The organism is Brevibacillus centrosporus (assembly GCF_003710815.1).
Classification (GTDB): domain Bacteria; phylum Bacillota; class Bacilli; order Brevibacillales; family Brevibacillaceae; genus Brevibacillus; species Brevibacillus centrosporus.
The window spans coordinates 173,015-230,685 of record NZ_RHHP01000015.1 but is presented as its reverse complement, the minus strand read 5'-3'; the positions used below and the strand labels follow the sequence as shown (position 1 = coordinate 230,685).

General features: G+C 51.4%; 50 protein-coding genes, 2 pseudogenes and 1 riboswitch (2 of these 53 running past the window's edge). Of the genes and pseudogenes, 11 read left to right on the top strand and 41 right to left on the bottom strand.

Going from position 1 to position 57,671, the window contains the following annotated elements; genetic code table 11:
- The 9 genes from EDM55_RS15130 to EDM55_RS15090 form a co-directional block, all read right to left on the bottom strand.
- A protein-coding gene (locus EDM55_RS15130; protein ID WP_122960662.1) for a hypothetical protein crosses the window boundary here: on the bottom strand, positions 1–149 show its 5' end (the start). 322 nt of this gene lie to the left of the window's left edge; 149 of the gene's 471 nt are visible here — the first part of the coding sequence; its start codon is at positions 147–149; the stop codon falls past the left edge of the window.
- Between the two features lie 267 nt (positions 150–416).
- Entirely contained in the window at positions 417–1,595 is a 1,179-nt protein-coding gene (locus EDM55_RS15125) for a pyridoxal phosphate-dependent aminotransferase (protein ID WP_092268765.1), read from the bottom strand.
- Positions 1,596–1,686: 91 nt separating this feature from the next.
- Positions 1,687–1,804, bottom strand: a riboswitch (SAM riboswitch).
- Between the two features lie 59 nt (positions 1,805–1,863).
- Positions 1,864–3,096 (bottom strand): efflux RND transporter periplasmic adaptor subunit, encoded by a 1,233-nt coding sequence (locus tag EDM55_RS15120; RefSeq protein ID WP_122960661.1) that lies wholly within the window; start codon positions 3,094–3,096, stop codon positions 1,864–1,866.
- 55 nt (positions 3,097–3,151) lie between these two features.
- The gene (locus tag EDM55_RS15115) at positions 3,152–6,286 is read right to left on the bottom strand and encodes an efflux RND transporter permease subunit (protein WP_122960660.1); all 3,135 of its coding nucleotides are present in this window, start codon (positions 6,284–6,286) and stop codon (positions 3,152–3,154) included.
- Positions 6,283–6,744: a MarR family winged helix-turn-helix transcriptional regulator gene (locus EDM55_RS15110; protein ID WP_122960659.1), complete on the bottom strand. Its 462-nt coding sequence runs from the start codon at positions 6,742–6,744 to the stop codon at positions 6,283–6,285. The genes EDM55_RS15115 and EDM55_RS15110 overlap by 4 nt, the downstream gene beginning before the upstream one ends.
- A gap of 157 nt (positions 6,745–6,901) precedes the next feature.
- Positions 6,902–7,801 (bottom strand): DMT family transporter, encoded by a 900-nt coding sequence (locus EDM55_RS15105; RefSeq protein ID WP_122960658.1) that lies wholly within the window; start codon positions 7,799–7,801, stop codon positions 6,902–6,904.
- A gap of 135 nt (positions 7,802–7,936) precedes the next feature.
- Entirely contained in the window at positions 7,937–9,202 is a 1,266-nt protein-coding gene (locus EDM55_RS15100; protein ID WP_122960657.1) for an MFS transporter, read from the bottom strand.
- 3 nt (positions 9,203–9,205) lie between these two features.
- Entirely contained in the window at positions 9,206–9,688 is a 483-nt protein-coding gene (gene moaC, locus EDM55_RS15095) for a cyclic pyranopterin monophosphate synthase MoaC (RefSeq protein ID WP_092268950.1), read from the bottom strand.
- Positions 9,689–9,829: 141 nt separating this feature from the next.
- Positions 9,830–10,633, bottom strand: a complete 804-nt coding sequence (locus EDM55_RS15090; RefSeq protein ID WP_122960656.1) for a hypothetical protein — start codon at positions 10,631–10,633, stop codon at positions 9,830–9,832.
- 210 nt (positions 10,634–10,843) lie between these two features.
- Here EDM55_RS15090 and EDM55_RS15085 point away from each other — a divergent pair, with 210 nt between their 5' ends.
- Both EDM55_RS15085 and EDM55_RS15080 read left to right on the top strand, forming a co-directional pair.
- Positions 10,844–11,548, top strand: a complete 705-nt coding sequence (locus tag EDM55_RS15085; RefSeq protein ID WP_122960655.1) for a molybdenum cofactor biosynthesis protein — start codon at positions 10,844–10,846, stop codon at positions 11,546–11,548.
- 4 nt (positions 11,549–11,552) lie between these two features.
- Positions 11,553–12,578, top strand: a complete 1,026-nt coding sequence (locus tag EDM55_RS15080; protein WP_122960654.1) for a ThiF family adenylyltransferase — start codon at positions 11,553–11,555, stop codon at positions 12,576–12,578.
- A 178-nt stretch (positions 12,579–12,756) separates the two neighbouring features.
- Here EDM55_RS15080 and EDM55_RS15075 read toward each other — a convergent pair whose 3' ends face one another.
- The 4 genes and pseudogenes from EDM55_RS15075 to EDM55_RS15060 form a co-directional block, all read right to left on the bottom strand.
- On the bottom strand, positions 12,757–13,824 hold the full coding sequence (locus EDM55_RS15075; RefSeq protein WP_122960653.1) for a sensor histidine kinase: 1,068 nt from the start codon (positions 13,822–13,824) through the stop codon (positions 12,757–12,759).
- Positions 13,821–14,495, bottom strand: coding sequence for a response regulator transcription factor (locus EDM55_RS15070; RefSeq protein ID WP_092268749.1), 675 nt, complete (start codon positions 14,493–14,495; stop codon positions 13,821–13,823). Before EDM55_RS15070 ends, EDM55_RS15075 begins: the two co-directional genes overlap by 4 nt.
- Positions 14,496–14,499: 4 nt before the next feature.
- A pseudogene (locus EDM55_RS15065) lies at positions 14,500–16,241 on the bottom strand (ABC transporter ATP-binding protein).
- Between the two features lie 28 nt (positions 16,242–16,269).
- A complete protein-coding gene (locus tag EDM55_RS15060) occupies positions 16,270–16,923 on the bottom strand; it encodes an MFS transporter (RefSeq protein WP_170184408.1) in 654 nt (217 codons plus the stop codon).
- Positions 16,924–17,340: 417 nt separating this feature from the next.
- Here EDM55_RS15060 and acnA point away from each other — a divergent pair, with 417 nt between their 5' ends.
- Positions 17,341–20,070, top strand: coding sequence for an aconitate hydratase AcnA (acnA, locus tag EDM55_RS15055; RefSeq protein ID WP_122960651.1), 2,730 nt, complete (start codon positions 17,341–17,343; stop codon positions 20,068–20,070).
- An 88-nt stretch (positions 20,071–20,158) separates the two neighbouring features.
- Here the strand turns inward: acnA and EDM55_RS15050 are convergent, their stop codons facing one another.
- Positions 20,159–21,082 carry a DMT family transporter gene (locus EDM55_RS15050; RefSeq protein WP_122960650.1) on the bottom strand — a complete coding sequence of 308 codons (924 nt, stop codon included), beginning with the start codon at positions 21,080–21,082 and terminating at the stop codon, positions 20,159–20,161.
- 154 nt (positions 21,083–21,236) lie between these two features.
- On the opposite strand from EDM55_RS15050, the gene EDM55_RS15045 reads away from it, so the two are divergent.
- Positions 21,237–21,569: a DUF3892 domain-containing protein gene (locus tag EDM55_RS15045; protein WP_092268741.1), complete on the top strand. Its 333-nt coding sequence runs from the start codon at positions 21,237–21,239 to the stop codon at positions 21,567–21,569.
- A 63-nt stretch (positions 21,570–21,632) separates the two neighbouring features.
- On the opposite strand, the pseudogene EDM55_RS15040 reads toward EDM55_RS15045, so the two are convergent.
- The 6 genes and pseudogenes from EDM55_RS15040 to EDM55_RS15015 form a co-directional block, all read right to left on the bottom strand.
- Positions 21,633–22,395 (bottom strand): annotated as a pseudogene (locus EDM55_RS15040) (class I SAM-dependent methyltransferase).
- Between the two features lie 6 nt (positions 22,396–22,401).
- Positions 22,402–22,728, bottom strand: coding sequence for an MBL fold metallo-hydrolase (locus EDM55_RS15035; RefSeq protein ID WP_373863323.1), 327 nt, complete (start codon positions 22,726–22,728; stop codon positions 22,402–22,404).
- The gene (locus EDM55_RS15030) at positions 22,700–22,999 is read right to left on the bottom strand and encodes a CD3324 family protein (RefSeq protein WP_246070985.1); all 300 of its coding nucleotides are present in this window, start codon (positions 22,997–22,999) and stop codon (positions 22,700–22,702) included. The genes EDM55_RS15035 and EDM55_RS15030 overlap by 29 nt, the downstream gene beginning before the upstream one ends.
- 171 nt (positions 23,000–23,170) lie before the next feature.
- Entirely contained in the window at positions 23,171–24,229 is a 1,059-nt protein-coding gene (locus tag EDM55_RS15025; protein WP_246070986.1) for a response regulator, read from the bottom strand.
- A gap of 283 nt (positions 24,230–24,512) precedes the next feature.
- Positions 24,513–25,016 carry a DUF4188 domain-containing protein gene (locus tag EDM55_RS15020; protein ID WP_092268733.1) on the bottom strand — a complete coding sequence of 168 codons (504 nt, stop codon included), beginning with the start codon at positions 25,014–25,016 and terminating at the stop codon, positions 24,513–24,515.
- A gap of 7 nt (positions 25,017–25,023) precedes the next feature.
- On the bottom strand, positions 25,024–25,647 hold the full coding sequence (locus EDM55_RS15015; protein ID WP_246070987.1) for a TetR/AcrR family transcriptional regulator: 624 nt from the start codon (positions 25,645–25,647) through the stop codon (positions 25,024–25,026).
- A gap of 169 nt (positions 25,648–25,816) precedes the next feature.
- On the opposite strand from EDM55_RS15015, the gene EDM55_RS15010 reads away from it, so the two are divergent.
- Complete coding sequence (locus tag EDM55_RS15010; RefSeq protein WP_092268729.1) at positions 25,817–26,944, top strand: glycosyltransferase family protein; 1,128 nt, start codon at positions 25,817–25,819, stop codon at positions 26,942–26,944.
- 53 nt (positions 26,945–26,997) lie between these two features.
- On the opposite strand, the gene EDM55_RS15005 is transcribed toward EDM55_RS15010, so the two are convergent.
- Positions 26,998–27,741: an IclR family transcriptional regulator gene (locus tag EDM55_RS15005; RefSeq protein WP_092268727.1), complete on the bottom strand. Its 744-nt coding sequence runs from the start codon at positions 27,739–27,741 to the stop codon at positions 26,998–27,000.
- 234 nt (positions 27,742–27,975) lie between these two features.
- Between EDM55_RS15005 and EDM55_RS15000 the strand changes: the two genes are divergently transcribed.
- Positions 27,976–28,701, top strand: a complete 726-nt coding sequence (locus EDM55_RS15000; RefSeq protein ID WP_122960648.1) for a YheC/YheD family protein — start codon at positions 27,976–27,978, stop codon at positions 28,699–28,701.
- 58 nt (positions 28,702–28,759) lie between these two features.
- Here EDM55_RS15000 and EDM55_RS14995 read toward each other — a convergent pair whose 3' ends face one another.
- Positions 28,760–29,587, bottom strand: a complete 828-nt coding sequence (locus tag EDM55_RS14995; RefSeq protein ID WP_092268723.1) for an aldo/keto reductase — start codon at positions 29,585–29,587, stop codon at positions 28,760–28,762.
- 172 nt (positions 29,588–29,759) lie between these two features.
- On the opposite strand from EDM55_RS14995, the gene EDM55_RS14990 reads away from it, so the two are divergent.
- Positions 29,760–30,593 carry a hypothetical protein gene (locus EDM55_RS14990; RefSeq protein ID WP_092268721.1) on the top strand — a complete coding sequence of 278 codons (834 nt, stop codon included), beginning with the start codon at positions 29,760–29,762 and terminating at the stop codon, positions 30,591–30,593.
- A gap of 24 nt (positions 30,594–30,617) precedes the next feature.
- Positions 30,618–31,130, top strand: a complete 513-nt coding sequence (locus EDM55_RS14985; RefSeq protein WP_092268718.1) for a CBO0543 family protein — start codon at positions 30,618–30,620, stop codon at positions 31,128–31,130.
- A gap of 56 nt (positions 31,131–31,186) precedes the next feature.
- Here the strand turns inward: EDM55_RS14985 and EDM55_RS14980 are convergent, their stop codons facing one another.
- The 10 genes from EDM55_RS14980 to dpaL form a co-directional block, all read right to left on the bottom strand.
- Entirely contained in the window at positions 31,187–31,825 is a 639-nt protein-coding gene (locus EDM55_RS14980) for a pyridoxamine 5'-phosphate oxidase family protein (protein WP_092268716.1), read from the bottom strand.
- Between the two features lie 81 nt (positions 31,826–31,906).
- Positions 31,907–32,836 (bottom strand): GntR family transcriptional regulator, encoded by a 930-nt coding sequence (locus tag EDM55_RS14975; protein ID WP_122960709.1) that lies wholly within the window; start codon positions 32,834–32,836, stop codon positions 31,907–31,909.
- Positions 32,837–33,265: 429 nt separating this feature from the next.
- Positions 33,266–34,261: an agmatinase family protein gene (locus EDM55_RS14970; protein ID WP_122960647.1), complete on the bottom strand. Its 996-nt coding sequence runs from the start codon at positions 34,259–34,261 to the stop codon at positions 33,266–33,268.
- Positions 34,261–35,535 carry an imidazolonepropionase gene (hutI, locus tag EDM55_RS14965; RefSeq protein ID WP_122960646.1) on the bottom strand — a complete coding sequence of 425 codons (1,275 nt, stop codon included), beginning with the start codon at positions 35,533–35,535 and terminating at the stop codon, positions 34,261–34,263. The genes EDM55_RS14970 and hutI overlap by 1 nt, the downstream gene beginning before the upstream one ends.
- A 6-nt stretch (positions 35,536–35,541) precedes the next feature.
- Positions 35,542–37,212 (bottom strand): urocanate hydratase, encoded by a 1,671-nt coding sequence (gene hutU, locus EDM55_RS14960; protein WP_122960708.1) that lies wholly within the window; start codon positions 37,210–37,212, stop codon positions 35,542–35,544.
- Positions 37,213–37,383: 171 nt separating this feature from the next.
- Positions 37,384–38,877 (bottom strand): helix-turn-helix domain-containing protein, encoded by a 1,494-nt coding sequence (locus EDM55_RS14955; protein WP_122960645.1) that lies wholly within the window; start codon positions 38,875–38,877, stop codon positions 37,384–37,386.
- Between the two features lie 107 nt (positions 38,878–38,984).
- Positions 38,985–39,545, bottom strand: coding sequence for a signal peptidase I (gene lepB, locus EDM55_RS14950; RefSeq protein ID WP_122960707.1), 561 nt, complete (start codon positions 39,543–39,545; stop codon positions 38,985–38,987).
- A 119-nt stretch (positions 39,546–39,664) separates the two neighbouring features.
- The gene (locus EDM55_RS14945; protein ID WP_246070988.1) at positions 39,665–41,479 is read right to left on the bottom strand and encodes a sigma-54-dependent Fis family transcriptional regulator; all 1,815 of its coding nucleotides are present in this window, start codon (positions 41,477–41,479) and stop codon (positions 39,665–39,667) included.
- 45 nt (positions 41,480–41,524) lie between these two features.
- Positions 41,525–42,682, bottom strand: coding sequence for an ArgE/DapE family deacylase (locus EDM55_RS14940; protein WP_122960644.1), 1,158 nt, complete (start codon positions 42,680–42,682; stop codon positions 41,525–41,527).
- Positions 42,683–42,712: 30 nt separating this feature from the next.
- Complete coding sequence (gene dpaL, locus EDM55_RS14935; protein WP_122960643.1) at positions 42,713–43,939, bottom strand: diaminopropionate ammonia-lyase; 1,227 nt, start codon at positions 43,937–43,939, stop codon at positions 42,713–42,715.
- 264 nt (positions 43,940–44,203) lie between these two features.
- On the opposite strand from dpaL, the gene EDM55_RS14930 reads away from it, so the two are divergent.
- From EDM55_RS14930 to EDM55_RS14920, 3 genes are all read left to right on the top strand, one after another.
- Complete coding sequence (locus EDM55_RS14930) at positions 44,204–44,866, top strand: CPBP family intramembrane glutamic endopeptidase (protein WP_122960642.1); 663 nt, start codon at positions 44,204–44,206, stop codon at positions 44,864–44,866.
- A gap of 86 nt (positions 44,867–44,952) precedes the next feature.
- Positions 44,953–45,732 carry a glycoside hydrolase family 16 protein gene (locus EDM55_RS14925; RefSeq protein WP_170184409.1) on the top strand — a complete coding sequence of 260 codons (780 nt, stop codon included), beginning with the start codon at positions 44,953–44,955 and terminating at the stop codon, positions 45,730–45,732.
- A 74-nt stretch (positions 45,733–45,806) separates the two neighbouring features.
- The gene (locus EDM55_RS14920; protein WP_092268700.1) at positions 45,807–46,592 is read left to right on the top strand and encodes a carbohydrate deacetylase; all 786 of its coding nucleotides are present in this window, start codon (positions 45,807–45,809) and stop codon (positions 46,590–46,592) included.
- Between the two features lie 54 nt (positions 46,593–46,646).
- Here EDM55_RS14920 and EDM55_RS14915 read toward each other — a convergent pair whose 3' ends face one another.
- The 9 genes in view from EDM55_RS14915 to gmd are tightly spaced (at most 59 nt apart) and all read right to left on the bottom strand, a layout consistent with a single transcriptional unit that may run on beyond the window.
- On the bottom strand, positions 46,647–48,326 hold the full coding sequence (locus tag EDM55_RS14915) for an asparagine synthase-related protein (RefSeq protein ID WP_122960641.1): 1,680 nt from the start codon (positions 48,324–48,326) through the stop codon (positions 46,647–46,649).
- Between the two features lie 59 nt (positions 48,327–48,385).
- Complete coding sequence (locus tag EDM55_RS14910) at positions 48,386–50,053, bottom strand: asparagine synthase C-terminal domain-containing protein (RefSeq protein ID WP_122960640.1); 1,668 nt, start codon at positions 50,051–50,053, stop codon at positions 48,386–48,388.
- A 37-nt stretch (positions 50,054–50,090) separates the two neighbouring features.
- A complete protein-coding gene (locus EDM55_RS14905; RefSeq protein ID WP_122960639.1) occupies positions 50,091–51,737 on the bottom strand; it encodes an asparagine synthase-related protein in 1,647 nt (548 codons plus the stop codon).
- 33 nt (positions 51,738–51,770) lie between these two features.
- Positions 51,771–52,946, bottom strand: coding sequence for a glycosyltransferase family 4 protein (locus tag EDM55_RS14900; protein WP_170184410.1), 1,176 nt, complete (start codon positions 52,944–52,946; stop codon positions 51,771–51,773).
- A gap of 2 nt (positions 52,947–52,948) precedes the next feature.
- Positions 52,949–53,689 (bottom strand): glycosyltransferase family 2 protein, encoded by a 741-nt coding sequence (locus EDM55_RS14895; protein ID WP_122960705.1) that lies wholly within the window; start codon positions 53,687–53,689, stop codon positions 52,949–52,951.
- Positions 53,686–54,951, bottom strand: coding sequence for an O-antigen ligase family protein (locus EDM55_RS14890; protein WP_122960638.1), 1,266 nt, complete (start codon positions 54,949–54,951; stop codon positions 53,686–53,688). Before EDM55_RS14890 ends, EDM55_RS14895 begins: the two co-directional genes overlap by 4 nt.
- A 28-nt stretch (positions 54,952–54,979) precedes the next feature.
- Positions 54,980–55,930 carry a GDP-L-fucose synthase family protein gene (locus tag EDM55_RS14885; protein ID WP_092268688.1) on the bottom strand — a complete coding sequence of 317 codons (951 nt, stop codon included), beginning with the start codon at positions 55,928–55,930 and terminating at the stop codon, positions 54,980–54,982.
- On the bottom strand, positions 55,931–57,244 hold the full coding sequence (locus EDM55_RS14880; RefSeq protein WP_170184411.1) for a flippase: 1,314 nt from the start codon (positions 57,242–57,244) through the stop codon (positions 55,931–55,933).
- 59 nt (positions 57,245–57,303) lie between these two features.
- Positions 57,304–57,671, bottom strand: the end of a protein-coding gene (gene gmd / locus EDM55_RS14875; protein ID WP_122960637.1) for a GDP-mannose 4,6-dehydratase. It continues 691 nt past the right edge of the window; the window shows 368 of its 1,059 coding nt (coding positions 692–1,059); its start codon lies beyond the right edge, outside the window — the gene reads right to left on this strand; the stop codon is at positions 57,304–57,306.

Here is a 57,671-nt window from a genome sequence, read left to right as displayed (position 1 = left end):
CCTGACATTTCCAAGCGAGTGAGAACGGCATTGCTATATACTTCTCCCGTACGCAGACGGATTGAGCTTGCTTCAATGGCCCCGCCTATTTTACGCTCGTTGGCGATCACCGTATACATATCCGTGTAACCGTTAATCTGATAGCGCATAGTACCCTCCTGCTTTGCCAATTGTTGTCGTTGAGACTAATTATCATTAACACTATTCATCGTATAATGAAAATCATTATCTGTCAATGCTGAGAATGATTTTTATTGAGAATGACAAACTCTTTTTTAAAATGCCCACTCTCATCCACCTTATTCTTCCTCCCTTCGGCAAGCGATGGGCATATGCCCGAAATTACTCCAACGAAAAAAAGACCGTCATCTCTGAGCTGCTCTTCCTCAGGGATAACGGTCTTTCTCGCTTTTCACTTAGGCTTTGGCAAAAATACCGAGCTGTTCAATTCGACGTACAGCCTCTGCCAATCGAGCTTCATCCGATAGAAGTGCAGCGCGAACGTAGCCTTCGCCGGTCGGTCCGAAGCCATTTCCTGGCGCCACGACGACATGGGCTTTTTCCAGCAGCAAATCGGAGAACTCTACGGAAGTAAAGCCACTCGGTACCGGCAGCCAAGCAAAGAACGAGCCTTGCGAAGGCTGAGCTTGCCACCCGATGCGGTGCAGATTGGAGAACAGCGCGTTGCGGCGGCCCTCATAAACCGCTACGAGATCGCGCACGCATTGCTGCGACTCTGTCATCGCTTTGGCAGCGGCCATCTGCACAGCACCGAACAAACTGACGAAATAATGGTCCTGAATCAGATTGATCAAGCGGACGAGCTCACGGTTTCCGACCATCGCACCGACGCGCCAGCCTGCCATGTTGTAGGTTTTGGACAGCGTATAAAACTCCACGCCAACTTCCTTAGCACCCGGTACTTGCATGAAGCTCACCGGCTTTTTCCCGTCGTAGCTGATCGCGCCGTACGCGAAGTCGTGACATACGACGATCTCGTTTTTGCGGGCAAAACGAATCGTCTCTTCGTAAAACTCAAACGGAGCGTTTACCGCTGTCGGGTTGTTTGGGTAGTTGAGGAACATCAGCTTCGCGCGATCCAAATCCTCCTGAGAAATCTGGCCGTAATCAGGCAAGAACTGATTTTCAGCGCGCAGTGGCATCATGACCATGCGTCCATCTACCACCGCCACGCCAGACCAGTAGTCCGGGTAGCCTGGATCCGGCACCAGAGCCACGTCTCCTTTGTTCATCAAGACCTGACAGATCTCTACCAGTCCTGTTTTGCTGCCGAACAAAATGGCTACTTCTTCTTCGGGATCGAGGTCAACATCGAACTCTTGTTTATACCAGTGAGCGACAGCCTGCTTCAGCTCGAGGCGACCGCTGAATGGCGGATATTTATGATGCAGCGGGAGTGCAGCGGCTGCTTGCAGCTCTTCTACGATATGGGCTGGTGTCGGCAAATCAGGATTGCCCTGGCCGAGATTGATGACATCATGTCCTGCAGCGATCACTTTGTTTACTTTCGCTACGAGTGTGGCAAAAAACTGTGTCGGCAGCCGATCGATCATGTCGGAGGGTTGGATACGCATCTGTCTTCATTTTCCTTTCTGTCGGGTAATGCTGGGAATGCAAAAAATCCCTTTTTCCTCACAGAAAAAGGGATAGATCAGCTTCGTCACGTCCTTATCTGTCAGGAATTCTCCTGCTGGAATTGGCACAGCATCTACTTCCCACTATGGGTGAGCAGATCCGCTGCCGGGCTTCATAGGGCCAGTCCCTCCACCTCTCTACATAAGTAAAGCACACGGAATATAATGTTTTGAATCTTCTTCATACTACTTGAGCACTACCGGTGTGTCAAGATCCTTGCTGAATTTGCACGGTCGCTCCGTCCTTGAGCAGCGTCTGTCCCCGCACTACGATCTGCTCTCCTTCTTTCACACCCGCGAGAATCTCGACGGCATCACTTGTCTCGACTCCCGTTTTGACCTCTACTTTTTTCGCAGTCAACTGGTCCAGCAGGTACACGTATTGTTTCCCGTTTTCCTCAAACACAGCCTTTCGCGAGATGACCAAGGACTGCGCAGATTGCTGCTGACCGAATTGGATGTTGACCACCATATCCGCTTTCAGTCGGTCATCCCGATTGGCGAGGGAGATCTCCACAGGGTAAGCCCGCAAATCCGGATTCATGACAGGGCTGATTGCCGTTACCGTCCCTTGCAAGCTTTGCCCGGTTGCCGTGAGCGAGACGTGGACGAGGTCCCCTGCCTTGACGGTCGCCATGTCTTTTTCCGATAGATTGGTCTTCGCGATCAAAGGATCTGTATCCACGATCGTCACGACAGCAGATTGAGGCGAGGCCATCTCTCCTGCAGAGCCGTGCACCTCCGAAATCGTCCCCGAAATAGGGGCGGCAATAACGGCATTTCCCAGCTGCTGACGCGCGTTTTCCAAGGCGACCCGCGCTTGCTCTACGGATGCCTCCGTGACTGCCACACCTGTTTTTTGTTTCGCGGTCGCGAGCGTCTGCTTGGCGGTATCATACGCGCTCTGTTCGTTCACCAAGACGGCTTTGACTTGTTCCAGCTGCTGGGCAGATACCGCCCCCTGATTGAACAGAGCAGAGATCCGCTCAAAGTCTCGTTTTGCATCGCTTACTGCCTGCTGCGCCGAAACGAGACCGCTTTGGGCTTGCTGCAGACTTTGCGTCGTGTTGGTCTTGCTTTGCTGCAAGGATGCCGCCGCCAGCTCATAGCTCGCCTGCGCTTCCTTCACCGCGTTTGCTAGATCCGTCTGATCCATCGTGAACAAGACAGCTCCTTTTTGTACCTGCTGCCCCAGCTTTACATGGACCATGCTGATTTTTCCACTCGCTTTTGGCGTGACTTCGACTGTCTCGCTCGGTGCCAGCTTTCCGGTTACCCCTGCGCTTGCTCCTACACTCCCTCGCTTGACGGTGTCGATCTGGACAGGGACGACCTTGGCCTCTTCCTGCTGAGGTGTCACCTGTGCCTCTTGGCTGCTACAGCCTCCGATGGCTACCGCAAAAGCCAGCAGCAGGCCGATTGTTGCCCCGCTTCTTTTCATTTTCTATCCTCCCTCTAGCAGGCGAGCCACCTCGTGTCCGCCTGCTTCTCCCGCATCATACTTCGGTACGAAGCTCGCTGCCTTTGGCTTTCTTCTGTTTACGCTTGCGATTTTTCAGCTTCCTGCCCAGGTCGTCAAACCAGGTATAGATTACCGGGATGAGTACCAGCGTGATCATGGTCGAGAAAGAAAGGCCATAGATCACCACAATCGCCATCGGTGCCTGCGATTCGTTGCCCTCGCCTCCGCCAAAAGCGAGTGGAGTAATCGCCAGAATCGTGGCAAGCGTGGTCATTAAAATGGGACGCAGCCGCAGGGGTCCTGCAGCGAGTATCGCATCGTTGCGCTCCACGCCTTTTTTTCGCAGCTGATTCACGTAATCAATGAGCACGATGGCGTTGTTGACGACGATTCCGATCAGGAGAATGTAGCCGATGAGCGCAGGTACGCTGAGCGGCTTACCGGTCACGAGCAGCCCGACTACGACACCGATGAAGGTCGGTGGAATCGAAAACATGATGATAAACGGTGTGAACAGCGATTCAAACTGGCTGGCCATAACCATGTAAACGAGGGCGATGGACAGGATGATCGCAAGTCCGAGACTGCCAAACGACTCCATCATTTCCTTGCTCTGCCCGCCAAACTCGATGCTGTAGCCATCCGGCAGAGTCAACGCATTCAGACGGGCTTGAATATCCGAGGAAACGGAGTTCAAATCACGCCCGACGAATTCTCCGGAGATTTTCACTTCACGTGTCTGGTTGGAGCGGGCAATCACCTGGGGCACTTCCTGGTTGACGATATCTGCGACAGAGGATAACGCGATCTGCGCCCCTCCTGATGTCGGGATGCGAAGCTGCTGCAGATAAGTGATGTCGTCCTGGTATTTACGCGGCATCATGACGCGGATATCGATCTGATCATCGCCTGTCTGAAATGTCGTGACGGTCATTCCATCAAAAGCAGTACGCACATTGGACAGCACCTGACTGGTCGTCAGTCCGTACAAGCCTGCCCGCGAGGCATTGACGATCACTTGCAGCTCCTGGCTCTTTTCTTCCATAGAGGAAACAATATTGCGTGTCCCTTCCACCTGCTTCATTTCCCCCGCGACAATTGCACTGATGTCTTCCAAAACAGCGAGATCGTCCCCGCGAACTGTCACTTCCAGCGGAGCCGTGACGGGTCCCCCTGACTGATCCAGCTCCTTTACCTCGATTTCAGGTCCAGAAATGTCGGAGAGCTGTTTGCGCAAAAGCTCCACGACCTGCTCCGTCGTGACAGTACGCTGCTCCTTGGGTACCAGTGACACCTGCAGCTGCGCCCGGTTGCTGGTGGACGTTGCGATAATGGAAGGCCCGCCGGACGACCCGATGGAGGTATACAGTTGATCGAGCTCGGGCAGCTGTTTGATTCGGCCTTCTACTTCCTGCACGACCTTTTCCGTCTCCTTTAGCAGCGTCCCATTTGGCATTTTGATGGAAACAGAGATTTTCCCCTGTTCGAGCTTGGGAATGAATTCCGCTCCGACGGCTCCTGAAAGGAACACGGCACCAACAAACAGCGCAATCGTGGCGGCCAATACTGTTTTCCGATGCGTAATAGCCCAACCGAGAAACCGTCCATACCGGCGAGCGAGCTTGGAGAAACCGATATGGAACCAAATCAGTGGATTGATGCCCCGATATTTCGCTCGCTCCTGCTCATCCATATGCGGAGTCTTTTTCAGCCAGCGGGCGCTCAGCATCGGAACCAGCGTCAGGGAGGCAAGCAAAGCTGCGATATGCGAGTACACAACCGTCAGGGCAAGCGGGCCAAACAGCTCCGAGGCGAGCCCTTCTACAAAAACGATGGGAGCAAAAACAGAGATTTGAGCGAGGGCAGATGCCATGACGGCGGTCCCGACTTCCTTGGAGCCGAGTCGTGCCGCTTCCATCATGCTTTTGCCTTGCTCGCGATAACGAAAAATGTTTTCGAGGATTACGACCGCAAAGTCAACGAGAGAGCCGAGTCCGAGCGTCAAGCCCGACAGCGAAATGAGGTTGATCGTCTGACCGGTAAAATACATCAGACAGAATGTGGCGATTACGGAGATGGGCAAAACGATCGCAATGATAATCATCGATCGGAAGCTGCCGAGGAACAGGAGCAAGACGAGGATGGAAAACAGACCGCCGATCAGCGCATGCTCGCCAACGGTGTAGATGGAATCCTTGATAAATTGGGACGAATCGAGAATCATCGAGATTTTGACGTTTTTGGGCAAGACGTTTTCCAGCTGCTGGAGCTCAGCTTTTACTTCATCTGCCACTTCAATGGTGTTTCCCCCAGATGCCTTGGTAACACTCAAGCCTACACTCGTCTGGCCGTCCAAGTACGTTTTTTGGGTGATTTCCTTGTATGTATCCGAAATGGTCGCAAGGTGCTTCAGAGCGATGGTTCCACCGGGCAGCCGGATGGGCGTTTCACCGATCTCCTGGACATTGCTGTACTCTCCATCGACCCGGATCGCCAGCTTCGTGTCTCCTTCCCGTATACTGCCAGAGGTACCAGAGAGGTTCGTCGCTTGCAAGGCTTGCTGCACCTGCTCGATTCCGATCCCGTAAGCCGCGATGCGGTCCGGATCAAGCACGACTTCGATGACCTGGTCTTCTCCGCCAGATACACCTACTGAGGCAATCCCGTCGATGCGCTCCAATCTCGGCTTGATGACATCCTCGGCCAAGGTCTTGAGCTTTGCGATGTCGCTCTCCCCGGTGACAGACAACGTCATGATCGGCTCGCTATTCGGATCGATCTTGATAATTCGCGGGGCGTTTGCGTTGTCAGGCAGTCTGCCGCGCACCTGATCTACTTTGTCCCTCATGTTCAAGGTCGCCTGGTCCATGTCGGTTCCCCAATTGAACTGCAGGATAACCTGAGAAGCTCCTTCTGCCGAGTTGGACATGATCTTGTCGACGTTGGCGACGGTTCCGAGTCCTTCCTCGATCGGCTTTGTCACCAGCTTTTCCACCTCGGCGGGTGTACTGCCTTCTACTGTCGTGACAACGACCGCTACCGGCAAGTTCAATTCCGGGTATAGCTCGACAGCCAGCTTGGGCAGGGAAACAAAGCCAAAGATGAGCAAGGCTAGCGCCATCATAAAAATAGTGACGGGGCGTTGAATGGAAAAACGTGACAGATTCATCTCGCATCACTCCCTCCCTTTTTCGGAAACGATTGTTGCCGCACTTCGAGATGCCTGGTCAAAAGCGCCAAGGACTCACTGGCCCTCTCCACTTCAGACGCCTCCATCGATGAGAAAAGCTCGGGGAAGTACTCGCCTCGCATGAACGGAATCCGGTTCTGGATCGCCTCGACGGAACCGACCAGCTCGACCCACACCATCCGTCTGTCCTGATGGTCGCGGGTACGTTCCACAAAACCATTCCGCTCCAAACGGTCGACGATTCCGGATACAGTGCTGTAGGAAAGGTCAATCATCCGGCTGATCTCCCCGATCGTCCTTCTGCCCTGCATGACTGGCCCCAGCACAAACATCTGCGGTACGGTCATCCCGCATGCAGCAAGCTCCTGCGCAATCACATCCAGATAGACCTTGTTGAGCTTTGTTAGACGCATTGCCATCCGCTTCTTATCGTCCATAGCAAGCACCCCACACTATTTCGCTTTACGAAATGATTATGTCACGCTTCAATATTTCGCATCAAGAAATATTCACTTTGAAAAGCGAAGCAAGTTTCGACACCAAAAATGGTTAACAAAAAAGCAGGCTACCTCTTCCCTGTAGCCTGCTTCCCCACTAAACTTCCACGGTCATTTTCGTTTTCGGCTTCACCTTCCTGCCCGTCAAAAACACCCCGCCGACAATGAAGAGCATCCCGACAAGCAGATTCCACGTAATCTGTTCACCTAGCAGTGAATAGCCCCAGATAAACGCTGTGATCGGCACGAGGTACGTTACGAGTGACGCAATTTCTGGACCGCCTTTTTGCACCAGGTAGTAAAAGAGGATATACGCTACGCCAGAGCCAAACACGCCAAGCCCCAGCAAGGCCGCGACTGTCCCCCCCGAGCTAAACGCGGAGATAGGTAGCGACTCCGTTGCCAGCGAGACTCCACCTGCTCCGATCATCGAGGTGAGCAGTGTCCCGAACGTAATCTGGTACATCGATAGATTGCCGGGCAAACGCTTCGACAGCTGTCCTCCAAATGCGTAGCAGCAAGTAGCCGCGAGCATGCAAAGAAAACCGATCACATCCACGGACACCAAGGAAACCGGATTGACATCGAGCAAGACAATAATGCCACAAAAGGCGATGAGCATGCCGATCCAATGCATGCGATTGGATGCAAACTTGAAAAAGAGGATGCCTACCGCCAAGGTCCATATTGGAGTCGCCGCATTTAGCACCGGTGCCATCGTGCTCGTCAAACGAGTTTCACTGAAGGCAATCAGCGACCACGGGATCGCCGTATTGACCAAGGCCATGATGATCATCGGCCCCCAGGCAATTTGTTTGAAACCGATTGGCTTTTTCAAACACACCATGATCAAGATAATCGTCACCAGGCCGAGAGCAGAACGCAGGAAAGCAATCGTCGCGGGACCGAAATCATGCAGCAGGATCTTCATAAAGTAGAACGAACCACCCCAGATGAGACTGAGGATCGAGAGTACCAGAAATAACGACCGAGACAAGTGGATCCCTTCCTTCTGTTATTTAGGCTCTCGCTTTGCGCTCCTGCCTGTATTCTAACAAGCTATTGATTCTCCCGCTATCGAAGTATGCCTGTTACCAACAAACGAAAAGAAAGACGCACGAGGCGCCCTCCTTTATTTTTCTATGGTTGTCGCAACCATGCTGCGCTTGCTGCGTTTTTGAAACGAGCTGTGCAGAACAAAGAAAGCGACAGACATCAGTGAGAGTCCGGCCATAATGTAGAGCAAGCCCTGTGCCTCAAACGTCTGGAAAATGAAAGCCCCGAGCAGCGGTCCCAGCATCCGGCCAGCAGAGCCGGTACCCGATACCAGCCCCTGGATGAAGCCCTCCTGCCCTTCCGGTGTAAACTCGGCAGCCACGGTCGGAACAGCCGGCCAAACGAGCATTTCCCCAATCGTCATGACAAACATGGCGACGAAGAAGCCTGCATACGCCGTCGTTTGGGACAAAATCAGCATCGACAAGGCGAAAACGTAGGTTCCCAGCAGCATCTGTGCCTTGAGCGTCTTGGCAAAATGCCTGATAACCCATGAGATAAGCGGCTGTCCAAACAAAATCAAAGCTCCGTTAAGCGTCCACAGCAGGCTGTACTGTCGCAAGGTAATCCCCAGTGACTGCATGTAGGTAGAGAGTACCGTCGTCCACTGCACATACACGATCCAGCTGATCAAAAGCCCGGCGCATAACAGGATCAACGCGCCCCACACTACTTTTTTCGGGGAGGTGGAGATCTCCGCCTTCTGTTCGCTCTCTTTCATTACAGCAGAAGTAGCTGCTTGCTCAGCTGCTCCTGTCTGCCCCTCCGCGATCGCTTTCAAATGACGAGGTAAAATAAAGACAAACATGGCAAAAACAACGATTTGAGCGATAGCGTTTCCGAAGAAGGTCCAAGCAAACGACACGCTTGCCAAAACTCCTCCTAGGGCGGAACCAGCTGCGACGCCTGCATTGAGGGCAACGTAAATCATGTTGATGGCTTTTCGCCCCCCCTGCGGCCACATGACAACGGCCAGCGCATTCATCACAGGGGACAAGGTTCCGTAAAACAATCCGTTCAGAAGCAAAAGAATCGTATAGATGGTGAAATCAGTCGTGAAACCGAGACAGACCGATATGACGATGATCCCGATGGAGGACAGGATGATCGTCTTCATCTTCCCCCAGCGGTCAAAGAGCATACCGCCAGCCAGACTCCCCACCAAAAATGCCCCCTGGTTCAGCATCAGCAAAAAGCCGGCTACGGTCAGCGGCTTTCCTAAATAATCGTGTATATAGATGGTGACCAGAGGCCAGATACAAGCCATACCTGTAGAAAAAATGATGGCAGCTACCGCCAGAAGACGGATGCTGCTCGGATAGGAATTCCAAGTCTGTCTCATTTGTTAGTTCTCTCCCCGCCGGAAGTCCCCACTTTTGCCACCTGTTTTTAAAAGAAGGCTGGTCGGTCCGATGACCATGCCCTTGTCCATCGCCTTACACATGTCGTACACAGTCAGGGCAGCCGCACTTACTGCGGTCAAAGCTTCCATCTCCACCCCGGTTTTTCCGGTCGTTTTGACAGACGCTTCCATCTCGATGGTCTGGTCATCTGTAAACGTGAAGCGAATATCGATCCCAGTCAGCGGCAGCGGGTGGCACATCGGAATGATATCCCATGTTTTTTTGGCTGCCATGACGCCCGCCACCTGAGCCACAGCCAATACATCCCCCTTTTCTACACGCCCCTCGCGGATACGCGCCAATGTTTCCGGCTTCATCGTTATTTTGCTTTGCGCTACCGCTTCCCGTTTGGTGATATTTTTTTCCGAAACATCTACCATGCGGGCACGATTTTGCTCATTAAAATGAGTCAGCTGATCGCTCATATTCTTCCTCCAAAAATAAGCGAAAATCAGAACTTCTCCCGATTTTCGCCCCATTCGCTCAAAATACCTCTTACTCCTCTACCTTACTCTGGCTTCCGAATAAAAGCAATCACTATGTAAAGGGATACAAGGTCTAAATCTTTACCAACCGGAAAGCTCCGAGAGCAGAACGCCTTTTCTGGTGACAGGGCTATTCCTGCTAGTCTGAAAACCTTGCTTAGTTCGTATTTGCTGATCGTGAAAGGAAAAGGAAAAAATCCGCTCAAAGTCGGCTTGTAGGGCGAAATAGACAACCCCTTCTTCGGGAACGCATATGAGGGATAGCTGTGTGGGGAAATCTCCTCGCAGCTGTGCGGTCTCCTGCAAGACCGAGAAACCGTCTTCTACCCCAACTCTCCCTTGTGCCGACGCGAGCCGCTCGTTCGCTAGATGAAAACGCTCCACTCCATAAGAGCCGTCCGCTGCTCCCCCGCTGTCCTTTGCATCCATTAAAGAGAAGTTGGTTTGCACGACGAATTTTACATCCTCCGAATCGAGCTGAAGCGGCTTTCTCCCTGGCTCGACGATGCAGGCACGACTTTGCCCGTTTGCGATCAAGCTATGGACGCTGTGCCCTGGAACATTCACGATGGCATGGTCGCTTGCGAAAGCAGGTACATCCTCTAGGGCGAGCTTCTCACTTAGCACATCGTCAAAAAGCTTCATTATATGGACGCAATTCTTTCCGCGACGGTAAGCCCCTGCCGCGTTTTCTTCGACCATGTGCAAATTCATGAAAGTCCCGCTCTTGTTGATGCCCAATGCAGGAAAAAACGCGTCTTTCTCCTGCTGCATGACGAGAAGCTGACTGTCCTTTTGATAAACCAGTTTGATAGCCCGATCGGAAATGTCGAAATTCATCCCGATCAACGTGCGATCACCGTAGCTGACAAAGCTCGTACACATTTCTTCCCCAACCCTTCCCTAATTGTGTCTCCTCTCTTACCACTATAGCAAGCTGGAAATTATTTTCAATCATTCCGAAATCTACCCATCCGAAAATTCAGGCAAGTATATTCCCGAACCCCTCCGAAGATTGGCATCTTGTCCGTATTGTGATATCGTCAAGCCATAAAGAGTCTTTTATTTACTAACGGGAAATGAGGAATCGCCTTGATGACTGTTACGATCTTGCTGTTTGCCGGCCTTGCCGAGCGAGCCAACGAACGTGAAATCCAAATAACCCTTCCTGATCAAGCTACTGTTCGCGATCTACTGGATGCTGTCGCCACCCAGCATGCTGCACTCGCGCCGCTGCTTGTCAGTTGCTTTGTATCGGTCAACCAAGAATACGCTGCACCTGACAGAGTTCTTTTGCAAGAGGATGAAATTGCGCTGCTTCCTCCAGTAAGCGGCGGAGAAGACCCTCGCTTTGCGATTACCGAAGAGCCACTCTCTGCGGACAAGCTCGTGCAGCTCGTCAGCAATCCGCATGCCGGCGCCATCCTTACCTTTGTTGGCACAGTTCGTGAATTCACGAAAGGTCAGCGCACCGTGTACCTCTCCTATGAAGCATACGCACCGATGGCCGTCAAAAAAATGAAGCAGGTCGCAGCAGAAATCGAGGAACGCTGGCCCGGCACGCAAGTCGCGATGCAGCACCGCGTCGGAAATCTGCAGGTGGAGGAGATCGCCGTTGTCGTAGCGGTCGCCACTGCGCATCGCAACGAATCCTTTGAGGCTGGACGCTATGCCATCGAGCGCCTGAAGCAAATTGTTCCCATCTGGAAAAAGGAAATGTGGGAAGACGGCAGCGAGTGGAAAGGGCACCAGCAAGGTCCCTGGGATCCGATCTCGAAGTACGAAGAAGGGGGACAATAAGAACGTGGATACACGCTATTCCCGCCAGATCCTGTTTGCTCCGATCGGGCGCAGCGGACAGGATCAGCTCAGCCAAAGCCGCGTCGCCATCGTCGGGATGGGCGCACTTGGCACGGTGCTTTCCAATCACATGGTTCGCGCCGGAGTAGGCTTCGTCCGGCTCATTGACCGCGACTTTGTGGAGCCGAGCAATTTGCAGCGTCAAATGCTGTACGACGAATCCGATGCAGCTGAGCATTTGCCAAAAGCGATTGCTGCCCACGCCAAGCTGACACGCATCAACTCGGGAGTGACGATCGAGCCTGTCGTCGCCGATCTGACTGCCTACAATGCCGAGGAGCTGCTCGCAGATGTCGATCTCGTGCTTGATGCGACGGACAATTTTCAGGTTCGCTACCTCGTAAACGATGTGTGTGTAAAGCACAGCATACCTTGGGTGTACGGCGGAGCTGTTAGTGCGACAGGTACCTTTACCGCGATTCGTCCCGGTGAGACCCCTTGTCTGCGCTGCCTGTTTCCAGAAGCACCGAACCCTGGCGAAATGGCGACCTGCGATACGGCAGGCGTCATCGGTCCGATCATTCACATCGTCGCTTCTTATCAGGCGACCGAAGCTTTCAAGATCCTGGTCGGCGCGACTGATGCGCTCAATCCAAATCTGGAGCACTTCGAGATATGGCAAAACCGTCATCAGCAAATCAAGGTTGTAAACGGCCGCCGGGCAGACTGCCCTTGCTGTGGGCAGCGCGACTTCGCTTTCCTCCATCCGGAAACGCAGGATGGACAAGCCGTATCCTTATGCGGACGCGACACCGTCCAAATCTCTCCTGCCAGCAGCATGTCGCTTGATCTGGACGCGCTGGCTGTAAGACTCGCACCGCTTGGCCAAGTGGAGCGCAACAAGTTTTTGCTGCGCTTCCACGCAGAGCCGCACACGCTGGTGGTCTTCCCTGATGGACGGGTACTGGTGCAAAGCACAGATGACATTACCCAGGCACGAACCCTTCACGCCAAATACATCGGTGCCTAAAGCTCCGAGCCAATAAGAAAACCTCTATTGTGGCCAGCTCAAGGAAGAGCGACCGCGTTTTAGCGGAAAATTTTCATGCGCTCCGGAATTCATAAGCCTAAAGCTTATAAATTCCTATACGTTCAAACAGGGCGATCGCAAACGTCTTTTCTTGACGTCGCGACCGCCCTTTTCTATCCTATAAATTTGCTCCGGGTACTGCTGGCAAGCTCACGATGAATGTCGTTCCCGCCCCCAGCTCGCTTTGGACCGTGATCGTCCCTTGATGCAGGTCGATAATTTTTTTCACGATGGACAGCCCCAATCCACTTCCTCCACTTGTGCGATTGCGGGATTTGTCCGCCTTGAAAAATCGCTCGAACACGCGTCCCTGATCCTCTTTGGCGATACCGATCCCCGTATCCGTCACGCGCACGAGCACCTCTTCCCCCGCTTCCCGCAGCTGAATCTGCAGCTTGCCCCCACTCGGAGTAAACTTGATGCTGTTGTTGATCAGATTATTCCATACCTGGCTCAGCATCTCTTCATCCGCTACGATTTCCACCTTGTCCAGGATAATGTCCAGCTCCAGCTCCTTTTCCAGCCATTGCGGCTCACACGCCAGAATGATTCTGCGCAGCTGCTGATCCAGACTGTACCTTTTCCGCTCGACCGGATGATGCTTGCCCTCCAGGGAGGTGAGCTTGAGCAAATTCTCACTGATTTTGGACAAACGCGCGCTCTCCGTCTCGATAATCTGCAGGTAATGCTGCCGCTCCTCATACGTGAGCCTTTCATTTTGCAAGGCTCTGGCAAATCCTCTGATGGATGTCAAAGGGGACTGTATTTCGTGAGACACATTCGAGATAAATTCCTGGCGTAGCTGCTCCATTTCGTTTAGCTGCTCTGCCATATGATTGATCCCGTCCACCAGCTCTCCCCACATATGATCTATTTTCACATCGAGATTGACGCTGAAATCCCCTTTGGCGATTCTGCGCAGGGCGTCGATAACCATTTGAAACAGCTCCCGATGACGCCGGGGAAACAGCTTGGAGATCAGAAACATCGCGAGCAGGAAAAGGAAAAAGCCGAGAATGCCGCTCGTTACGCCGATCGTAAAATCAGAAGCCTGCGGCCACCATTTTGGAAAAAGGGAACGACTGATGGCATAACCCGCTGACCAGCATGCGATGAGAATAACCGGAAAGGTGATCGAAGCTACGACCTTGAAAACAACGTCCTTTTTTATCACAGGTCCACTCATGTACTTACCTCCAGACGATAGCCGAGTCCGCGAATCGTCCGGATGAGAATGCCGTAGCTCTCCGTCGGAAACCGCTCCCGCAGGCGATTGATATGCACATCTACCGTTCGCTCGTTTCCTTCAAAGTCATAGCCCCAAATCTGTTCGATCAGCTGTTCTCTGGAGAGCGTTTTGCCGGAATAGCTGGCTAGCATAAACAATAGCTCAAACTCTTTCAAGGGAATCGTCAGAAGCTTGTCGCCCTGCATCACCTCATAGGTCTGGCGGTTCAACTGCAAGCCACCTACCTGCACAATATGGGAGCTCGCGATGCGGTATCGCTTCAATAACGCTTTGACTCGAACAACGAGCTCGGCTGGCTCGAACGGTTTGACGAGGTAATCATCTGTTCCCAGCTCGAAGCCTTTGATCTTTTGCGCTGTTTCTCCCTTTGCGGTCAGCATGAGCAACGGAATGTCGTAAAGGCTCCTCAGCTCCCGGCAAAGCTCCCAGCCATCCATATTCGGCATCATAATATCGAGGATGACCAGATCGGCTGGCGTGTCCTCCAGCTTGGACAAAGCTTCCCTTCCATCTGCCGCCTGCATCATATCGAAGCCCTCCCGCTCCAAAAAGACGCTGACCAACTCCCGGATATGCGGATCATCATCTACCACCATCAATCTGGTCATCTACTTACACCCTTTCTTTCACGCGCAGCTGCTGCGTGGCGAATTCCCGATACAGCGCATGGGTTTCATACAGCTCGGCGTGCCGCCCTCTGCCTGTAATCTTTCCTTTTTCCAAAAACAGGATCTGATCCGCATCGACGACGGTTGATAGCCGGTGGGCGATGACCAGTGTCGTGCGTCCCTTCATTAAATTAGTAAGCGCCTGCTGTACGACCAGCTCCGATTTGCTGTCCAAACTGGAGGTCGCTTCATCCAGCATGAGGATTTGCGGGTCACGGAGCAGGGCACGTGCGATCCCGATCCGCTGCCTTTGCCCCCCAGAGAGCTTGACGCCGCGCTCTCCTACCTGAGTTTCGTAGCCGTCCGGAAGCTCCTCGATAAACTGGTCGGCATACGCCATCGCAGCGGCTTGCCTCAGCTCGTCGTCACTGATTTCTCTATCCAGCCCGTAGCAGATGTTTTCCCGGATCGTCCCGGCGATGAGCGGACTTTCCTGCGATACATACCCGATCTTGCTGCGCCAGGAAGCGAGGGTAAAGCCTTGAATCTGTTCCTCTCCCAATCGGATGCTCCCGCTATTCGGTTGATAATAGCGCTCGAGCAGGGAAAACATCGTCGTCTTCCCGCTGCCGCTCGGTCCGACAATCGCAGTAACTTTGCCTGGATCAATCGTAAAGCTCACTTTCTCCAAGATGGTTTCGCCACTATCGTAGGCAAAGCCCACGTTTTCCACATAGATAGGCTGATTGGCGCTTTTCAGCTCACGCCCTGATACATGGTCTTCCTCTTTTGCGTCCAGCGTCTCGATAATTCGCTCGGTCGCACCTATCGCTTTTTGCAGCTGAGTGAAAAACTGGGTGAACTGCCCCATCGGCATCACGATCTGGACGAGATACAAGATAAAGGCGACCAGCTCCCCTGCCGTCAAAGCCCCAGTCGCTACGCGCATTCCACCATAGCCCATAACGACGACCAGAAGCACCATCAGGACAAAGGAAATCAGCGGTCCGATTTCAGCCCGTAGCGGAACAGATTGTCGATCCCCTTTTTTCCACTTTGGTACTCATGCGGCTCTGCATTCGACGACTTCACCAGACGAACCTCGGAAAGCACCTGATTCATGACGGTTGTAAAGCTGGCTGTCTCATCCTGCAGCCCTTTGGAGATCTTGTACATCTGCCGCCCCAGTGGCATCAAAATAAAGAAGGCGAACGGAACTGCTATCAGCATCACCAATGTCATTTGCCAGTCCAGGTACAGCAGTGTTGCGATCGAACCGACAATCGCAATGATACCGGTAAAGAAGTTGGACAAATGCTCCGTAATCAAACCTTTGACAACACCCGTATCGTTGGTCATCCGGCTGATCGTGTCTCCTGTCCGATGGTTATCGTAATAGGAGACAGGCAGTACCAGCAGCTTTTTCCACAGACGCTCACGCAGGGATGCCACGATGCTTTGGCCGACATGATTGAGCAAATAGATCGAGACTCCCCCAGCGATGGCTTGTGCCACAAAAGCAATCGCCAGAATAACAATTTGGCCAGGACTTATCGATGAAAGGGTAAAGCTGTCCACGAGGTCTTTCGTGAAAAGAGGAATGACCAGGCTCACCAATGTAGTGGCGACACTCAAAAATAGGGCAATTCCGACTTTCCACTTAGACGGCTTTGTTTCTTTTATTAAATGAAAGAACGAGCGCCAATTGGCCTTTGTTCCTTCTGCTGGATTCAAAGTAGTTTTCATTGCAATGATCTCCTTGCCTGTAAAGATTTTAGTTCTGACGAATAACCAGTTGCGCTTTCCCCAGAAAAAGGGCCCGCCAGCAACGCCATGATGACAAAAAAAGACCGAGTGTAAAGACTTCTTCGATCTCGATTCCAAGGAAGTGGTCAGGCTGAACATACATCAGGAGCCCCATCAAGCTAACTCCGATGGTACTGCCCATTGAGCGTACAAACCCGAAAAGGGAAGGGAAAGAACCCGAGTGTTGCTCGCTTACGGCGCTCTGCATAGCCGTTTTCAAAACCGGCATGAGCTGGCCCGTTCCCAGTCCTGATACTATCATATACGTTGCAACCGACAGTAAAGTTGTTTGCGTGTCGATCATCAGCAGACCGAAGCCGACTCCTATGATCAACAGGCTGGTCAAGACCATTTGGCGGTAAGTAAAACAGCTCATCAGGCGCCTGCTCACCACATTGCCCACAAAATAGAAGAGCATGTACGGGATGACCATGGCTCCTGCAAGTGCTGAGCTGACACCTTGTACTTCGTGCAAAAAGAATGGAACGAATGGGATGGCGCCGAACATGCCCGCGCTGACGAAAAAGGAAACCACACTTGCGCTCGAAACAAGCCGATGGCGAAACAGAGCAAGAGGAAGGATCGGACCTAAGCTAGCAAGATTGCGATGACCGATCCGCAAAGCGTGATGGCTCCCGGCCAATCGATTATCAGCTTGTGTTTGATCCGATTTTCACGGTGTCCAATTGCCAATAAGCAAACCGCTGAGACTCCAAAGGGCAGATTGACGAAAAAGAGCTTGTTTTTCGATTTCCACCTTTCCCTCTCCTTCCCCCAACGGATCACCTGGTGCCGCTACTCCCTTGCAAAAGAAACATTAATGGATGAATGTAAACGGAATATAAACGGGATAATACGATAGGCTAGGTTCCCTATTTGAGATCGGTGCCTATTTTTTCTCCCATGATTTTTGTATATAAATGATGAATTTGGGGTAGATGGCAAGAAATAAATCGAGTATAATAGGTTCGTAATGAAGGAAACGAAACTGCGTTTCACCTGATGAAACCCCAAGAATTCTTTAGGGAGGTTGTATACATTGGCTAACAAAGATGCTTACAAAGTAAAATCTTCCCTGCAAGTAGGCGACAAGTCTTTCGCGTACTATCGCCTGCAAGGGTTGGAAGAACAAGGCGTTGGAGAAGTTTCCAAGCTGCCGTTCTCCATTAAAGTTCTGCTCGAGGCTGCTGTACGTCAGTTCGATGGCCGCGCTATCACTAAAGAACACGTACAACAACTGGCGACCTGGACAAAAGGACGCGACGAAAACCAAGAAGTACCACTCATGCCTGCACGTATCGTACTGCAAGACTTCACCGGTGTTCCTGCCGTTGTAGACTTGGCTGCTATGCGTATCGCGATGAAGCGCGCTGGTGGAGATCCAAAACGAATCAACCCGTTGGTTCCAGTTGACCTGGTTATCGACCACTCCGTCATGGTTGACGATTTCGGTAACGCATCTGCTCTGGAAAACAACATGAAGCTGGAATTCGAACGCAACCAAGAGCGCTACCGCTTCCTGCGTTGGGCACAAACTGCGTTTGACAACTTCCGTGCGGTTCCTCCAGCAACTGGTATCGTTCACCAAGTAAACCTGGAGTACCTGGCAACGGTTATCGCTACTCGTGAAGTAGATGGCGAACTGGTAGCTTTCCCTGACTCTCTCGTAGGTACTGACTCCCACACCACTATGATCAACGGTCTTGGTGTTCTTGGCTGGGGCGTTGGCGGTATCGAGGCAGAAGCAGGAATGCTCGGCCAACCTCTGTATTTCGTAACACCAGAAGTCGTTGGTTTCAAACTGACTGGTACCCTGAGTGCTGGTGCAACTGCAACTGACCTGGCTCTGACTGTTACCCAAATGCTGCGTAAAAAAGGCGTTGTAGGGAAATTCGTAGAGTTCTACGGACCTGGCCTGTCCAACATCTCGCTGGCTGACCGTGCGACTGTAGCGAACATGGCTCCTGAATACGGCGCTACGATGGGCTTCTTCCCAGTAGACTCCGAAACGCTCAACTATATGCGTCAAACAGGCCGCGAAGAAGATTTGATCTCTCTGGTGGAAACTTACACCAAAGCACAAGGTCTCTTCCGTACCGACGACACTGTCGACCCAGTATTCTCCGAAACATTGGAACTGGATCTGTCCACTGTAGTACCGAGCCTCGCTGGTCCAAAACGTCCACAAGACCGCGTAGAGTTGACTGCTATGAAGGAATCCTTCAACAGCAGCTTGCGTACGCCGATCGACAAAGGCGGCTTTGGTCTCTCCGATGAGAAAATTGCAGCTTCCGCACCAGTTGTTTATGCAAATGGCGAGAAAGCTACATTGAAAACAGGTGCGGTAGTAATCGCAGCGATCACTTCCTGTACCAATACTTCTAACCCAAGTGTAATGCTCGGCGCAGGTATCCTGGCGAAAAAAGCTGTGGAAAAAGGTCTGACCAAACCAGCTTACGTGAAGAGCTCCCTGGCTCCAGGTTCCCGTGTTGTTACACAATACCTGAAAGACGCTGGCCTGATCGATTCCCTCGACGCTATCGGCTTCAACGTCGTAGGTTATGGCTGCACCACTTGCATTGGTAACTCCGGTCCATTGCCAGAGGAAACCAGCAAAGCAATCGCTGATGAAGATCTGACTGTAGCCGCTGTTCTGTCCGGTAACCGTAACTTCGAAGGACGTATCCATGCACAGGTAAAAGCGAACTATCTCGCTTCGCCTCCACTCGTTATTGCATACGCACTGGCGGGTACTGTGGATATCGACCTGACTACCGAACCAATCGGTACTGGCAAAGACGGAGAGCCAGTATTCCTGAAAGACATCTGGCCATCTCCTCAAGAGATCGCAGCAGCTATGGACAAAGCGATGAATCCTGCTCTGTTCCGTGCTGAGTACGGTCAAGTGTTTACACAAAACGAAGCTTGGAACCAAATCGACGTTCCAACTGGCGATCTGTACGAGTGGGATGAAAAATCCACGTACATCCAAGAACCGCCATTCTTCAAAAACCTGGCTGGCGAAATCGCAGCGATCGCAGACATCAAAGCAGCGAAAACCATCGCTCTGTTCGGTGACTCTGTGACAACTGACCACATCTCCCCAGCAGGTAACATCTCGCCAACCAGCCCTGCAGGTCTCTATCTGCAAGCGAACGGCGTAGAACGCAAAGACTTCAACTCCTACGGTGCTCGCCGTGGTAGCCATGACGTAATGATGCGCGGTACTTTCGCGAACATTCGTATCCGCAACCAAGTGGCTCCTGGAACTGAAGGTGGCGTAACCAAATACCTGCCAACTGACGAAGTAATGTCCATCTACGATGCTTCCATGAAGTATCAAGCAGACGGTACTCCACTCGTTGTACTGGCTGGTAAAGAGTACGGTACTGGTTCTTCCCGTGACTGGGCAGCAAAAGGTACATTCCTCTTGGGCATCAAAGCGGTTATTGCTGAGAGCTTCGAGCGTATCCACCGTGCAAACCTGGTAGGTATGGGCGTACTCCCTCTGCAATTCGTAGACGGCCAAAGCTGGAAAACACTGAACATCGACGGAACAGAATCCTTCAGCATTGTAGGTCTGTCCGATGACGTTCAACCAGGCCAACGCGTAAAAGTACAGGCTTCCCGTAATGACGGCAGCAGCTTCGAATTCGAAGTACTGGTTCGTCTGGACTCCATGGTAGACGTAGACTACTATCGCAACGGTGGTATCCTGCAAACTGTACTGCGTCAGTTGCTGGATGAAGGCAAACCAGTTAACGCATAAGATCGTTATCAAATAAGTTCGTAACAGCACCCACCCATAAAAAAGGCAGCCATCGTTTCGACGATGCGCTGCCTTTTTGCTTGTCTGTTTATCTATCCATCACTTCGGCGGACGATTTTGCCTGTCTGCGTTTCCAGCGCTGATCGATCAAACCGGAAGCAAACGTAACCCCGATAAAGACGAGCAGTCCTCCCCACACTTGTGACTGCGAGATCCGCTCCCCCAATGCCACGCTGATCATCGCGGTGAAGACCGGGATCAGGTTTAAGGTGATGCCTGCCTGGCTCGCTCCTACGGCTCGTACCGATACGTTCCAGAACACAAAGGAACAAATGGACGGAAACAAAACAATGTAAGCAATACCGGTGAAAGCTAGCGGGCTCAATGCGCTAAAGTCGACCCCCTCTGCGATGGCAAAAGGAAGCATCATGACAACAGCTAACGCGGTTGAAGCTGCTGTGGCCGTAATCGGCGATACCCCCTTTACCTTCTTCCCTATGATGGAATACAGGGTCCATACCAGTACACAGCACAGGACGAGCAAGTCTCCCTGATTGTAGTCCGTTTGAAAGACGCGCAAAACATGCCCTTGCGTCAAGATGACGAGCACCCCGAATAGCGAGAGGATAAACCCGGTGGCCTGGATGCGCGATACTTTTTCACGCAAGAAAAACACCGAAAACAGCACGATGACCACAGGATTTAAAGCCGTTACCAAAGCCGCATTTGTCGCGGAAGTATGCTCGAGCGACGAATACAGCAGTACATTAAATCCGATCACCCCGAACAGCCCCATCAAGGTTAAGGGCAGCCATGCCTTTGCGACCTGTCTCCAATCCGGTTTCTCCAAAACAATCGCCAGCGGAATCAAAACGACAAGGGCCAGGACCCACCTCGCGAAAGTCAGCCACAAGGGCGTCATTTCGGTCACGACGAATTTGCCGAATATGTAGTTGCCTGCCCAGAACAAATTGCAAAATACCAACAGCCACCAAGCCCGTTTTCCCTCCAATGCTTCCACTCCTCGTTTGTAGACAAACTCTTTTTCTGTACTTGTACTTACCAGTATCCTCGTTATCTCCTATTATTTCAATATTGAAACTTCCAATTGCGCGCATGGCTGCTGCCATTCCTAGACACCCTTATCCATAGAGGAGGAATCTGACATGAACCCAACTAATGAAAAAGACTTTGCCCAAATTTATGCCCAGTACAAAGCAAATGGCGAACAGCAAGCCATCGAAGAAAATGGCGGTATGAACAACCAAACCATCGATGGCAAAGAACAGATCGTTGCCGTACGCAAAAATGATGACGGCGATCTCATCGCCTTTAAGACAGACTCGGGCAGAGAGCTGGATTACATCACTGCCTTGACCGAAGCCAAAGCAGGAAAGCTCGCCCATGTCGACGTCTTTCACAAGTACGGTCGGGATATTTTGCGCAGCGAGCCTGACGGGATCAAGGAAAACAATCTGGACAACCTGCCCGGCTTTTAGGCTGCCCTGCTGAAAAACGAAAGAGGCCATCCGTATCGAAGCTCTCGGATGACCTCTCCTTTTTTATATCTGCCTGTCATCCAGCGCATTAGCCTTTACTGCCTTCATGATCAGGAACATGGGTCTGCGCAGCTCATCTCGCATCCCGTCTACTTCATCGAGCATTTCGGCAGAAGGCATTGGCTCTTGCACGGCTTTGATCGTGAATCCATTACCGATCAAGTCATTCATATAGGTCGAGACGGTTCGGTGGTACTTGATCACATTCTCGGCCAGGAAGGAGGTACAGCGGCTCCCCTCCATTTGATAATGATCGACTGGCCAATACAGGCGTTTGCCTTGGTCGTCTATGATCCAATCTTGTTCTTCGCGGGCGGTAAAGATCGGATGCTCGACAGATAGCAGGAAAGTACCTCCAGGCTTGAGGCATGCATGTACTTTGCTGCAAAGCTCGCCGAAGTCTTGCACGTAATGGATCGCAAGCGAACTGATTACGACGTCAAACTGGTCAGAAGGAAAAGCGATGTCCTCAATTGGCATCCGGATATAGGTAACAGCGAGGTCATCCTCGGTCATCTCCCGTGCTTTCTTCAGCATCTTCTCCGAGAGATCCACTCCTACTACCGAGCTTGCCCCCGCTTCCCGTGCATAACGACAGTGCCAGCCAAAGCCACATCCCAGATCAAGTACATGCTTATCCTGCAATTCGGGCAGCAGCGCCTTGAATACATGCCATTCTCCTGCCCCCCTCCAAGCCTTTTTGGGACCGCGTCATTTGCTGATAGGCTGAAAAAAATTCGGTCTCATCGTATTTGTTTTGATTCACCACTGCTCACCTCTTCTTGTAGGCTTGAATGAGTTCATGCAGAGCTTCTCTCCCGTTTCCCGAAAACAGCCCTCCGTGGTAACAGACGATCTGCTCAAAGTCATAATCCAGCAAGCGGTGAAGCGAGCCAATGGCTGCATCCAGATCCAAGGAATACTGCGGATTGGCGATAGCGAGCTTTCCATCCTTGATCACTACCGCATCACCGGTGATCAGCGTTTTGGTGCCAGCTAGATACAGGGACAGATGGCCTGGCATGTGTCCCGGGGTATGAATGACTTCTATTCCACCGCACCAGGGCAGCTTATCTCCATGTGTGACCTTCTGATCCACTTCCACAGTCTCCATGGATTGCAAGAAGCGGATAGAATGGCTCCGTTAAGTGATACTGGAGTGCGAGTTCCTTCACAGAAGCACCTGACCGATACGCCGAGATGATCGACTCATTGCGCTTGCGCAACAGATGCTTGGATTCCGTGCGCGTCCCCCACCGCTTCTTGTGTCCCTCGCGAACGGGGATGTACAAATAGCTGCCTTGCGTATATTCCTGAATGCTGCGCAGAAGCTCTGCCGGCAGCATTTTATTTGCATTGACGTATTTCATTTCACTTTGCTCCCATCTATATCACGGTTTTTCGTATATAGAGAAGCAAAGAGTTCCGACTTGCAGTTATAGAGTAGGCTCTAAACAAAGATTTTGAGGAACTCTTTGCTTAGAGCCACATCCGGCAACGCGGACAAAGGAGTATTTCATACGAGTCACCTCCCACTTGCCTTAATTCCCTTCGATTTCGCCCCGATAGACGTGCTTCCGCTTCTGAAGCCATTCCGTTACGTCCGGGCGCGGGTCCATATCAAAGTCTTCCTTAAGCATATTTCTCAGCTGGTTGTACTGTAAGGTAACAGCCTCCCTGTCTCCCACCGTATCGTACTGCTGCATGAGTGTGAAATGCAACTCCTCCAAATGCGGCAAAAACCGCAGCAAGCGCAGGTACAAGGCAATCGCTTTCGGATACTCCCTTTCGCCCACCAGGTAGCGGCCCACCTGCATCGCATGATCATACCAGTCTTCCAGCAGAAGCTGGCGCTCACTTTCTGCCCATAAATAGTCGTACTCCGCGAAGTAATCTCCGCGGTACTGCTCAATCAGCTCCATATGCTTACTCAGACTGTCCTCCGAGATCGGCGGCAGACTTCGCAGCTGGCTCTCCCATTCTTCCACATCGAGGCTGATTCCGCCCATCTCTAGCAAGTATCCATCCTCAAGGTTGGTGATTTTCAAGCCGTTGCCCAGCCGCTCCAGTGTCTTCCGGATTTGATACACCGTTGTATACAGCAGCGAGTAGCCTTTCTTCCATTCCATATCCGTCCAAAAAAGCTCCAGCAGGTAATCTTTTCGGACGGGCTTTCCCCGGCGATGGATCAGAAAAGCAAACAGCTCCTGCGCCTTTGCGGTTCGCCAGCGGATGGTCTGAAGCCCGGATACCTCGATTTGCAAGGATTGGAAACAGTGAATTTTTGCCTGAGGTGAGCTCTCCCGTTTCTCCTCGGCCATCCATTCCTTTTCTTTTTGCAGCCGCTTCAAGGTTTTCTGTAAACGTTCACGCTGTACCGGCTTCAAAACGTAATCCAGGGCATCCAGTTCAAATGCTTTCACTGCATATTCCTGATACGCGGTTACGAAAACAATATCGGTATCAGGCAAAAGAAGTGAAATCTCCTCTGCCGTCTCTATCCCGTCCCGCTCCGGCATTTCAACATCCAGAAACACGACATCAGGACGCAGGCTTTGTATATCGTGAAGTGCCTTGACAGAATCTTGATACCTTCCCACGATCTATTCCTTCTATGCCATCCAGTATTTTCTCCATATACTGGATCGCCAACCGTTCATCATCGATCAGTACAACTCTCAGCTTTCTCCCCCCAGTCCCTTCCCAAGCCGCTTCTCTCTCTCTGCTGCTTTTCTTTCCCAAAAGTTCTCCCCATACGTATCAGAGCGATCTGCACATAGAGAAAGAACCGCTATTCGCGGCTCTTTCCCGGTATTTCATGTATTCGCTTTCGAGCTAGAATATCCTTCCAGCGCCAGGGAAACTACGTACCGCTTTCTCAGCTTATTGTGGAGGAGTGGGAACTGCGGGGTCGTTTTGTCCTCCTAAACGTCGCCTGGCCGTTTCCCGCATTCCGACTGCTGGCAGATGCTCGCCTGCTTTTGCCAGACCCCATACAGGCATGTTTCCATAAAGACACTCATATTTCCCCGCTTCCACGAGGTACGTCTCGTGAAAGATCCCAACCGTCCCATCTGACCCGATCGACTGGTTGAACTTCTTCCATGCCGTTAAATGATTGTGGCTGCCTCTCGCATACTTTTCGAGATGCTCATAGGAGCGCCAATACTGAATCTGCGTCACTTCACGCATATTCATATGGGATGAATTCCCCAAAAAGCCGAGCTCCGGGTGCTCATACAGCTCTTTAAGCATGCCACCCATGGCTGTCGCAACAGGAACCCACTTATGAAAGGCCCATAAGCGGTTTACCCGCATGCCGATGATGAACACGACAAAAGGGCCTTCTATACGGGCCGTAAATCTTCCAGGGACTACTTTTGCCATCGGGCACCTACCTCCTCAGTAATTTGAGGTGCATATCGTAATACGCCATATAATCGGTGGAACGAAACAAATGCGCGGATAAAAAGGCGCCGTAGAAGATCGAGAACAGAAGCTCCACTGCTTCTTCGGCCGTTACTTGATCCACGAGCTCTTTCTCTTCCTTGATCTCTTTCACACAGCGTTTGAAAATTTGATCGAGCGTTACCTCTTCAACTCCATGGGTATCTCTTTCTGGAAATAACAGTGACAGCTCTGCTTCCGTCAGCTTCGGCACCCACGGATGCATTTTTTGCTCAGACAAAAAGCTGATTAGACTCAGCATAATCCCGGGTTGTTCCCTAGCATCCTCTGCCACTTTTCCGTAAATATGACGAACTCCCTCCCACCCCCGCTTACCGGCATCGACGAGCTCCAAAAAGCATTGCGCCTGCCAGACACTCATGAAAAAGATGAGCACATCTTCTTTTTGCGGGAAAAACTTGAAAAAAGTTACTTTGGAGACGTCCACCTGCTGACAGATTTCCTCTACAGGCACCTGCCGAAAGGAACGCTCCCCGATCAGATTCAGACTGGCATGCAGCAATGCGAGCTTGGTCTTCGCCTTTTTCTTTTCACGCAACGATAGTTTCATGATGATCTCCTATATCCCTTTCGATATCTACATAATAATCAATAAATTAACTTGAGTAAAGTTTTTTATTCGAGTAAGTGATTGTTCTTTCTGGATTTTCTTCTTTCGGGTAGCCATCCGCCTCTAATCCCAATACCATAGTGAAGAGCCCTGTGAAGGAGAGAATCACGTGAGAATTTGTTTTTATTGCAATCTCATCGAATTCAAGCCAAAGGGAAATGTTCTGCAGTTCTTCATCCTACTGCGCGCGCTCGATCGCAAGCTGTCCCAGCTGTCCGAGTCCGAGCGACAGCTCTATACGTTCGAGTGTGTCCTTCCCTTTCGCTTTCGAGTTGGGATGGGTGGCTTTACCTTTCAGCATATCCGCTTTTTCCAAGCCAATGATCCTCATGAGGAAATCATTGCCCGCGACCGGAAAAAGCCCTATGATTTCATTTTCATCCGCGGCCGCAATGAAGCAGTGAAGCTGCTAAGAATGAAAAGGTCGCTCGGCTCCAAGCTTTTGTTTTTGGCCATCCAGTACAATCTCAACGACCCGTATATCATGCGCAGACTCGATTACGTCTTTCGCCATTCCCGCGTCGTCTTTTTTCAAACCGAGCCAAATGCCGAGCGCTACCGTCTCTATCAATTGCAGAAAGGCTCCTATTCCCACGAGGAGCTTCTCCGCAAAATCCAGGTACTTCCCCAGTTTGTCGAGCCCATGCCCGATCTCAATCTCCGTCGCTCCCCTTCCGATCCACTCGATCTGATCCAAGCTGGCGTGATTCGTCCGCGCTATGGCTTGCCTGTAGCGACCAAAGCCATCAGGCTCATACGCAAAGACTTTCCCGACGCCAAGCTGCGGGTACTCTACCCCTCTATCGTCGGAAAATACCGCAAGCAGGCTGAAAAATTGCTGCGCAGACCCGGTGTCGCGGATCACGGACAAAAATCGATGTGGAAAACGAAAGAGATGATCGTCAAGAGTGGGATCGGAGTTGCCCTCCTCTATGACAAAACCGAAGACCGCAACCCCTCACACTCTTACTTATCCCGCATTCTGGAGTATATGGGGCTCGGTGTTCCTGTATTGACCACACGGACAGTCGGCAACCTGGCCTTGCTCGGTAGCGAATACCCTCTGTTTGTCGAGGACGCCTACGACATCGCGTTCCATTACGAACGGCTGACCAATCCCTCCTATTACGAAGCCATGAGCCAGTACGTCAAAGAACGGGGCAGCCGTTTTCTTGCTGATGAAGGCGTCAAATCCTTTTGGACTGTCTTGCAAAACGAGCACAGACGAGGAATGTAGCTGTAGAAAAAAAGCCAACACGTCCCACCGATCGGGCTGTGTTGGCTTTGGAGCTATTTCATCATTTTTCCCATACGATAGGCCGCTTCCTTGATGAATGGAGCATATTGACTCATCTTCTCCTGCGTCAGACGGTTTGACGGTCCTGAAGCGGCAATCGATGCCACCAGTTGTCCATTTCGATTAAAGATCGGGGCTGCAACAGCTGCCGTCCCCAACTCCCTTTCTTCCACACTTGTCGCAAAGCCTTGCTGCCGGATCTGCTCGAGCTGCTCCACATACGATTCCCTGCTAACAAAGTCCGGCCAATCAGGATCCTCTAAAAGCTCTCTGGCAACAGCCGCATCTGCATAGGCTACGAGCACTTTGCTGGAGGCTCCTACCGTCAGCGGCATTCGAGCCCCGATCGGAGCCACCCTGCGGATCGGCTGCTTGCTCTGCACAGCTTGAATGCGGATCCGTTCCATACCATCCCGTACATACAAGCTGATTGTTTCCTCTACCAAATCGCGCAGCCGCTCCATCTCCGGCAGAAGCATCGTAGCAGGATCGTCATTATGGGTAAGATTTGCAGACAACTCCCAAATTCGAAAGCCGAGCCGATATTTTTCCGTCTCGACGTCACGGATCAGAAACCCTTTGTTTTCCAAAGTTGCTAGCAAACGATGCACCGTGCTTTTATGCAACGAGAGCCGACTAGAGATCTCGCTCAAGCCTAGGTCGGTAGCATCTGTGAAGCATAGCAAAATATCCAGAGCCCGCTCAACCGCCCGCACGTTTGCTTTTTGTTCTTCCATCTTTCATTACACCTGCTTCCTTCTTGGTTCCGTACGTTTCATCTGATGAAACTAATATGCTACTTTTCAGTATACGAAAAAAATGTGTATAGTAAAGAGCGAAAATGACGAGTTTTTGTCATCCCTTCCCATTTTTCTACCAGTAGGACACTCCCACAAGCGATGAAACAAAAGGGACATACATTAGTATGGTACACCGCTTGTTTCAATTCAGGATTGGGGGAATGACCTCACATGGGCGTAAGTGAATCAAAGCTAACCAAGTACTACGTCCTGCGCGCCAGCTCTGCTCTTGCAGGGAATCTGCCGCGCACGAAGCCTTTTTCCAAAAGGTCTCTGTATGCGTTTCTTGATCGGTATCGAAAAGTGATCGCCAAACCCGCCTCTGGCAGCGGCGGTGCAGGCGTCATGATGATATCCAGCAAAAGCAGCAGCACCTATCGCGTACAGCGGGGCGCAATAAAGCGAACCATTCGCGGTAAAAAGGACACCTATCATTACTTACGCAAGAAAATGGGCGCTCGTTACCTCGTTCAGCGTGGAATCTCACTAGCCAGGATCAACGGCCGCCCCTTTGATGTGCGTGTCATGGTACAGCGGCGTCCCGGCTCCCAATGGGTCGTCACCGGTATGCTCGCCAAGGTTGCCGGCAGAGGCTATATCATCACCAATATCAAACGCAGCGGTGGACGTGTCCTTCCCTTGCGTACAGCGATTCGCTCTTCCAATATTCGCGGCGCTTCCTCCGATGCTGTAATGGCACGCTTGCGCCGGATCGCTCTGCTCGCTGCAAGCAGACTCTTCACCTATTATACCTCGCAAAACGTATTCGGCTTTGACATGGGGATCGATTCGAACGGCAAGGTATGGATTATCGAAGCCAATCTGCGCCCAGACATCACGTTGTTTCTCAAACTGTCGGATAAAGGGATGTACCGGACAATTGTCAGCTATCGCTGAAGCTGTTCTGTACGAAAAAAGGGTAGCCGCGCAACAAAACGGCTTCCCTTTTTCTTTATTAAAAGTTAAAGTTGTCCGGGTCTGCCCCGAATCGCTTGTTTGCATTGAGGGCGTTGATCTTCTCTACGTCCTCTGCGCTGAGGGAGAAATCAAAAACATCTGCATTTTGCGCGATTCGTGCTGGTGTGATCGATTTCGGAATCGTCACAACCTTTTTCTCAAGATCCCATCGAATGATAATCTGCGCTGGTGATTTGCCGTATTTTTGCCCGAGCTCGACAAGCAGCGGATGATCCAGATTCCCCTGCATCAAAGGACTCCACGCTTCCATTTGGATACCGTTTTCTTGGCAGTAGGCGAGCAGCTCTTTTTGTGTGAGCAGCGGATGAAACTCGACTTGGTTGACTGCTGGGATGATCTCGCTGTTTTGGCGCAGATCTTCCAGGTGGTGTGTATGGAAGTTGCTGACGCCAATTGCACGTACATAGCCGTCACGGTACAATTTCTCCAGCGCTCTCCACGTCTCCACATACTTGCCTTTTACTGGCCAGTGAATCAGATACAGATCCAGCGTCTCGATTCCCAGTCGCTTTACACTTTCATCAAATGCTTTCAGTGTGGAATCATAGCCTTGATCTGCATTCCATACTTTCGTGGTGATGAAAAGCTGATCGCGATCGATCCCCGCTTGACGGATTCCTTCGCCGACACCAACCTCGTTGCCATAGACAGCTGCAGTGTCAATGCTGCGGTAGCCAGATTCGATGGCAGAGCGGACAGCACCTGTCACTTCTTCCCCATCTTTTGCCTTCCAGACGCCAAGTCCCAGCCAGGGCATTTTCACCCCGTTGTTCAGTACAGAATGATCCGAGATATTTGTTGCCATCCGATCTCCTCCCGTCACCCTTTAATTATGTACGTACAATAAGTAAGTGTATCACAAGTAGACTACCAAAAAAAGGGTGGAGGCATATGTAAAATTTTTACATTTCCTGTTATTTCCTTGTATCAGAGGAAATACTGTAATATGGAAGTATTTACACAGCGGGTGAAATCTTATGCCGAAATTTTTCTGGTATGGCTCCTTGGTAGTCGCTGCTCTGCTGATTCTAGGATATACGCTCTGGAAAACAAGAGATTTGCGCTTACTCGTCCTCCATTTTTGCTTGGCCGGTTTGATCGATCCACTCGAATACGTCATCCTGATCCTTCTGCCATCCTATCAATACTATTCGGGTGTGATGGGCAATCCCTGGATCGACAACATGCTCGGCTCCTTTGCCTCAAATGATTTTATCGTTCCTTCCGTAGCAGTAGCTGCTGCTGCCTTCAAGCTTCGTTTTATTTGGCTTCTTTGTCTATCCATTTTGTTCATGGGAATTGAATGGTTGTTTTTGTCTTTGCAAGCATATATGCATTATTGGTGGACAACCATTTACACGGGAATCGGCATCCTCCTTTTTTTCTGGATCGCCCAATGGCTCTGGTGGAGCGTCCGCGACGGCAAAGTGACCAAGCCGCTCTTGTTTGTGTACACGTTTTTTGCCTACCTCTTCCTCTACGGATCTTCTCATTTCATTCAAGGTCATTTTATGGATGTCCACGAGCTGCAGGTAGGCTGGTTTTCAGATCCGACCCGAGATCATATCGCGGTAGGCGAACTGCTTGAAGCCTCTACTGCGCTGATTGCTGCTTTTTCATTTTTCCTGAAAGTACCTGGGAAAGTCGGTTTCATGGCCATCCTTCTTTCCTTCGACTTTCTCCTGCTAGCTTCATCCACCATACAAATAGACGATGCGTGGGAATTCATTTTCTATGTGCTCCTGCAGCTGGTATGGATCCTTGTAGTACACGCAATCGTTCGGTATGGCACACGTAGCAAAGCTTGCTAAACCTGCTTGTGGGAGCTGAAACGCATGCATGTAGTCCTCATTCTCTGGTCTGTGTTTGCCGCATGGCGCTGGGGTGACTGGAAGCATTGGCAAAAATATCACACCACCATGCTTTTTATCGCCCTCTCCAGCGCCATGTACGACGTGCTCGTAAATGACGGCGCGTATTATTTATGGAGATATACCGGGAATTCGTATGTAAGTGAAGAAATCGCCAGCCTTCTTTATACGGTAATCGCCTTTCCAGCTACCGCTTTGCTTTTTTTATCCAACTATCCTGAAGAAGCAGGGAAACGAGTATGGCACATCGTCAAGTATGTTGCCATTTACGTGTTTCTGGAAATCATCGGTCTTTATCTAGGCACGATTTCGCACGCCCACTCCTGGAACATGTGGTGGTCTACTGCTTTTAACTTGACCATGTTCTCCGTTTTGCGGCTTCATTATCAGAAGCCACTAGCAGCTTACCTGCTCTCGTTTGTCATTGCTTCTTACCTGATGTTTCACTTCCACGTCTCGCTTTGGGACTCCGAGTAAGAAATAAAGCCGCCGGAAGCGGTTTGCTTCCTGACGGCTGCGAGTCTCCTCCTCGCTCAATACAAACGGTTGGTGTAGCTGTCCTGCAAGCCCGTAGACACATCTTTGACGGTTACATCGGGAAGATTTACATGAGCTGCCAGTACCTTCGCCATATTCGGGACTGTCTCTTTTTCCGGCCACTTTTCAGGCTGCCACAGACCGGAGCGCATGAAGGCCTTCGCACAGTGTACATAGCACTCCTCGACTTGTACACCGATCCCTACGGTTGGCACTTTCCCGTTGACTTCCATTTTTTCCAAAATCTCTTGGTCGCTAATAATGCAAGCCTGTCCGTTTATGCGCAGCGTTTCTTGCAGCGTCGGAATGATAAAGATCAGACCGACATGCGGATTCGCCAGTATGTTGCGTAGCGAGTCCATCCGCTTGTTTCCCGGTCGCTCTGGAATCACCAGATGGCGATCGTCCAAGACGTGGACGAAGCCAGGAGCATCTCCGCGTGGCGAAGCATCGCAATTTCCTTCTGCATTCGCCGTAGATAGAACGAGAAACGGCGCTTTTGCAATGTAATCGCGGCAGTGCTCGTCGATATGATGAATGGTTTTGTTTTGTACCAAGCGGCTTGGTTCTCCAAAGAGCTCATTGAGCTGGGTTTCGTCTTGAATCACTTCCCGAAATTTTCCGAATCCTTTCAAGCAGAACACCTCTTTCATCAAATAGGTTTTGCCTATCCTCATCTTAGCACGGCGTTTCAATCTAGCAACCGAGCACTTGTTCTACATGTTGGATGCAGGATCTGTAGTAGCACGCTTCCGCTTCCCTTCCACGTATTGCTGGATGTACTGTACAGACTGGGCACTCAGGCAGCGGTCTTCAATCAACAGCTGCGTAAAACGCGAATGCCTCTGCAAATAAGGACTTACCAGGCTAGTGCTGACAATGAGGTCAGGTTTGGCAGCGATGACGGCGTCCAAGGAAGCCGGATACTCGAGCGAGCCTACGATCAACTCCACATGCGACAATTCGGCGTTGACGATCGATTGACGGAAATTTTCCGCGCCTTGCCAAGTCGTTCCTGCAATCCCTACCTTGCTCCCGGCAGGCAACTCCTGAAGCTTCCTGATGCTTTGCAGATTCGACTCGATGAGGCACGCGATCACCTTTGGTTGGTAGGCACCGCCTAGTCGTTCAATGATAGGCTGCACTTCTTCAATGTGGAGAAACGTCGTTACGATGAGATCGTAATAGCCGCTCTGGATGCTTCCTCCGAGTATCTCCAAATCCTGCACGAGGCAAGGCTTGACGACATAGCCAGTCGCTTTCTCCAATTCCACAGCATACTCCTGGGCCTGGGGAACATTGCATTCCACAAACAGGAGCACCGGCTTGGACGGGACAGAAAGCTCCTTTGCCATGCTAGTATCCCCGAACGGCTCCGACACTGCCTCGACGACCGCAGCAAGGGGAGGCTGCGCGTGCACAAAGACTCCCTTGCCGGCCTGGATATGGACATAACCATCCTGCTCCAGCTCTGCATAGGCTTTTTGCACCGTACTCTGGTTTATTCGCAAAAATCCTGCCAGTTCACTCACACTGGGCAGCTGCTCATGTGGCTGATAGAGTCCGTTATCGATCAACTTTTTGAACTGTTCTTTCAATTGAACATATATAGGAACGGAAAGGAATTCATTAATCGTAAACTTCACGTGGTTCACCTCTGTCCGAAAGGGATTTGCCGGGATACTGCCATCGTACAATGCGATAATCTATCTAGCAAGAAGCGAACTTCTCCTTCCACAGCCATTGCGGGAGGATGTGAAGAAAATGTGTACAAAAAAGAATGAATGGGTTCTTGATTACTCTCGCGGCTGGAATTTGGGGCTGCAGCGATCGAAGAGCTGTGCAGGCATCTGAAAGAAAACCAGCCGCCTTGCCAGCGCATACGCTTGACTGTACACCCCGCAAATGAAGCAGGTGTATAGTTTTACACGACTCTCGGATTTACAGATGATCATGTTCTCACATATGGCGAACCTACCTTTTCCCTCTTCCTCCGTGGCGGCAACCAACAACAAGGCTACCGGTCTTAGCCGGTAGCCTTGTCTTCTTGCAGCTGATTGAACCTGCTTTCTCGTCTATTGCTCCCGCTGCTTGTAGCCCGTCAAAAAAGACAGCATGACATGCACAGCTGTTTTGACGGTAGCTTCTCCCCGATCTTTAAATGGATCGAGGCAAACGAGATCCATCGCTTTCACTTTCTTGCACAAGCCTGCGGCATGGACCGCTTCAAAAAGCTCATCGCTTCTCATCCCGCCAGGAGTCGAAGCAGGAACACCTGGGCCATAGCTGATATCGAGCACATCCATATCTACGGTGAGATAGATCGTGTCGACCCTCTCACCGAGCTTGGCGAGTGCATCGCGTACCGTCTCAGCAACTCCTTTGGCCCGCGCCTGACGCAGAGTCGTATAGTGCACGCCTACTTCATCCGCATATGCTTTCAGCGAACGGGCGTTGAAAAATCCGTGCAGGCCGATATTGTGCACATCCTCCCCCGCCACGGTCCCACTTTCGATGAGGTTGCGAATGGGCGTACCGTTGGATGGACCATTATCCGCCAAGTCGCGCAGGTCAAAATGAGTGTCCAGCTGCAAGATGCCGACACGCTCTTTCGGGTGCGCGTCTTTGTAGCCTTTGATCAGCATGGCCGTTATCGAGTGATCACCGCCCATCATCATCGAAAGTACGTGCGGATGATGAGTGCGCATCGCTTTCATCGCTTCCCGAATGTGGCTGTGACATTTGGCAATATCCGTCACGTGCTGGCGTACATCTCCTACATCCACTACATGAAGCTCGCTCAGATCTACCTCATGATCCAGATTGTAGGTCGTGAAATACTTCCACGCTCTCCGCATGGCATCTGGATTTTCGCTGGCAGCTGATGCCGAGATGGACGAGCGTGACAGCGGCACACCCAAAAGAGCCACATCGACGTTCGACCAGTCAAACTCCCCTGCTCGCGCTGCATCCAGCGTTTGAATCCACTCATGTACTTTTGACTCAGCCGGGGCAGCACTTCTGTCCCACGCAAAGCTGGGCGGCTTTAAGAGCGGGTACGGATAGCTCATCACACCAAAGCCCCTTCCACCACGACCACAGCTCCCTTTTTGATCACGGTATGCACATGGTTCACGCCATACCGGTATTGCAGCGTCATGAAGTCAGGTACATCAAAGATCGTGATGTCCGCAAGCTTGCCTGCCTCGATGCTTCCAATCTCGTGGGCACGTTTGATAGCGTGGGCCGCATTGATCGTCGCGGCTGTCAGCACCTCTGCAGGTGTCATCCCCATCTTGAGGCAGCCCAGATTCATGATAAGCGGCATGGAGACGGTAGGCGACGAGCCCGGGTTGCAATCCGTTGAAATCGCGACCGCTACTCCCGCATCGATCATTTTGCGGCCATTCGCTGACTCCGCCATCAGGAAAAAGGCTGTCCCTGGCAATAGCACCGCGATGACGCCCGCTTCCGCCATTCGCTCGATGCCCGTGTCGGATGCACGCAGCAAGTGATCCGCTGACACCGCCCCAATCTCAGCCGCCAGTTCTGCTCCTTCATAAGGCTCGATCTCATCGGCATGGATCTTCGGCAAAAGCCCATGCTCTACCCCAGCCTCCAGGATTCGGCGCGACTGCTCGGGGGTGAAGACCCCTCGCTCGCAAAAGACATCGTTAAACACCGCGAGCTTTCGGCGTGCAACCTCTGGGATCATCTCTTGGATAACCACATCGACAAATGCATCTGGGTTATCCCGATATTTCTTTGGAACAGCGTGTGCTCCCATAAAAGTGCTGACCAGATCAACGGGATGTTCTTCGTCCAGCTGCTTGGCGACTTCCAGCTGCTTGATTTCATCCTCGAGTGTCAAGCCATATCCGCTCTTCGCTTCCACTGTCGTTACACCGTGCAGTAGGAACAGATCCAGCCGCTTTTTGCTCTCCAGATACAGCTGTTCATGGGAGGCTTTTTGTGTTGCAGCCGTTGTCGCGTGGATGCCTCCACCGTTGTTCATGATCTCCATGTAGGTAGCGCCGTTCAGCCGCATGTTGAATTCGTTTTCGCGTGTTCCCGCATGCACCAGATGCGTGTGCGGATCGATCAGACCGGGCGTGACAAGCCGCCCAGTGGCATCGATGATATCCGCTTCCTCCGAACGCGTGCGGTAGATCTCTTCCAGCTCTGCGTCCGTACCCACATTTGCGATTCTGCCGTTTTCCAGCCATACGCTGCCGTCCTCGATGATGGCAAGCTCATTCATCCCCTCTCCAACTACAGGAGAGGAAGAGCCGCCAGCCAGCGTAACAAGCTGACTGGCATGGCGAATCCATACAGGTCTATACATCGATTATCACTCCCCCAGCATCGGGATGTGGATACCTTTTTCTTTTGCCGTCTGGATCGCCAAATCGTAGCCTGCATCCACGTGACGGACGACCCCCATCCCTGGATCTGTCGTCAATACCCGCTCCAAACGCTTCGCAGCTTCCGGTGTCCCGTCTGCCACGATTACCATGCCCGCATGCAAGGAATAGCCCATACCTACCCCGCCGCCGTGATGGACGGATACCCAGCTCGCACCGCCTACTGCATTGATCATGGCGTTCAAGATCGGCCAGTCTGCCACCGCATCGCTGCCGTCCTTCATCGCTTCGGTTTCCCGATTGGGCGAAGCAACCGACCCCGAATCCAGATGGTCACGCCCGATGACGATCGGTGCGCTCAGCTCGCCACGCGCCACCATGTCATTGATGATCTGTCCGAAACGCGCACGCTCTCCATAACCCAGCCAGCAAATACGCGAAGGCAGCCCTTGGAATTGGATGCGCTCCTGTGCCATGCGAATCCAGTTGCACAGATGCGTGTTATAAGAAAATTCGCGGAGAATGACTTCATCAGTTTTGTAAATATCTTCTGGGTCACCCGACAGCGCCACCCAACGGAAAGGACCCTTTCCTTCGCAAAATTGCGGGCGAATGTACGCAGGCACAAAGCCTGGAAAACGGAACGCTTCTTCTACTCCTTCGTTTTTGGCGACCTGGCGGATGTTGTTGCCGTAATCAAACGTGACCGCTCCTTTTTCCTGCATGACAAGCATGGCACGAACATGCTCGGCGATGCTCGCTTTTGCACGCGCTTCGTACGCCTTGGCATCGCTGGTTCGAAGCTCTGCCGCTTCCTCAAGGCTCATGCCGGTCGGAATATAGCCATTCAAAGGATCGTGGGAGGAAGTCTGATCCGTCAGAACATCCGGGATAAAATCACGCGCCAGCATAGCATTCAGCACATCCGGAGCATTGCCTAACAGACCGATGGAGATGCCTTTCTTCTCCTGTTTGGCTTGCAGTGCCAGGCGAATCGCTTCCTCCAGGCTCTCCGTCGATACATCGAGGTATTTGGTGTCCAGACGGCGCTGAATCCGTGTCGGGTCGATTTCAATATTGATGCTCACACCGCCATTCAAGGATACAGCGAGTGGCTGCGCGCCTCCCATACCTCCCAAGCCTGCCGTGACGGTAATGGTCCCTGCCAGTGTTCCCTCAAAGTGCTGACGAGCCAGCTCGGCAAACGTCTCATACGTGCCCTGCACGATGCCTTGGCTGCCGATGTAAATCCAGCTTCCTGCCGTCATTTGGCCGTACATCATCAGACCTTTTTTGTCGAGCTCATGGAAATGATCCCAGTTGGCCCAAGCAGGTACGAGGTTGGAGTTTGCCAGCAAGACACGCGGCGCGTCTGCATGCGACTTGAACACCGCAACCGGTTTTCCCGATTGGATCAACAGCGTCTCGTCACCCTCCAGTTTTTCCAATGTTTTGACAATTGCGTTGAAGCAATCCCAGTTACGCGCAGCTTTCCCAATGCCACCGTACACGACCAGATCCTCTGTCCGCTCGGCTACGTCCGGATTCAGGTTGTTCAAAAGCATGCGCAGAGCTGCTTCCTGTATCCATCCCTTTGTATGAAGCTTGGTACCGGAATAGTCTTGGATCAGTTGCTGAATCGTTTGGGTCTGTGTCATTGTCATCTCGTCCACCTGCTTTTCTCCAGATTCATTGCTTACCCTCAGTATAAAAAAGGAAATAAGCACAAAAAAGGCACCTGCCTTTCGAATTGGTGCCAGTTTTATCGATGGAAAAGGATCTATCGGGGTCACATCACCCCAAAAAACTTTCTTTTCTTTCGATTCCTATCATTTTTTTTGATTTCGCAACAAACGAGGGGTTGTCCCCGTTTTTTCCTTAAAAATTTTGCTGAAGTAATTCGCGTTGACAAATCCCGTTCGCATGGCAATTTCTTGTACAGACAAGGAGGTTTCGAGCAAAAGGCGCTGCGCTTCCTTCATTCGCAGGTTGTTCAGCAGCTGGCGAAAGGAGACCCCGTGCTTCTGGCTGAGCAGCGTGCTGAAATAGGCTGGGCTTCGATCCACATGGCGGGCCACATCCTCCAGACGCAGGGTCGGATCCGTGTAACGCCCCTCGATATAGCGGATGGCAAGCTCGATCAAATCCGCTCGCGATTCCTCCTTTTGCGTAAACACGGAATCAATCAACGAGTAGATGAACAGCAAAAGCTCCTGTACGATCCGATACAGAATCGGCGCGTACAAAATCGTCTCAAAGACACGGTGATACGCTTCCTCCACATTCCCGTGATCGAGGCCATTCGCCTTCATATAACGCCTTACCTGCGCGAGAATGCTGGTCAAACGGATGCGCAGAAGGCCAGGCTCGGGATAAGGCTCATCCTTGTAAAAAAAATGGCGGTACATCCATTGCTTCAGCTTTTCTTTGTCGCCATCCTGCAGCATTTCGATCCATGCCCTCTGTTCAGCCGGTGTCAGGAAAGGATCGATCATCGTCCAGCTGATGCGGTTGCGCACGACCGACACTTGGCGATACCCTCTGAAAAAACGGATGTGCAGCGCCTGGCTCGCCTCCAGATAGGTTTCGTTGACGAGCTGCTCCTGATCATCCGATTGGTAGAGCACGACCGACAGCGAATCATCGAAAGAAGCTTCCCAATCGCGTAGCAATCTTTTCCCTACCTGCTCCAGCTGCGATAAGGCGTCGCCGTCCTCCCAGGAAAAGATCCCTGCGATCGCATCATTTAACGGGAGTAAAATCGGCTGCTCACGAAACGGATACGTGGACAAAAAGCGCAAAAGCTCCGGATGCCGCTGAGGATTCTCCAGCTGTGCCAGCATGAGCGGATAGGACTTGCCTGGTTTCTTCAGCGGTAAGAACAAATCCCGATATGACACCTCCGCAAGTCTGCCCCCCTCTACGCCCCGCACGGGTAACGAAGACTGACTTTCCTTCTTTTCCATACAAAAGCGGGTGAGGACACGTCTGATCTTTTCCGGGGTCTGCGGTTTGAGCCACAGGTCCCGCGCGTTCAGCTCGATTCCTTGCATCGCCCGCTCGAAGGTCGCTTCTGCCGTCATGACGAGGACAAGTGGTCGATACTGGTCAACCAAAAGCTTGAGTGCCTCCCACTGTCCCCTTTCCATCATGTCCAATTCCAGGCAAAGCACGTCTGGTGTATGAGATTCGAGGCATTGAATCACTTCTGCCATCGTAGCTGCCGTGTAGACATGGTCATACGGAATCGCGCAGCTCGTGATGAGCCAGCCGATTCCGATCCGTTCGTTGGCATCGCGGTCAGCTATCAAAATGCTCGGCATGAAGTCCCCTCCTTTTCATTCACGGAAGATTTCGACGAAAAGAGCGATTCTTGGCTGTAGGAGAAAAGGTTGTCCGCAGCGGGACAACCTTCCTTACCTTACGTCTTTTATTGGTCAGCGAACGGATTTTCAATCATCGTCCCCATGACATGGTCAACTGGAATGAATCCAATCTCCCGTGAGTCCGTGCTATGGTTGCGGTTGTCACCCATCACGAAGATGTGATTGGCTGGCACCGTTACTTTACCGTCGGCAGCATAGTCCATCGTTTCTTTGATATAGGGCTCGTCCAAAGGCGTACCATTGCGATAGACCTTGTTATCCTTAAACTCCAATACATCCCCTGGTTTGCCAATCACGCGCTTGACGTACATCGAGTGATCATCTCCCGTACCTAACAGCAAGCCTACCAATGGATGCCCGGTCACATCATCTTTCCAGGAACGGCTTCTATCTACACGGCTATCAATCACAACAATATCGCCGTAGTTGGGCAAATAGTTAAACGTATGGGCAAGTTTACTCACATATATACGCTGTTGGTCTTGCAAGGTCGGATCCATGGAATGACCGTCTACTTTATACGGCTGAAACACAAAGATTCCGAGGACCAAAGCAAAGACGACAGCAAAGCCAATGGAACGAATCCATCCTACGATCTCTCTTATTTTCATGTGTCTATCCTCCCTCCAGTATGAAAAATCGTTGCTTAAGACATGATACCACAAAATGATCGCCAGTCCAAAAAGGCTGGCTTTCGCGCAGCCAACCTCGTCTCGTTATGCTATTATTTTCCACTTAAATGATGCTCTTTGATTTTCCGAAAAAGCGTCGCTCGGCTGATCCCTAACAGCTGCGCAGCGGCGTCTTTGCCCTGATTGGCTTTGGAGGCGGCCTGCAAGGCTTGGGAGATCGCGATCTTCTCCCTTTTCTTCAGATTGAGCGAATCCAGCGGCGCCTCTTCCTCCACTTTCTCCCGCCACTCGCTCTCCCTTTTGGCTGGCAGCAGGATGCGCTCCGGTTGTATCCACGTGCAGTTTTCCATATTGACGGCGTACTCGACTACATTGGCCAGCTCACGCACATTGCCAGGCCAGTCATGATGAAACAGCAAAGCTTGGGCCTCTTGGCTAAAACCAGAGAGCTCTTTGCCCAGCCTTGCCCCATAGGTTCGCAAAAAACCGTTCGCCAGCGTCAAAATATCCTCCCGGCGTTCTCGCAGCGAAGGAAGGTGGATCGGGATCACACGCAATCGATAGTACAAATCCGTCCGAAAATCTCCCGTAGCGACCATCTGTTCCAAGTCGTGGTGGGTCGCGGCGATGATTCTCACATCGACATCGATCGGCTGGCCCGCCCCACCTACCCGGACAATTTGCTTTTCCTGCAGGACGCGAAGCAGCTTGACCTGCAAATAAACAGGCATGTCCCCGATTTCGTCCAGAAACAGCGTGCCTTTGTCAGCGATCTCAAACAAACCGCGCTTTCCACCTTTTCGCGCTCCTGTAAACGCACCATCCTCATAGCCAAACAGCTCGCTCTCCAGGAGCTGCTCGGGTATGGCCGCACAGTTGATGGAGACGAACGGACGAGTGCTGCGTTTTCCCGCTTGATGAATCGCCTTGGCGAACAGCTCTTTTCCCGTCCCGCTCTCTCCCTGGAGCAAAACCGTCGAATCGCCCGTTGCTACACGCATCGCTACTTCTTTTGCCTGCGTCATTAATGGGCTTGTCCCAACAATGCCACGGAAGGCTTTTTCCTGGCTTAAGCCCTCAATTTGTCTGGCAATGGCTACTACTTCTTCTACATCATCAAGGATGATCACCCATTCTCGTGTCGTTCCTGCAAGCTGTATCGGCTTGATGGAAAACAGAAACGCCTTATCGGCTCCGCCAACTTGCAGGACAACCTTCTGGGGCGTTTTCCCTGACTCCGAAGCCTCCCGAATGGCCGCAATCCATCGCTCTTCCTGCTCGAGATTTCTCATCGCAGGCGGCAAGGCAGGGTCTGGCATTTCCAGAAATTGACGCGCTCGCTGATTCATCTCGACGATGCGATTGGCCTGATCCACGGTCAGCATCGCCTTGTCCAGGTCATCCATGACCACTCGCAGCTTTTCCAGCATCAGCTGCTGCTCCACGTACATCAGATGCTCCTTGAGCTTGGTGGCAATCAGCTCTGCCATCTTTTGCAAAAAGCGCAGAATGGAGTCGACATCGGCAAACAGACGCGCTCGCTGATCCTCATCAAATGCGAGCAGCCCGATCACACCGACATGCTTGCCTTCGAGCGTAATCGGACAACAGATTTCACCGGTCTCTACACAATTGCCGTAATGGGCGCACGGACGACATTTTTCATCTGCCCCCGGATTCATAATAATGACAGGCTGTCCATCGAACAGGGATGACCGATACACATGATCCTCTCCTGCCATCGTGTGCAGGATTCCAGCTTCCGTACGTCCCGTTCCCGCAATCCGCAGCAAGCGGTGATCTGCTATCTCCACTTCCACCCGCAATACCGAAGCTACCGCCAAAGCGATCTGCTGCACACTTTCCTGGATTTCATGCAAGGGCATCCGGATTCCCCTCTCCCTCATGCTTCTTCCTCCATTATATCGAGATCGCCGGGGGAACCCAGTGTTTTAACGGCAAAATTCACAAATCGTTTCGGCCAAAATAGCTGCCATGTCTACGAGGCTTTCCGTCTCTACGTATTCGATCGCTCCGTGCAGACCTGCCCCGGTCGGACCGAACAATACGGTAGGAATGCCTGCCTCCTGTATCAGTGCTGCATCGGTCCAGCCAGAAAAGCCGGATATCCGCGGAACGCGTCCCAGACGGTTGCGGCACGCGACTTCCAGTGTAAGAAAGATCGGCTCTTCGATAGATACCTCATACGGATCACGCCAGAAAAACAGCTCCGCACTCGCCCGAAAGCTCTCGTCTTCGTCATGCAGCTTCTGCAAAATGGCAGCAACCTCTTTTTCCACGTCCTGCTTGGATTCACCCGGGATCGTCCGGCGTTCCCAATCCAGGCGGCAATAGTCCGGATAGGTAGACAATTCCGTCCCCCCGTTGATGAGCGAAGCATGCACGGATGGAGAGCCTAGAATCGGATGGTGTTTATTCATCAGCTGCTTCGAGAGCTTATCGATTTCCTGCAGGACTCTCCCGGCGTGCACGATCGCGTCTACTCCTTCTTTCGGACGGCTGCCGTGCGCGGATTTCCCTCGAACCTCACAGCTGATCCAGGCGAACCCTTTATGTACGACACCAATATCCAGATCCGATGGCTCACATACGATGGCGGCGTCTGCGCGGTACTCTTTGACCAGCTCTTCTGTGCCGATGCTCTTGTATTCCTCATCGGCCACAAACGTGAGGATGACATCGCCGGCCAATCGCACACCTGCTTTTTGGATCGCCTCGACTGCAGCGATCATCGCACCCAGGCTCCCCTTCATATCTTGGCTGCCACGACCGAAAATTTTCCCATCCTCATGTACGGGCTCAAAGGGAGGAATATCCATTCGTTTCGCACTCACCGTATCCATATGACCATTTAGCAGAAGGGACTTGCCCCCGCCGGTTCCGCGCAGCATCCCAATCACATTGCAGGCTGTTTCGTTAATAGGAACCAGTCTGACCTCCAGCCCCATCTCCACCAGCTTCGCCTGCAAATAGGCTGCCATCTCCCGTTCTCCCGGCCCATCCGCATCCAAGTATGGATTGACGGAATCTATCCGAATGAGATCCTGTACCAATGCAATTAACTCATCTCGCTCAATGTGCAGCTTCATCTTTTTCTCCTCCCCTATATGTAACGGATGCTAAACACTTGGCCAAGCCCCTTCCCAGACGATACGCCGATACTGCTCCTGATCGGTGTCTCCCTCCGTGCTAAAGCAGAGAATGACGGAATCCTCGTTGATCCCAAGCTGTTTTTGCAGCCATCTCCCTTCTTCCTTTTGCATGATCGTCGAGAGTAGTCCGACCCCAACAGCTCCACTTTCGCCACTCACGATCTTTGGATCTGAGCCGGCAGGAGCCGCCAGCATGCGCATTCCCGTAGCTGCTACGTGATCGGGACAGCTCACGAAGGCATCCGCGTAATCACGCAGGATTTCCCACGCCAGCGGATTGGGCTCTCCGCATGCTAGACCCGCCATGATCGTCTGCAAGTCACCCGTAGCTGCCTGTGCCTCCCGCTCTCCGCTTTTGGCTGACAGGTACATACAGTTGGCGTTGTGCGGTTCCACGATGATCGTGACGGGATATTCAGGTGCCAGCTGATCAGCCAAATACCCCAAAACCGCTGCCGCCATCGAACCTACTCCTGCCTGCAAAAACACATGCGTTGGTCTTTTCCCAGGCAGTGAATCTGAAAGCTGCCGAATCGCTTCCGCGGCCATCGTCGTATAGCCTTGCATGATCCGGGACGGGATCGTCGTATACCCATCCCATGCCGTATCCTGAATGACTTGCCAGCCTCTTTCCCGTGCCACCTTTTCCGAAAGCCGAACCGCTTCGTCATAGTTCCCGTTGATGACATGGGCATCCGCCCCCGTTTCTCGAATGGCTGCGACCCGCTGTGGTGAGGAGCCCTTTGGCAAATAGACCACAGCTTGCTGACCTAGCTGTGCAGCAGCCCACGCAACTGCCCGACCGTGATTGCCGTCTGTCGCGGTCACGAACGTCACGGCCCCGATCTGGCGTCTCACTTCCTCGGAGCGCAGCATGTCAAAGTCCACTTCCTCCATGGACCGCCCCAGCCTCTCGCATAAATAGCTGCCCATCGCATACGCAGCCCCGAGCACTTTAAAGGCATTCAGACCGAAGCGATAGGACTCGTCTTTCACCAGCAAGTGCCCGACGCCGAGCTCACGTGCCAGCGTCGGCAGACTGACCAAAGGTGTCTCCTGATACTGGGCAAACGATTGATGAAACGCGTGTGCACGCTGGCAAGCAGCCGACGAGAGGAAGGTAGGCAGACTTTTTGTGCTTCCTGCCGCCTGCCTTCCTGGAACTACAGCGAGAATGGAACGTTCCTTTTGCATGGGATGAATCTCCTCCTCGTAATTGCTGATTCATTCTTTTGTAGCAAGGATCATGCCATAACCTGCCTCGCGAGGAAAGCAGCTGTCGCGCACCTTTTCATCTCAATTCGAGACTATCTTCGTCTCAAAATGATACACACATCTCACTTTGAGACGAAGGTGATTCGAGGTACCTAGCGAATTTGGTACTATTCCTGTTTGTTCGTACCATATACCATCCTTTTAGGTGTCTAACACCTAGTACATGACATGGTGGGATTTTCTATGAAGCTCTTGTTCTTGTTGTTCGGACCGACATGCATGCTGTTTCTCGGATTGCAAATCGGCAGCAGTGTCCCTCTCGCTTTTCTTCTCTTTTACGGGTGGCTGGCTTTCATTCCGTTGTATCATTTGTTCCTGCGCCGGGAAGAGAAGCTGCAGGAATCTTTGCAGCAGCTTGGCTTTGCTTTCAACCGAAAGAACGTCGTCGTCGGGACGGCTACAGGTATTCTTTCTTTCCTTCTGATCCTCTTGAGCGGCTACGTCTTTTCATCCACTTTGTTCGACCCAACCGCTCTCGCTTCCTTGCTTACCAGATGGCAGTTCACTGGCGATCTCACGGGCTGGCTCATCGCCATTCTGATCTTGATCAACCCTATTCTGGAGGAAGTATACTGGCGAGGCTATTTGCTGCATAAGCTGTCGAGTGGCAGGAAGACCAGCTGCGCTATCTTTTGGACTTCCCTTTTTTACAGCCTGTATCATCTGCTATCCGTCATTCCTCTGTTCAGCGCGCCATACAACGTCATGATGATCATCCCCGTTTTCGCCGCCGGACTCATTTGGGGGTATTTACGGACCAGACAAGGCTCCCTTATTGGCTCGATCATCAGTCATATGCTCGCAGATACGGGGATTATGACTGTCTACCTCTTGTTTTTATCGTAAGAATGTGCAAATCTCCTTTTAAAACAGGGTGATTGTTCGTTATAATGAATAATAGAAAGAATCACTTCTATCCAAGGGGGTCATCCATGTTTGCTCGGCAACGGCTTGTCCTGTGGTTTCTGTTTATTTGCTTGCTCGCGCTCCTGTACGAAATTGTGAAAGAACGGCTGAATCACTATGAAAGCCAATGGGTACTAGCTTGGAGCGACGAGTTCGATGGAACGACAGTCGACCACTCCAAATGGAATGTTCTCGACACAGCTGCTCCCCGCAACAACGAGCTTGAATACTACACCCCGGAAGCCGTGTCGGTAAAAGATGGATATCTGCGCATTCGCACAGATAAACGGAGCTATAAAGGGATGGATTATACGTCCGGTGCGCTTCAAACAAGATTCAAGTACGATTTTCTGTATGGAAAAGTAGAGATCCATGCACGTTTGCCGAAAGGGCAAGGAATCTGGCCCGCGCACTGGATGCCCCCCAGCGACCACGCCTCCCCCTATGAGATCGACATCATGGAAATGCTCGGACACGAGCCGAACAAAATCTATTTGACCCATCACTGGCTGGGCTGGATTCCCCAGCAGTACACAGGTACATACGTAGGTCCGGATTACTCGAAGGCTTTTCATACCTTTACCGTCGAGTGGGAGCCTGGGAAAATTACTTGGTACATCGATGGGGTCGAACGCTTCTCCTCTACCTCACACGTACAAGAAACCCCAGCCTATTTATATGTGAATACAGCCGTAGGAGGCAACTGGCCCGGATCACCCGATGAAACGACTGTCTTTCCTCAATTCCATGACATTGATTATGTGCGCGTCTATCAAAAGCAAAAAGTTGACTGGAAGTTCTGGTAGTCCTATAATAGCCTTAAAATGTTCTTTATATAGAACAACAAGAATATCTTCTTCTATTAGGAGCTGTTGACTGAATGAAGATCATCATAAATGCGGATGATTTCGGCATGTCCTCTACAACGGACGATGCAATCCTCCAGACTTTTTCAATCGGTGCACTGACTTCTACTACCATCGTCGCAAACGGCTCCACTTTTGAAGCGGCCTGCCAGCGTGCACACGAGGAACGGCTGCAGAATCAAGTGGGGCTGCATATCAATTTGAATGACGGGCTGCCTTTGACCGATGCAATCCGCAAAAGCCCGCGTTTTTGCGATGAACACGGCTTTTTCAGACCGCGAACGCACTCCCTCCCTCGCCTGTTTCTTCCTTTGTCCGCAGATGATAAAAAAGCGCTCGCCACCGAGATTCGCGCACAAATTCACCGCTGTCGTCAACATGGCTTGCCACTTTCACACGCCGACTCCCACAACCACGTCCACACAGAAATCATCGTTGGCACTTTGATCATGGATGTCCTCAAAGAAGAAAGCATTCCCTTCCTGCGCTTGACTCGCAATATTGGTTCGGATATGTCTACTGCCAAGAAAGTATACAAGTACCTGTACAACAGCCTCCTCTCCTCAAAGGGTCTGCGTGGAGTCAACTATTTTGGAGAATTCGAGGATATGATTGCGATCTACCGCAACGGTGGACCCAAGCTGGGTTCAGTTGAAATCATGTGCCACCCGATCGATACAAAAAACGGCCAAATCAACGATCTATGTGGCGCCTCGATCACCCAGCAGTTTCAGGAGCTCGCCGCATTGATCCCTGAAATGGAACTGACAACCTACGGCCAAACGAAGCTAGCCGGTTAGCCGAGAACGAGAAAGAAGGGGCGAGATCCTAGTGATCCTCGCCCCTTGTTCCTTCTATACGCTTGCTACCGCCAGACTGTTTTCCTGCTGTTTCCCCTGCAACTCTCTCACGTCTTTGCCTTCCAGCAGCCGCATGAACAAGGCAATCGTCACCATGTTCCCGAGATGCGTGTCCAGAATCTCACTCATATGCAGCTTGTCGTCCAAGATCCCTTCCTGTTTCAGTAGAGCTATCGCTTCCTGCGTCACCCGCATGCTGCGAATCGTCTTGAACAGCTCGGGATGCTCCGGACTTTCCTGCAGGTACGTTTTATGGAAAAGCTTGCGGCCCAGCACTTTCGTCGCCCGTCTCGTCCGGTTGCGGATGTATTTGACCATATCCTTCAGAATCTCCGTCTTTTCAAACGAAACCGATATCCCGCCCTCTGCCGTGCGGATTTTGGCAACTGGCGCATTCAGCTGCGTAATCATTTTGCGGTGGTACTGGTTGAAAAAGCGCTCCCGACGTTTCAAATGAAAGCCGTATCGCACCAGATCGTACTCCAAAAACGGAGAGTAACAGCCAAACAGATGACTCGCTGCGGAGATGAACGTACTCGCCACCGTTTTCATCCGGAAATGATAGTAGATGCTGTCATAGGTTTTCGTGTTCATATCCAAAAGATAGGGCTCGAGCTTCTGAACCACTAGATCCTCGAAGCCGTCGTTTAACGCCTTGTATTCCCCGGCAAAATACGTGCTCTTGCACTTGATCTGCAGCATTCTCATCCGCAAAAAGCGGCGAATGTTCGATTTCTTGCGGGCATAGAAGGGAAAGTCCTGCACCCACATGTTCTCTTTGAAAAACTCCCCCCCAATCCCCGAAATAACGAGATCGATCCCCCGCTGTTCTCGGCTCTGGTGGTGAGGCAGGGTGCGGTAGTGCTTGAAAAGATCGTTCATCCCATCACACCAGGCAAACAGCTCGGGCACCCTCTGTTCCAGGCGATCAACACACGGCTCCGAAACATAGAGCTCGTGCTTTAGCGCGCTGGCGACTTGCTTGGGCACCTCGACATCCTGGATTCCATTCCTGCCTGTGATCGCTGCCTCGAAGGGTACGCCATGATGATCAAGCAGCACACACACAAGCCTGGAGTCCACACCTCCTGTTAAATCCGCACTCACTTTCAAATGGTGGACCGATTTGCTGAACAACCGGAAAAATTCCATCACATCCACTTTCGGGCACGCATCGTCCAGTTTTTCCAATTCCTTGGATAGGATTGTTTTTTTATGATTGCAAAGGACAATAATCTCATTACAGTCGATCTTGAAAATGCCATCGACGAGCGTGCGGTTGTGATAAATGTTTCCAAAGTTCAGGAATTCGATAATGGATTCCTTTGATACGCGTTCCTTGCCATACCCACTCTTTTTCGCTAATGCGAGAAAGGACGTGGAAACGATCGCTTCCATGTGAAACGCTTCGAATGCGCCACTGTTGTCAATGAATGCGTAGTACATATCTGCCTGCTTGTCGTACACCGTCATAAAGAAGTGGCCTTTTAACAGCTTGACAGCAGCGACCATCCCACTCATGCGAAGCTCTTCCAGAAATGCCATGACGGACTCGACACCCGCCGCCACTCCCAAAATAAAGACAAAGCCCTTCCAGCCCACCTTATAGTTGGCATCCTCCCAAACCTGTTCCTTGGACTGGAATTCTGTAATACCCTCACTCGTGATCAGCATGCACCATCACCCTGTCCTATCGAAGAATTCATAACGAGTGGAAAAGAATCGACATCTGGCTAACTCCCGGAGGTGCTCATTTGATGCCCATTCGATTCTGCTTTCTTGTTATCTAGGTAAAAAATTAGCGTTGCCAGCGAAATCAAATTGCCCAAATGCTGATTGTGTATCCGATCGATCGTCAAATCAGGATGCAGGATCAGAAGTTCCTTGAGCAGCTTCAATGATTCCTGGGTATGCCCCAGCTGCCTTATCGTCGTGAACAGCTCGGGATGCTCCGGACTATCTGACGAGTAGCTTTTCTTGAGCACCTTTCTTGCCAGCAGCTTCATCAGCCGTTTGGAATAGCTCACCGCGTATTTTCGTACGTCCTTTGCCACCTCCAGCCGTTGGGTAGAGACTGAAATACCGCCTTCGGATGTCCGAATTTTTGACACCGCGGGATTCAGCGTCGTGATGATTTTTCGGTGAAACCGGTTGAATATCCGCTCCCTTCTCTCCAGTTGAAATCCATAACGAACGAGATCCTCGTCGAGCAGCGGCGCATAGGTCGGCAGCACGTGATTGGCCGCCGTCAAATACTTGCCCGCGATGGACTTCATCCGGTAGTGGTAATAAATGTTGTCATAGGTCTTGGCGTTGGTCTCCAGTACATAGGGAGCGAGCTCAACCAACATTCGCTCGCTGAGGGATAGCGCAAGCGGCACGTATGCGTCATGAAAATAGTGCAGACCACATGAGATCGGAAGGAATCGCGAGTGGAAAAGGCGGCTCAAGTTTGCCTTTTTCATACTGTAAAAGGGGAAATCCTGCAGCCAGAAAAAGTCCTTGAACAATTCCCCTCCGACCCCCGTAATCGCCATGCTCATTCCACGCTGGAGGCGATTGCGGTTATGCTGCAGCGTTCGATAATGGCGCAGACAATCATGCAAGCCATCACTGATCCGAAACAGCTCATCGATGTCCTCCTCCAGATTGTTTACCAGAGGAGTCGTCACATGGAGCGAGACCCCAAACAAATCGGCCACTTCTTTGGGGATATCCACGTCCGAAATGCCCTCCCTGCCGGAGATGGTCGCCTCGAATTCGACTCCATAATAATGAAGCAGAACGCTGATCAGCCTGGAGTCGATCCCGCCTGACAGATCCACGCTCACCTTCTGATTGCGAAGTGACCGTGATAATTGCTGAAAAAAATCATGAAAATCCATAACCGGTTGTGACACATCATAGATGGGGGCGAGCTTTTTTCGTTTTACTTTCACATGGCGCCGATCAAACAGGAGTAGCTCGCCGCTGTCAATCTTGCGGATCGAATCAAAAAACGTCTTATTTTCAAACAAGTGACCAAAATGAAGAAACTCAATGATCGCCTGCCTGTTCATCGAAGCAATGTTCAGGTTTTTATGGGCAGCTAGCGTGAGAAAGGAACTAGATATGGCATCCTCTGTATAAAAGGCATCATGACAGCCGCTCGAATCGACGAAGCAGTAAAAATGTTGGAGAGGCTTCAGCTTCACGATCATCATATAGCTGCCTTTTAGATGCAGGACGTCCTGATCCAAGGTGGCCTCGGTGAAGAACGTCGCAAAGTGCCGGACGGATGGCAGCCCCGCCAACATCCCTTGTACATATACAAAGCCCTTCCAGTAAATGACGGCCTTGTCGTTCTCCCAACGGTGAAAACCACAAACATCTGTCGATATCCCTTCACGTGTAAGTAACAAGTGCCACTCCTCCAATTGCTTTTTCCGTTTCTTCTCTCTACGTGCCGTGACGCTGTTCTTTGGTAGAATAAAGGAACTTCATGAAAAGAGATAAGGATAAGAAATGACTGAGATGGGCGTCGTGAATGTCTTGCAGTTGAACCTTTGCTTGCAAGATTTTTTCCTCTTTTAACAGCTCTACCGCCTCTCTGGCTAACCGTGATTCCCGGATTCGCGTGGAGAACTCGGGATGATCCGCTGGCTGCCTAGTATACGAACCGTGAAAGAGCCGTCTTTCGATGACTTTCATCAGTCGTGTGCCTTTGTCCCACACGTATTTTTGGATGTCTTTGCCGACCTCCCACTTGTCCGAAGATACAGAAATTCCGCCCTCTGAGGTTCGAATCTTTGCAATGTGCGGGTTGACCTTTGAAATCGTTTTGCGATGGAAGGTATTAAAAAAACGCTCCCTTCGCTTCAGATGGAAGCCAAACTGTACAAAATCAGGCTCGACCATGGGCGCGTAGCTGGGCAGCACCCGGTTGGCTGCGGTGATAAAGCCGCCGCCTATGACGGGGAATTCGTAGTGGTAGTAGATGTTGTCGTACGTCTTCGTGTTGGTGTCCAGTTCAAAGCGGGTCAACGTATGAAGCGTCCCATTTTGCAGCGTTTGGTTTGCGGATACATACTCACCGGTAAAGTAGTCGTTTTTGCAAGGAATCGGCAGCATAAACATGTGAAACATCCGATCGAGCCTGGCCGTTTTACTCGTATAAAACGGGAAGTCCTGCAGCCATAATTCGTCTTTCAAAAATTCCCCGCCAATCCCGCTCAAGGCGAGCTCGATGCCTCTTTTCACCCGATTTTGATTATGCTGGTACGAGCGGTAATGCTTGAAGACATCACTCAAGCCGTCGCTGACACGGAAAACCTCTGGTATGCAGTCCTCCAGGTTATCGATGGTGGGACGTGTCACATGCAGCGTGGTGCCCATGGCGGCGGCCACTTCTTTAGCAATCTCGACATCCTCCATCCCGTCCATCCCGGAAACCGTTGTCTCGAAAGGCACGCCAAAGTAATCCAGAAGGACCGCGATCAGCCGAGAATCTACCCCACCCGTGAGGTCCACGCTCAGCCGGTAATCTTTGATAGACGCTGCCATCTTTTCAAAAAAGGGAAGGTAGTGAAAATCACCGTTTCCCGCATCGATCGGAGCCAAATTTTTGGAGTGAACACTCTTTCCGTTCGGTCCAAAACGGATGATCTGGTTACGATCAATCCGGGAAATGCCCTCGACTAGCGTTTTGTTGGCAAATACGTTTCCAAAGTTGACGAACTCCAGGACGGACTCTCGGTCCAGACTAGAAGAGGTCAAACCGTGATAGGAGACCATCTCCAAGAAAGAAGTGGCCGCAGCTGTTTTGGATTGAAAGGCAGTGAATCCGCCATTATTATCGGTAAAGCAGGTGTACTTGTGCGTCTGTTTTTCCTTTACGACCATAAAGAAATGCCCTCGCAGCTCCATCAGTGCACGATCCATTCCCTTTAAGGCGATCAAGCGGGCAAACTCCCGTACCGATGCCGCACCGGGCGGGATTCCCAGCAAGTAGAGAAAACCTCTCCACCGGAAGAGATATTCCGGATTTTCCCACGCTTGCAGGTCACCCGCTAAACTCCTCAGTCCTTTCGCTGTTAACAGCAACACCAGCTTCCCCCTTCACTTGGTCCTCGATTCCGATTATTGACCCAGGATTCCACGCAGCTTCTGATTGTCCGAAATGATGCTCCTCGCCTTGTTTACAAAGGTAATTTTCTTTGCCGCATCCTTGTTGAGCTGAATAATTTTTTGAACGAATGTCTGTGGATGATTGACGCAAAAGTCCTCATCAAATATGTCCTCGGAATACCCGACAGTGCTTTCTTTGGTTGCAAGCACCGGGATGCCTTTCATGATCCCCTCGAGTATCTTGATTTTTGCTCCGCCCCCCAGCGTGTTGGGGACGATGAGAAAATCACAGCTGCGAATGTACTCATCCACGGATTTGACGGCTCCCGTCACGATGATTTGCTCGGAGTGGTATTTTTGAATCAACGGGCTAGGATCGCGTCCGACCACGAACAGCCGGTAACGCTCATCCTGCTTGACGAGCTCCTGGAAAACATTTTCGATGAACCAGAGTGCTCCCAGCACATTGGGGTACCATTCCATGCTGCCCAGGAGCAGTAAATTGTAGCTCGGATGCTCCACATGCTCTCTCTCTTTAATCGTCGGATAGTTGTAATAGGGGGGGATGACGTGAATGTGGTCAGCGGCTTTTCCCATTGCAGAAATGAGCTTTTTATCCTCCTCGGAAATCACCCAGATATCGTCGACCGCCTGTATAGCTTGATGCTCCAGCCGCTTGATTCCGCGATTGAGCAGCCGAAGCTTCCACTTATCCTTTGCACGGGACTGATACCGGATTTCTTCGCGAGCGTTCATATGCTCAATATTGTGCTGGATAAGCACGAGCTTGGTCCGTTTTCGATCGATGTGCTTTTGAATTGTTTCGTACAAAAAGAACATGCGCAAGTGATCGAGAATGATGACGTCGTATTGCGTCTCGGACAGGAGTCGATCCGCTTCTTCCATCATGCGCGGCAAATATTTTTGCGTACTGTCCCCATAGAAGAGGACTTTCTTGTAGTTCTCCCATTTTGTCGGCTGATAGGGAACCAGTCGCATCTGCCGAAAGAGCTTCGAGTAGTAGCGATACTCCTCGGTTTCCACATCCGTCTCCGTGTATTCATAGGAAAGGACATCGAACGTGCTGTCGGGACTTGCGATTCTCTCCAGGATGCCGAGAGAGTAGATCGCATCACCGGAGTTGACTGGAAACAGCTTTCCCGAAATGTACAATACTTGTTTTCCCATCGTTATCTCATCCTCAACTGGTTGTGAAATGGCAAACATCGCTTGAGAAAAGTCTTGCCCCGATACATCCGCAAAAGCGAGGGGTATTGCTGCAGAATCTCGAGTCTTTGCCCGAACAGCTCCTGTCTTTGAAGATCGCTGACCCCGCCGCCTTCGTATTTGCAGATCGCCTGGTCCACTTTTTCAAAGATGTCTCCGTTTTTCCTCATCTCCAGAACTGCCTTGAAATCAGCTGAAATCGAGTACCGGCAGTCGTATAGGACGCGCTGATGCAGCCGAGTTGCAAACAGGATTGATTGATGGCAAATCATCTGTGTACTCAAATAAAAATCGCTCAGCTGGACCGGCTGCGACACGATTTGGCCATCACGATAAATATTCCCGTACAAATGTTTGTCTCCCGTACGTCCTGGCAGGATCGCATCCAGCACGACATGATTGTAAAAAACGTCGCCGGCGTTCATGAAAATCACGTAATCACTGTCCGGGGAAACCAAGGATAGCCCTTTGTTCATCGCGTCATAAATGCCTTTGTCCGGCTCGGAAATCACTTCGTCGATCATGCGTCGATAGCGCCCGATAATTGCCAGTGTCTCGTCTGTAGAGCCTCCATCGACGATGACATACTCCTTGTTGCGATACGTCTGGCTCATGACGCTTTTGATCGTGGTCGCAAGCCTCTCCCCTGCTTGATAGGTCACTGTAATGATGCTGATTTTCGGCAAATGCCCCGTTGCCATCATCTCCGCTCCCCTTTCCCTGCCAGATCCGCGTGCAGGTGGAACCCTTTTAAATAGCCGATAAAGAAGAAAAACAAAGTCACATAGGTGTACGAAGCGATCAGCGTCGGCTCTACCATCATCGCCACGAAAAACGATACAGATAATCCAATGACCCCATACGACTGATCTGGTTTCTTCTTCAGGAAAGACAACAGGTAGGGCACATGCTTGAGCTGTATGACCAGCAGCAGCAGCATAGGGATGACACCAACATACCAGCCTACGTCCAGCCACAGATTATGGGCGTAGTCGAACGGAGAGAAGTCCGTTTTCGCTCCTCCCATCGGATACTCGAGCAAGCCGATCAGCCCTTTGTACCAGAGTGCGTACCTTGGTGTGTCCAGCCCTTCACTGAGCAAGCGATCCATAAAAGGATTTTCGAGCAAGCTTTTGGTCTCGGAGAAATCGATAAAAAACAAGTTCAGCGGCATGAGGCAGAACAAAATGATGAGCAGCACGAGCTTTTTGTGCGTCAGCTTCATCTGCGTGATGTACATGAGCGTTGCCAGTGAAAATGCCAGCGCGCCGGCATAGATCGGACTGCGATTTTGCAGCATCAGATTAAAAAAGATACTCGTCGCAGCCAGTGCCAGAAAACAGCCCTTGAGCAACAGATTGATGCGGCTGTAAATCATCGAGATCAGGCAAATGCTCAAGGAAAAATAAATCCCGATGATCGGTCCGTTGATCGTCCCCCCGTTCCAAAACGACGGGACTGCCCGCTCTGCAATCAAGTAGTTGTTGCTCGCCACTTCCCCCAAGTGATTCATGGCATAGCTCGCCGTTGACAGCAAGGCGTAGGTGAACAGTCCTCCTACTGTTACGCCGAGGATGACACTGATATTCGTATAGTTCTGAGCCAGAAAATAGCCGATGATATAGGCAATTGTCATATTGGCGATGAGAAACATCATCTTGCTCTTAAGCCAGTCATCTTCCGTCGTAATTTCAAAGAGAACGCACATGGTGTAATAGAGGAAGGCAAAGAGGAAAACGAGAGAGGCATCCAACAAAAAGGAGACAGTCACATTCTTGTTCTTCAGGAAAAAGATGAGCACCAAGCAAGGGAACAGACAGATGAGAGACAAATTGGGGACACTCGCGCCGTAGAGGAACACACTGGTGAGCAAAAGCAGCGTGGCGAGCTTGTAGGTCGTCGCCTCCCGCCCGGAGGACAGATCTTCAGGATGACTTCTGGAAATGATGATAAACGTGTCCCTCACATGGATCCCCCCAAGAAACTCTCATCGTCTACGGTCGGACAATCAAGTGCTGCTTGCGATACCAGTCGTACGTCTGCTGAATTCCCGCCTCCAAAGTCGTGCTGGCATTCCAGCCCAAGCGAGCCATTCTGGAGACGTCGAGCCACTTGCGCGGGGTGCCGTCCGGTTTATCCGAACGAAAGACGATTTCCCCCTGATAACCGACAATGCGTTTGATGAGGCTCGCGAGCTCCCTGATCTCGACATCTTCTCCCGTACCTATATTTACAAACGGCGCCGTATCCCTCTGATCAAAGAACTTCATCAGATAGACGCAGGCATCTGCAAGATCATCGACATACAAAAACTCTCTTTTGGGCTTCCCTGTGCCCCACACCTCAACACTCGGCGCTTTATGGATGGCAGCCTCGTGAAATTTACGCAGCAGAGCTGGCAGAACATGCGAGCTCTCCAGATCAAAATTGTCGTTTGGCCCATACAGGTTGGTGGGCATGACCGCTAGGAAGTTGGAGCCGTATTGACGATTGTAGGCCTCGCACATCTTGATTCCCGCGATTTTTGCCAGCGCATACGGTTCGTTGGTCGGCTCTAGTTCTCCGCTTAGCAAGTACTGCTCCCGAATCGGCTGTGGTGCGAATTTGGGATAAATGCATGAGCTGCCAAGAAACAGCAGCTTTTTCACGCCGAACAAGTGGGCGGCATGAATCACGTTCGTCTGAATCACCAGGTTTTGATAGAGAAAGTCAGCCGGATATTGCGAATTTGCTAGAATGCCCCCTACCTTCGCTGCTGCCATAAACACGTATTCTGGCTGCTCTTGGGCAAAGAATCTCGCAACAGCTTCCTGATTCAGTAGATCGAGCTCGCCGCGATCCCGCACAAGAATACGCTCGAACCCTTGCGCTTCCAACGTTCTTTTTATTGCTGATCCCACTAGTCCACGGTGGCCAGCCACAAATATGCGCGCTTGTAAGTCCACTTACAGGTACTCCCCTTTCGAGCGAATAGGCAATTGAGCTATGATTTTCTTCAACCGAAACGGCACGAGTATCGCCTTGGTTTGCATCGCCCCCACCTGATGCAGCGGTTTGAAAAAGAAGCAGGAGGCATGTGTTTGGAACCAGTACGAGAATAGGGATGCAATAGTCGCCCCCATCGCACCGTATCTAGGAATCAGCAGCAGATTGAGTAGGACGTTCAGGATGCAGCCCATCACCGAAGTGACGAACTGCCATTTGGTGTAGTTCATCGTGTTGAGGAATGAGGAACGGGCCAAGCCAAGGTTGACGAACAGTCCAACCCATATGTAGCATATCAAGAGTGAGGAGGCAGCCGAATACTCCTGCCCGAAAAACGAAACGAGAAAGGGTGCGAGGAAAGTCGTCGCAATCGCCACGATGTAGCCGATCAGAGCCATGACATCAAACAAATGCTGCAGTCGTTCATAAAAGATTTCTTCACTGATTTGCTTGGACGCAACAATACTGGGATACGTCGAGGAAACGATGGCCAGCGGTACGAAATACCACATTTCCCCAAGGCGTACAACTACCGAATAGATCCCCAGCTCGTGATTCCCAACCATATCTCCAATCATGATCTGATCAATGCGCATGTAGATCAGAATGGCGAGACTGGATAGAATCAACGGCCAGCTGTCCTTCAGCATCTCAAGGGAGCATGTCAGTGATGCGCGCCATTTGCGCAGGTAGTTCCCATGTACCCGATAGCCGATCAAAAGTCCGATCATGATGATCACAGCTTCAGCCATTCCCGCATAGGCAAATGCGATGAGCGGCGCCTTGATGACGATCAGCACGACCTTAAGCATCGATATGAGGAAGAAGGAAGTCGCATACGTATATACCTTTACCTTAGCGTTCACCTGAGACTGGAACCAGTAGTCAATCGTATCGAACGCTTGGAGGATCATCCCCATCGCAACCAGAGCCACCATCCACTGCATGTGGGGATCGTCTGGACGCAGAAAGATGATCAGAGCGATGGTGAAAGCGATTGTCGACAGGGAACCAAACAGCTTCAGGACAAACGCACTGCCCAATATCTCGTCTCTTCGCTCTGGCTGCCTGACGATATTGCGAACGACGATGCCTTCCAGCCCCAAAGCTGCTACCGTCGAGAACAACGCCACAAAGGATTGGGCGTAGTTCAGCTGCCCGAACTGATTGGGCCCCAGATAGCGAGCGATGGCGATCCCCACAAAAAAGGAGATAATCAACCGAAATATCCGCTCTACAGCCAGCCAGCTCGAGCTGATCACAATTTTTTTCAACACCTGGCTCCCGTTTACCAGGCTTACTAGAGAAAGGGCCAAAACACGGCATTTCTGTATCATAGAGTTAAGAGGATCTCTTTGTTTGCTTCTGCCAGATCCGCTCGCACCATGCTTTGAACCAGCTCATCAAATGTGCATTCCGGCTGCCAGCCCAGGACTGCCTTTGCCTTTCGTGGATCACCCAGGAGAAGATCCACTTCCGTAGGTCGGAAATACTGCGGGTCTACTTGGACGATGACGTTACCGGTCTGTGCATGTATTCCCACTTCCTCCACGCCGTGCCCCTGCCACACCAGCTCAATGCCGCATTCCCGAAAGGCAAGCTCGACAAACTCCCGTACAGAGTGCGTTTCTCCTGTGGCGATAACGAAATCGTCCGGAGCTTCTTGCTGAAGCATCAGCCACATCGCCTTGACGTAATCTT

Excerpts from the sequence above, each read along its gene's own strand:
- EDM55_RS15090 (WP_122960656.1), bottom strand. The coding sequence starts at position 10,633 with ATGTGTACGAGCTTTGTCAGCTACGGTGATCGCACGTTGATCGGGATG.
- EDM55_RS15000 (WP_122960648.1), top strand. The coding sequence starts at position 27,976 with ATGGGCGTAAGTGAATCAAAGCTAACCAAGTACTACGTCCTGCGCGCC.
- EDM55_RS14945 (WP_246070988.1), bottom strand. The coding sequence starts at position 41,479 with ATGAGGGAGAGGGGAATCCGGATGCCCTTGCATGAAATCCAGGAAAGT.
- EDM55_RS15005 (WP_092268727.1), bottom strand. The coding sequence starts at position 27,741 with ATGGAAGAACAAAAAGCAAACGTGCGGGCGGTTGAGCGGGCTCTGGAT.
- EDM55_RS14985 (WP_092268718.1), top strand. The coding sequence starts at position 30,618 with ATGCATGTAGTCCTCATTCTCTGGTCTGTGTTTGCCGCATGGCGCTGG.
- EDM55_RS14895 (WP_122960705.1), bottom strand. The coding sequence starts at position 53,689 with ATGATGGCAACGGGGCATTTGCCGAAAATCAGCATCATTACAGTGACC.
- dpaL (WP_122960643.1), bottom strand. The coding sequence starts at position 43,939 with ATGCAAAAGGAACGTTCCATTCTCGCTGTAGTTCCAGGAAGGCAGGCG.
- EDM55_RS15020 (WP_092268733.1), bottom strand. The coding sequence starts at position 25,016 with ATGGCAAAAGTAGTCCCTGGAAGATTTACGGCCCGTATAGAAGGCCCT.
- EDM55_RS15075 (WP_122960653.1), bottom strand. The coding sequence starts at position 13,824 with ATGAGTGGACCTGTGATAAAAAAGGACGTTGTTTTCAAGGTCGTAGCT.
- hutI (WP_122960646.1), bottom strand. The coding sequence starts at position 35,535 with ATGTATAGACCTGTATGGATTCGCCATGCCAGTCAGCTTGTTACGCTG.
- EDM55_RS15125 (WP_092268765.1), bottom strand. The coding sequence starts at position 1,595 with ATGCGTATCCAACCCTCCGACATGATCGATCGGCTGCCGACACAGTTT.
- EDM55_RS14915 (WP_122960641.1), bottom strand. The coding sequence starts at position 48,326 with ATGCTGATCACGAGTGAGGGTATTACAGAATTCCAGTCCAAGGAACAG.
- EDM55_RS14925 (WP_170184409.1), top strand. The coding sequence starts at position 44,953 with ATGTTTGCTCGGCAACGGCTTGTCCTGTGGTTTCTGTTTATTTGCTTG.
- EDM55_RS14900 (WP_170184410.1), bottom strand. The coding sequence starts at position 52,946 with ATGGGAAAACAAGTATTGTACATTTCGGGAAAGCTGTTTCCAGTCAAC.
- EDM55_RS14920 (WP_092268700.1), top strand. The coding sequence starts at position 45,807 with ATGAAGATCATCATAAATGCGGATGATTTCGGCATGTCCTCTACAACG.
- EDM55_RS14955 (WP_122960645.1), bottom strand. The coding sequence starts at position 38,877 with ATGCCGAGCATTTTGATAGCTGACCGCGATGCCAACGAACGGATCGGA.
- EDM55_RS15110 (WP_122960659.1), bottom strand. The coding sequence starts at position 6,744 with ATGGACGATAAGAAGCGGATGGCAATGCGTCTAACAAAGCTCAACAAG.
- EDM55_RS15070 (WP_092268749.1), bottom strand. The coding sequence starts at position 14,495 with ATGACCAGATTGATGGTGGTAGATGATGATCCGCATATCCGGGAGTTG.
- EDM55_RS14940 (WP_122960644.1), bottom strand. The coding sequence starts at position 42,682 with ATGAAGCTGCACATTGAGCGAGATGAGTTAATTGCATTGGTACAGGAT.
- EDM55_RS15015 (WP_246070987.1), bottom strand. The coding sequence starts at position 25,647 with ATGAAACTATCGTTGCGTGAAAAGAAAAAGGCGAAGACCAAGCTCGCA.
- EDM55_RS15100 (WP_122960657.1), bottom strand. The coding sequence starts at position 9,202 with ATGAGACAGACTTGGAATTCCTATCCGAGCAGCATCCGTCTTCTGGCG.
- EDM55_RS14930 (WP_122960642.1), top strand. The coding sequence starts at position 44,204 with ATGAAGCTCTTGTTCTTGTTGTTCGGACCGACATGCATGCTGTTTCTC.
- EDM55_RS14990 (WP_092268721.1), top strand. The coding sequence starts at position 29,760 with ATGCCGAAATTTTTCTGGTATGGCTCCTTGGTAGTCGCTGCTCTGCTG.
- EDM55_RS14970 (WP_122960647.1), bottom strand. The coding sequence starts at position 34,261 with ATGAGCTATCCGTACCCGCTCTTAAAGCCGCCCAGCTTTGCGTGGGAC.
- EDM55_RS15115 (WP_122960660.1), bottom strand. The coding sequence starts at position 6,286 with ATGAATCTGTCACGTTTTTCCATTCAACGCCCCGTCACTATTTTTATG.
- EDM55_RS15085 (WP_122960655.1), top strand. The coding sequence starts at position 10,844 with ATGACTGTTACGATCTTGCTGTTTGCCGGCCTTGCCGAGCGAGCCAAC.
- hutU (WP_122960708.1), bottom strand. The coding sequence starts at position 37,212 with ATGACACAGACCCAAACGATTCAGCAACTGATCCAAGACTATTCCGGT.
- EDM55_RS15120 (WP_122960661.1), bottom strand. The coding sequence starts at position 3,096 with ATGAAAAGAAGCGGGGCAACAATCGGCCTGCTGCTGGCTTTTGCGGTA.
- moaC (WP_092268950.1), bottom strand. The coding sequence starts at position 9,688 with ATGAGCGATCAGCTGACTCATTTTAATGAGCAAAATCGTGCCCGCATG.
- EDM55_RS15030 (WP_246070985.1), bottom strand. The coding sequence starts at position 22,999 with ATGAAATACGTCAATGCAAATAAAATGCTGCCGGCAGAGCTTCTGCGC.
- EDM55_RS15045 (WP_092268741.1), top strand. The coding sequence starts at position 21,237 with ATGAACCCAACTAATGAAAAAGACTTTGCCCAAATTTATGCCCAGTAC.
- EDM55_RS14995 (WP_092268723.1), bottom strand. The coding sequence starts at position 29,587 with ATGGCAACAAATATCTCGGATCATTCTGTACTGAACAACGGGGTGAAA.